General features: G+C 35.3%; 54 protein-coding genes and 2 pseudogenes (2 of these 56 cut by a window edge). 26 read left to right on the forward strand and 30 right to left on the reverse strand.

The features are described 5' to 3' along the window. The 12 genes from AC5P2S_RS10050 to AC5P2S_RS10105 all read left to right on the forward strand — a co-directional run. Window positions 1–677: the 3' portion of a hypothetical protein gene (locus AC5P2S_RS10050; RefSeq protein WP_002978573.1), read on the forward strand. The gene continues 151 nt to the left of window position 1, outside the view; the window shows 677 of its 828 coding nt (coding positions 152–828); the start codon falls outside the window, past its left edge; its stop codon occupies window positions 675–677. A gap of 227 nt (window positions 678–904) precedes the next feature. Next, window positions 905–1,360 carry a MarR family winged helix-turn-helix transcriptional regulator gene (locus tag AC5P2S_RS10055; RefSeq protein WP_138402067.1) on the forward strand — a complete coding sequence of 152 codons (456 nt, stop codon included), beginning with the start codon at window positions 905–907 and terminating at the stop codon, window positions 1,358–1,360. After that, a complete protein-coding gene (locus tag AC5P2S_RS10060; protein WP_002978571.1) occupies window positions 1,357–2,739 on the forward strand; it encodes a TolC family protein in 1,383 nt (460 codons plus the stop codon). The genes AC5P2S_RS10055 and AC5P2S_RS10060 overlap by 4 nt, the downstream gene beginning before the upstream one ends. A 5-nt stretch (window positions 2,740–2,744) precedes the next feature. Beyond that, window positions 2,745–3,701: an HlyD family secretion protein gene (locus AC5P2S_RS10065; protein WP_002978570.1), complete on the forward strand. Its 957-nt coding sequence runs from the start codon at window positions 2,745–2,747 to the stop codon at window positions 3,699–3,701. Between the two features lie 2 nt (window positions 3,702–3,703). Next, window positions 3,704–4,864, forward strand: a complete 1,161-nt coding sequence (locus tag AC5P2S_RS10070) for an ABC transporter permease (RefSeq protein ID WP_002978569.1) — start codon at window positions 3,704–3,706, stop codon at window positions 4,862–4,864. 60 nt (window positions 4,865–4,924) lie between these two features. Beyond that, window positions 4,925–5,800 (forward strand): helix-turn-helix domain-containing protein, encoded by an 876-nt coding sequence (locus AC5P2S_RS10075; protein ID WP_138402068.1) that lies wholly within the window; start codon window positions 4,925–4,927, stop codon window positions 5,798–5,800. Window positions 5,801–5,899: 99 nt separating this feature from the next. Then, window positions 5,900–7,489 carry an oleate hydratase gene (locus AC5P2S_RS10080; protein ID WP_002978567.1) on the forward strand — a complete coding sequence of 530 codons (1,590 nt, stop codon included), beginning with the start codon at window positions 5,900–5,902 and terminating at the stop codon, window positions 7,487–7,489. A 170-nt stretch (window positions 7,490–7,659) separates the two neighbouring features. Continuing rightward, window positions 7,660–8,619 carry an alpha/beta fold hydrolase gene (locus AC5P2S_RS10085; RefSeq protein WP_002978566.1) on the forward strand — a complete coding sequence of 320 codons (960 nt, stop codon included), beginning with the start codon at window positions 7,660–7,662 and terminating at the stop codon, window positions 8,617–8,619. Between the two features lie 36 nt (window positions 8,620–8,655). After that, complete coding sequence (locus tag AC5P2S_RS10090; protein WP_002978565.1) at window positions 8,656–9,417, forward strand: MlaE family ABC transporter permease; 762 nt, start codon at window positions 8,656–8,658, stop codon at window positions 9,415–9,417. Window positions 9,418–9,426: 9 nt separating this feature from the next. Further along, a complete protein-coding gene (locus AC5P2S_RS10095) occupies window positions 9,427–10,194 on the forward strand; it encodes an ABC transporter ATP-binding protein (protein ID WP_002978564.1) in 768 nt (255 codons plus the stop codon). Window positions 10,195–10,197: 3 nt separating this feature from the next. Then, complete coding sequence (locus AC5P2S_RS10100) at window positions 10,198–11,196, forward strand: MlaD family protein (protein ID WP_002978563.1); 999 nt, start codon at window positions 10,198–10,200, stop codon at window positions 11,194–11,196. A 126-nt stretch (window positions 11,197–11,322) separates the two neighbouring features. After that, on the forward strand, window positions 11,323–13,092 hold the full coding sequence (locus AC5P2S_RS10105) for an oleate hydratase (RefSeq protein ID WP_138402070.1): 1,770 nt from the start codon (window positions 11,323–11,325) through the stop codon (window positions 13,090–13,092). A gap of 107 nt (window positions 13,093–13,199) precedes the next feature. Here AC5P2S_RS10105 and AC5P2S_RS10110 read toward each other — a convergent pair whose 3' ends face one another. The 6 genes and pseudogenes from AC5P2S_RS10110 to aceB all read right to left on the reverse strand — a co-directional run bounded on the left by AC5P2S_RS10110 (window position 13,200) and on the right by aceB (window position 21,500). Next, entirely contained in the window at window positions 13,200–15,005 is a 1,806-nt protein-coding gene (locus AC5P2S_RS10110; RefSeq protein ID WP_002978561.1) for a 3-hydroxyacyl-CoA dehydrogenase, read from the reverse strand. A gap of 63 nt (window positions 15,006–15,068) precedes the next feature. Next, entirely contained in the window at window positions 15,069–16,205 is a 1,137-nt protein-coding gene (locus AC5P2S_RS10115; RefSeq protein WP_002978560.1) for a catalase family protein, read from the reverse strand. A gap of 10 nt (window positions 16,206–16,215) precedes the next feature. Continuing rightward, entirely contained in the window at window positions 16,216–17,574 is a 1,359-nt protein-coding gene (locus AC5P2S_RS10120) for a Dyp-type peroxidase (protein WP_494554786.1), read from the reverse strand. A gap of 3 nt (window positions 17,575–17,577) precedes the next feature. Beyond that, window positions 17,578–18,129 carry a hypothetical protein gene (locus AC5P2S_RS10125; RefSeq protein ID WP_002978558.1) on the reverse strand — a complete coding sequence of 184 codons (552 nt, stop codon included), beginning with the start codon at window positions 18,127–18,129 and terminating at the stop codon, window positions 17,578–17,580. 407 nt (window positions 18,130–18,536) lie between these two features. Continuing rightward, window positions 18,537–19,801 (reverse strand): annotated as a pseudogene (gene aceA, locus AC5P2S_RS10130) (isocitrate lyase). A 124-nt stretch (window positions 19,802–19,925) separates the two neighbouring features. Then, window positions 19,926–21,500 (reverse strand): annotated as a pseudogene (aceB, locus tag AC5P2S_RS10135) (malate synthase A). A gap of 127 nt (window positions 21,501–21,627) precedes the next feature. Here aceB and AC5P2S_RS10140 point away from each other — a divergent pair. Then, window positions 21,628–21,831: a helix-turn-helix domain-containing protein gene (locus AC5P2S_RS10140; protein ID WP_228370517.1), complete on the forward strand. Its 204-nt coding sequence runs from the start codon at window positions 21,628–21,630 to the stop codon at window positions 21,829–21,831. Then, the gene (locus AC5P2S_RS10145) at window positions 21,764–22,651 is read left to right on the forward strand and encodes a hypothetical protein (RefSeq protein WP_228457429.1); all 888 of its coding nucleotides are present in this window, start codon (window positions 21,764–21,766) and stop codon (window positions 22,649–22,651) included. The genes AC5P2S_RS10140 and AC5P2S_RS10145 overlap by 68 nt, the downstream gene beginning before the upstream one ends. Before the next feature lie 258 nt (window positions 22,652–22,909). Here AC5P2S_RS10145 and AC5P2S_RS10150 read toward each other — a convergent pair whose 3' ends face one another. From AC5P2S_RS10150 to AC5P2S_RS10195, 10 genes are all read right to left on the reverse strand, one after another. Beyond that, entirely contained in the window at window positions 22,910–24,544 is a 1,635-nt protein-coding gene (locus tag AC5P2S_RS10150) for a M1 family metallopeptidase (protein ID WP_138402073.1), read from the reverse strand. A gap of 70 nt (window positions 24,545–24,614) precedes the next feature. Beyond that, complete coding sequence (locus AC5P2S_RS10155; protein ID WP_138402074.1) at window positions 24,615–25,094, reverse strand: hypothetical protein; 480 nt, start codon at window positions 25,092–25,094, stop codon at window positions 24,615–24,617. After that, window positions 25,067–25,678, reverse strand: coding sequence for a serine hydrolase domain-containing protein (locus AC5P2S_RS10160; protein ID WP_041461444.1), 612 nt, complete (start codon window positions 25,676–25,678; stop codon window positions 25,067–25,069). Before AC5P2S_RS10160 ends, AC5P2S_RS10155 begins: the two co-directional genes overlap by 28 nt. Window positions 25,679–25,778: 100 nt before the next feature. Beyond that, window positions 25,779–26,609 carry a GLPGLI family protein gene (locus AC5P2S_RS10165; RefSeq protein WP_002978549.1) on the reverse strand — a complete coding sequence of 277 codons (831 nt, stop codon included), beginning with the start codon at window positions 26,607–26,609 and terminating at the stop codon, window positions 25,779–25,781. Window positions 26,610–26,948: 339 nt separating this feature from the next. Next, window positions 26,949–27,332: a response regulator gene (locus AC5P2S_RS10170; protein ID WP_002978391.1), complete on the reverse strand. Its 384-nt coding sequence runs from the start codon at window positions 27,330–27,332 to the stop codon at window positions 26,949–26,951. 290 nt (window positions 27,333–27,622) lie between these two features. After that, on the reverse strand, window positions 27,623–28,420 hold the full coding sequence (locus AC5P2S_RS10175; protein WP_494554787.1) for an SDR family oxidoreductase: 798 nt from the start codon (window positions 28,418–28,420) through the stop codon (window positions 27,623–27,625). 1,021 nt (window positions 28,421–29,441) lie between these two features. Beyond that, window positions 29,442–31,157, reverse strand: coding sequence for a serine hydrolase domain-containing protein (locus AC5P2S_RS10180; RefSeq protein WP_164720329.1), 1,716 nt, complete (start codon window positions 31,155–31,157; stop codon window positions 29,442–29,444). 91 nt (window positions 31,158–31,248) lie between these two features. Next, window positions 31,249–32,037, reverse strand: a complete 789-nt coding sequence (locus AC5P2S_RS10185; protein WP_002978383.1) for a hypothetical protein — start codon at window positions 32,035–32,037, stop codon at window positions 31,249–31,251. A 375-nt stretch (window positions 32,038–32,412) separates the two neighbouring features. Beyond that, the gene (locus tag AC5P2S_RS10190; protein WP_002978379.1) at window positions 32,413–33,051 is read right to left on the reverse strand and encodes a S41 family peptidase; all 639 of its coding nucleotides are present in this window, start codon (window positions 33,049–33,051) and stop codon (window positions 32,413–32,415) included. A 219-nt stretch (window positions 33,052–33,270) separates the two neighbouring features. After that, window positions 33,271–33,468: a hypothetical protein gene (locus AC5P2S_RS10195; protein WP_002978374.1), complete on the reverse strand. Its 198-nt coding sequence runs from the start codon at window positions 33,466–33,468 to the stop codon at window positions 33,271–33,273. Between the two features lie 215 nt (window positions 33,469–33,683). Between AC5P2S_RS10195 and AC5P2S_RS10200 the strand changes: the two genes are divergently transcribed. Then, window positions 33,684–33,893 carry a hypothetical protein gene (locus tag AC5P2S_RS10200; protein ID WP_041461442.1) on the forward strand — a complete coding sequence of 70 codons (210 nt, stop codon included), beginning with the start codon at window positions 33,684–33,686 and terminating at the stop codon, window positions 33,891–33,893. A 36-nt stretch (window positions 33,894–33,929) separates the two neighbouring features. Here the strand turns inward: AC5P2S_RS10200 and AC5P2S_RS10205 are convergent, their stop codons facing one another. Together AC5P2S_RS10205 and AC5P2S_RS10210 are read right to left on the reverse strand one after the other, a co-directional pair. Continuing rightward, window positions 33,930–34,703: a GLPGLI family protein gene (locus AC5P2S_RS10205; RefSeq protein ID WP_002978372.1), complete on the reverse strand. Its 774-nt coding sequence runs from the start codon at window positions 34,701–34,703 to the stop codon at window positions 33,930–33,932. A gap of 2 nt (window positions 34,704–34,705) precedes the next feature. Next, the gene (locus tag AC5P2S_RS10210) at window positions 34,706–34,987 is read right to left on the reverse strand and encodes a hypothetical protein (RefSeq protein WP_002978368.1); all 282 of its coding nucleotides are present in this window, start codon (window positions 34,985–34,987) and stop codon (window positions 34,706–34,708) included. 475 nt (window positions 34,988–35,462) lie between these two features. On the opposite strand from AC5P2S_RS10210, the gene AC5P2S_RS10215 reads away from it, so the two are divergent. From AC5P2S_RS10215 to AC5P2S_RS10230, 4 genes are all read left to right on the forward strand, one after another. Then, complete coding sequence (locus tag AC5P2S_RS10215) at window positions 35,463–36,143, forward strand: DUF4253 domain-containing protein (RefSeq protein ID WP_002978366.1); 681 nt, start codon at window positions 35,463–35,465, stop codon at window positions 36,141–36,143. Between the two features lie 145 nt (window positions 36,144–36,288). Continuing rightward, a complete protein-coding gene (locus AC5P2S_RS10220) occupies window positions 36,289–36,993 on the forward strand; it encodes a hypothetical protein (protein WP_002978364.1) in 705 nt (234 codons plus the stop codon). 142 nt (window positions 36,994–37,135) lie between these two features. Then, window positions 37,136–37,768: a DUF4240 domain-containing protein gene (locus tag AC5P2S_RS10225; RefSeq protein ID WP_041461441.1), complete on the forward strand. Its 633-nt coding sequence runs from the start codon at window positions 37,136–37,138 to the stop codon at window positions 37,766–37,768. Window position 37,769: 1 nt separating this feature from the next. Next, window positions 37,770–38,543, forward strand: coding sequence for a hypothetical protein (locus tag AC5P2S_RS10230; protein WP_041461440.1), 774 nt, complete (start codon window positions 37,770–37,772; stop codon window positions 38,541–38,543). Between the two features lie 76 nt (window positions 38,544–38,619). Here the strand turns inward: AC5P2S_RS10230 and AC5P2S_RS10235 are convergent, their stop codons facing one another. From AC5P2S_RS10235 to AC5P2S_RS10260, 6 genes are all read right to left on the reverse strand, one after another. Continuing rightward, window positions 38,620–39,042, reverse strand: a complete 423-nt coding sequence (locus AC5P2S_RS10235) for a hypothetical protein (protein ID WP_002978358.1) — start codon at window positions 39,040–39,042, stop codon at window positions 38,620–38,622. Between the two features lie 258 nt (window positions 39,043–39,300). Next, entirely contained in the window at window positions 39,301–40,320 is a 1,020-nt protein-coding gene (locus tag AC5P2S_RS10240; protein ID WP_185286808.1) for a PDDEXK nuclease domain-containing protein, read from the reverse strand. A 256-nt stretch (window positions 40,321–40,576) separates the two neighbouring features. Next, window positions 40,577–41,575, reverse strand: a complete 999-nt coding sequence (locus tag AC5P2S_RS10245) for a S1 family peptidase (protein WP_185286807.1) — start codon at window positions 41,573–41,575, stop codon at window positions 40,577–40,579. Window positions 41,576–41,702: 127 nt separating this feature from the next. Next, window positions 41,703–42,521, reverse strand: coding sequence for a PD-(D/E)XK nuclease domain-containing protein (locus tag AC5P2S_RS10250; protein ID WP_185286806.1), 819 nt, complete (start codon window positions 42,519–42,521; stop codon window positions 41,703–41,705). 80 nt (window positions 42,522–42,601) lie between these two features. Continuing rightward, the gene (locus tag AC5P2S_RS10255) at window positions 42,602–44,014 is read right to left on the reverse strand and encodes a caspase family protein (protein WP_185286805.1); all 1,413 of its coding nucleotides are present in this window, start codon (window positions 44,012–44,014) and stop codon (window positions 42,602–42,604) included. A 129-nt stretch (window positions 44,015–44,143) separates the two neighbouring features. Beyond that, on the reverse strand, window positions 44,144–44,803 hold the full coding sequence (locus AC5P2S_RS10260; protein WP_185286804.1) for a hypothetical protein: 660 nt from the start codon (window positions 44,801–44,803) through the stop codon (window positions 44,144–44,146). A gap of 461 nt (window positions 44,804–45,264) precedes the next feature. Between AC5P2S_RS10260 and AC5P2S_RS10265 the strand changes: the two genes are divergently transcribed. After that, window positions 45,265–45,615, forward strand: coding sequence for a nuclear transport factor 2 family protein (locus tag AC5P2S_RS10265; RefSeq protein ID WP_185286803.1), 351 nt, complete (start codon window positions 45,265–45,267; stop codon window positions 45,613–45,615). Between the two features lie 516 nt (window positions 45,616–46,131). Here the strand turns inward: AC5P2S_RS10265 and AC5P2S_RS10270 are convergent. Further along, complete coding sequence (locus AC5P2S_RS10270) at window positions 46,132–46,788, reverse strand: CPBP family intramembrane glutamic endopeptidase (protein ID WP_185286802.1); 657 nt, start codon at window positions 46,786–46,788, stop codon at window positions 46,132–46,134. Between the two features lie 137 nt (window positions 46,789–46,925). Here AC5P2S_RS10270 and AC5P2S_RS10275 point away from each other — a divergent pair, with 137 nt between their 5' ends. Together AC5P2S_RS10275 and AC5P2S_RS10280 are read left to right on the forward strand one after the other, a co-directional pair. Then, entirely contained in the window at window positions 46,926–47,120 is a 195-nt protein-coding gene (locus tag AC5P2S_RS10275; RefSeq protein WP_185286801.1) for a hypothetical protein, read from the forward strand. After that, window positions 47,121–47,270 (forward strand): hypothetical protein, encoded by a 150-nt coding sequence (locus AC5P2S_RS10280; RefSeq protein WP_240581034.1) that lies wholly within the window; start codon window positions 47,121–47,123, stop codon window positions 47,268–47,270. A gap of 40 nt (window positions 47,271–47,310) precedes the next feature. Here the strand turns inward: AC5P2S_RS10280 and AC5P2S_RS10285 are convergent, their stop codons facing one another. The 3 genes from AC5P2S_RS10285 to AC5P2S_RS10295 form a co-directional block, all read right to left on the reverse strand. Next, window positions 47,311–47,934 carry a hypothetical protein gene (locus AC5P2S_RS10285; protein ID WP_185286800.1) on the reverse strand — a complete coding sequence of 208 codons (624 nt, stop codon included), beginning with the start codon at window positions 47,932–47,934 and terminating at the stop codon, window positions 47,311–47,313. Window positions 47,935–47,999: 65 nt separating this feature from the next. Beyond that, window positions 48,000–48,302, reverse strand: coding sequence for a helix-turn-helix domain-containing protein (locus AC5P2S_RS10290; protein WP_185286799.1), 303 nt, complete (start codon window positions 48,300–48,302; stop codon window positions 48,000–48,002). 171 nt (window positions 48,303–48,473) lie between these two features. Further along, window positions 48,474–48,695, reverse strand: a complete 222-nt coding sequence (locus AC5P2S_RS10295; protein WP_185286798.1) for a hypothetical protein — start codon at window positions 48,693–48,695, stop codon at window positions 48,474–48,476. Between the two features lie 496 nt (window positions 48,696–49,191). On the opposite strand from AC5P2S_RS10295, the gene AC5P2S_RS10300 reads away from it, so the two are divergent. The 4 genes from AC5P2S_RS10300 to AC5P2S_RS10315 all read left to right on the forward strand — a co-directional run bounded on the left by AC5P2S_RS10300 (window position 49,192) and on the right by AC5P2S_RS10315 (window position 56,727). Next, window positions 49,192–49,722, forward strand: coding sequence for a hypothetical protein (locus AC5P2S_RS10300; RefSeq protein WP_494554788.1), 531 nt, complete (start codon window positions 49,192–49,194; stop codon window positions 49,720–49,722). Between the two features lie 201 nt (window positions 49,723–49,923). Then, complete coding sequence (locus AC5P2S_RS10305) at window positions 49,924–52,851, forward strand: SusC/RagA family TonB-linked outer membrane protein (RefSeq protein WP_494554789.1); 2,928 nt, start codon at window positions 49,924–49,926, stop codon at window positions 52,849–52,851. 4 nt (window positions 52,852–52,855) lie between these two features. Then, entirely contained in the window at window positions 52,856–54,229 is a 1,374-nt protein-coding gene (locus tag AC5P2S_RS10310; RefSeq protein ID WP_494554790.1) for a RagB/SusD family nutrient uptake outer membrane protein, read from the forward strand. Beyond that, the gene (locus tag AC5P2S_RS10315) at window positions 54,229–56,727 is read left to right on the forward strand and encodes an alpha/beta hydrolase family protein (RefSeq protein WP_185286795.1); all 2,499 of its coding nucleotides are present in this window, start codon (window positions 54,229–54,231) and stop codon (window positions 56,725–56,727) included. The genes AC5P2S_RS10310 and AC5P2S_RS10315 overlap by 1 nt, the downstream gene beginning before the upstream one ends. A 22-nt stretch (window positions 56,728–56,749) precedes the next feature. Here the strand turns inward: AC5P2S_RS10315 and AC5P2S_RS10320 are convergent, their stop codons facing one another. Both AC5P2S_RS10320 and AC5P2S_RS10325 read right to left on the reverse strand, forming a co-directional pair. Then, window positions 56,750–57,028 (reverse strand): DUF6520 family protein, encoded by a 279-nt coding sequence (locus tag AC5P2S_RS10320; protein ID WP_494554791.1) that lies wholly within the window; start codon window positions 57,026–57,028, stop codon window positions 56,750–56,752. A 7-nt stretch (window positions 57,029–57,035) separates the two neighbouring features. Further along, window positions 57,036–57,671: the 3' end of a DoxX family protein gene (locus AC5P2S_RS10325; protein WP_185286794.1), read on the reverse strand. Its footprint extends 897 nt past the window's final position; 636 of the gene's 1,533 nt are visible here — the last part of the coding sequence; its start codon lies off the right edge, out of view; its stop codon occupies window positions 57,036–57,038.

Raw genomic sequence — 57,671 nt, forward strand, 5'->3', positions numbered from 1 at the left:
TTACGGACAAACCAATCGTTTCCGGACAACTGTGGTACGACCTCAACAAATCGAAAACATTACAGTTAGGAGTCTGGGGTGCATCTGCTATCTCCAATGACAGTGATGAAACCCATTACAAAGAAATTAATTATTATATCCAATATGCAGATAAAGGATTTTCTATAGGAATCTGGGATTTGTTCAACTCCAGGAATATCAATGAACTTATTGCATCAGACGATATTTTTAATTACTCTAAGGACAAAACAACGCATATCATTGATTTAAGAACATCTTATCAGTTTCCTGAAAAATTCCCTTTAAGAGTTGAAGCAGATGTCATGCTTTATGGAGGAGCCAATGCAGGAGAAGTAAAATTGAATGAAAATAGCGAATACGACAGCAACAAATATTCCACCTATATAGAGATAAGTTATCCATTGATTTCAAAAGGTTCTGTTAAGCTTAATGGATTTCTGGGTGGAGGTTTTGCTTTCAATCCCGGAAAAAGAAGTCTTGGACAAGGTACTTTTCTATATGGGAACGGCAAAAACGATTTCGATATTGTGAATATCGGATTCTCTGCAAGTAAAAACATCAAAGTTTTTTCTGCCCATATTCCATTATCTTTTACCACTATGTGGAATCCTTCCAACAAATATGCAAGAATACAGTTTGCAACGACTTTATTTTGACAAATATTTTTCTTTAAGAAATTAATCCCCAAAAAGCTGTCCGAAATTCCGAACAGCTTTTATTTATTTTTAACCATTGTTTATTTTCAATAATCACAAATTATCTTAACAATAATCAAATCAAAAGCTTATGTCATCTCAATGATATTAAGATTAAAAAAAATTTAACATAAATAGTTGTTATTACAACTATTGTTTAATTAACTTTGTTCAATAATAATTTTTATATGAAAACTGAAAAAATATTAACTGAACAAGATCGATACAATCTGCTTACCGGCAATGTACCTCTACTGTTCAACCGTTTTTTGGTTCAGCAATTCAAATTGAATAATATTAACTTGACCCGGGAACAATGGTCGGTGCTAGTACCTTTATGGAAACAACAGGGATGTTCACAGCAGGCAATAGTAGATTTTACCCACAGGGATAAACCCAGCATAACTAGACTTATTGATCAATTGGAAAAAGAAGGTTACGTAGAAAGAAGGTCCCACCCTACTGACAGAAGGCAAAATCTAATATATTTAACAAATAAAGGAAAGGAGATAGAGGAAAAAGTAATGTATATTGTGAACAATGTAACCGAAAGAGCAACCAGAGGACTTTCAGAAAATCAAATTATGGAGATAAAAAACTTCTTTCAGCATATTCAAAACAACATTCAAAACGAAATGGTATGAAAAAAATAAACTTAGCCATTACATTGATCCTATTCGGCACTATCATCAACGCACAGATTCTTGTAAGTAAGGATTTGGATTATGCTATCGGAAAGGCATTGCAAAAAAACACTGAAATAAGGAATCAAGATCTTGAATTACAAAAATTAGAATTAGAACGCAAAAGCATATTGGCCAAATATATCCCGAAGGTCGAGGCGTCAGGTTTATATTCTTACATCAGCAGTGATGCAAAATTAGATCTAGCTACCCTGAATTTACCCATCACAGGATATCCTGTTTTTGGGGGATCTTCCGATTTCAGCACAAATGCGAATATCCTTTATGGAGGTATTACCGCAAAAGCGGTATTGTTCAGTGGCGGACAAATCCTAAATGGAGCCAAGGCTCTCAAAGAAAAAAATACAGGCACAGCGTTTATGATGGAAAATCAGAAAGATGAGGTGATAAAAGATATCATAGGGAGCTTTGACCGTCTCAAACTTCTGGAAACCGCCGAAAAACTCATCGATAACAGCGAAAAAAGATTAAATAAGGAAAAAGAAAGAGTAGAAAGGGCGATATCCGAAGGGTTGGCAATTCCTTATGACCGCGATAAAATCAAACTCTCCACTCTGGAATTGGCTTCCAAACGTGCAGATGTTCAAAATAAAAGAAAACTTCTGATACTCAAGATAAAACAGTCCACCAATCTTTCAGAAGAAGAAATTCTTAAAACCAATCATCAGTTGGAGCCCATCATTATTTTGGACAGCCTGAGCACAGCCGAACGAAATGAGGTAAAAGCACTGGAATCTTTCAAAAAAGCCTCCGAATATGCCCTTAAAAAAGAAAAAGGAAGCCTTCTTCCCACAGTTGGGGCTTTTGCGGGATATAGCTATGCATCATTATATAATGCCAATACAAAAGTGCCGATTGAACAATTAAATACGACCGCCAATTTGAAACTAAATGAATTGACACTACATCCGAACTGGATGTTGGGCGTGGCCGTGAAATGGGAACTCTTCAGCGGATTTGAACGTAAACATAAAATAGACGAAGCCAAAATAGGACTCGCCCAGGTTGAAAATAAACTGGCTGACACCAAAGAAAAAGTAGACCTGGAATTGGAAAAAAACAAGGTAGAATACAATACCACGTTACATAAGGTAGATATTGCGATCCAAAGGGAAAAAATAGCACAAAATAATAATGAGATAGCATCAAAGCAATACAGATTAGGACTTATTAACGTCACTGAACGCCTGGGAGCGGAAAATGATATATACAAAGAATCCTTAAACAAAGTAGAAACCATGATTGAACAGCGGAATGCTGCTATTGAAGTTTACCGTGCATCGGGAAAATTATCAAACTTTATTAAAATCCAAAACTAAGCAAAATGAAAAAAATTATTTACATACTAAGCATTGCAGGCATTTTAGCTTCTTGTGAGAATAAACCGAAAGTATCACAAACCATCCAGGGAAAAACCGAGCGGGAAGAGATTGCAGTAGTAGGCAAAATAGCAGGCAGAATAGATAAAATTCTGATCAGCGAGGGAGCTCTTGTTAAAAAGGGAGATACATTGGCGATATTGGAAATCCCAGAAGTAGACGCAAAAAAATCACAGGCACAGGGAGCGGTAAAATCTGCTCAGGCACAATATGAGATGAGTGTACACGGTGCTACTGCCAATCAGTTGGCACAGCTCTATGCCAAGAAATCCGCTTTGGTAGAGCAATATGAGTTTGCAAAAAAATCCCTGGCAAGAATGAACGCAATGGTAAAGGATTCATTGGTTCCGCAACAGCAATATGATGAAGTATTCGCAAAGTATCAGGGAGCCAAATCACAAATGATAGCCGTAGATGCAGAAATTGCCGATGTTAAAAACGGGGTCCGCATAGAACAGCAAACAATGGCGTTGGGACAAAAAGACCGTGCTCAAGGAGCTTTGGAAGAAGTACAGGTTGCCGAAAAAGAAAGGTATATCATTGCACCACAGGATATGAAAATAGAATCGATCACATTGAAGCTGGGGGAACTGGCACTACCAGGATATACGCTTTTCAAAGGTTCTCTTAATAATTCCATATATTTCCGCTTTACTATTCCTGAAAGCCAATTGGCAAATTATGCACAAGGAAAAGAAATCAATGTGCATATACCTTACAAAAATCGGGATATCAAAGGGAAAATCAGAAATATAAAACAAATAGGCGCCTATGCTAATATTGCTACAGCATATCCTGATTATGAAGTGCAGGACGCTTTGTATGAAATATTGATAGACCCTATTAACATCCAACAAGCAAACGATATCCTAAGCAAAACAACAGTAACGCTAAAACCTTAATAATGAAAACATTTCTCAATCTGATCAAACGGGAGTTCGGTTTGTTCTGGAGCAACAAGGTTCTCAGAATTTTGTTTATTGGGGCTCCTTTGATGTACGGTGTTTTGTTGGGATATGTTTACAGCAAAGGGAAAGTGACAGATTTACCAATCATCGTGGTAGATTATGACCAAAGCTCACTCAGCCGGAAAGCAATCGAAATGATGAATGACAACGAAGTTTTGTCTGTTGCAAGGCTGCAGTTTGACGAGACAAACCTCAATCGTTTGATGATTGAGAAAGATGCAACCTGCGTCGTTATTATCCCAAAAGATTTTGAGAAAGATGTGCTGACAAAACGTTATCCTGAAGTCACTACCATAATCAATACAGCAAATGTATTGACCGCAAATTATTCTTCATCAGCACTTCAGCTGGTCTTAGGAACCCTCAAAGCAGGAACACAGGTCGAAACCTTACGTAAACAAGGAGTTCCGGAAAATTTGCTAATGAGTCAGTATGAGCCATTTAAAACCACGTTTATAAAAAAGAACAACAGAAGCACCAACTATATGTATTTTTTGTGGCCTGGTGTTTTGGCTACTGTGCTTCAGCAGGTATTGTTATTGGGGCTTGCTCTTTCTTTTGCTTCCGAGTTTGAAAACGGCACTTTCAAATATCTGGTACAAAAAAGCCGTTCTGCATTTATGCTGATATTGGTTAAAATCGTGCCTTATCTCATAATGAGCTTCGGGATATGGCTGATGTACTGGGGTTTTACCAAGTGGTTCAGAATTCCTTTTTATGAAAACATTTTTCCGCTTACTCTAATAGCGGGTGTTTTTGTAATCTCGGTCTGCTTTATAGGAATTTTGGTAAGTATCCTTGTCCCGAACCAACTGAAAGCTACGGAAATCCTTATGGTTATTGCCACACCCAGCTTTATCCTGTCAGGATTTACCTGGCCGCTCAGCCAAATGCCAGTTTGGGTTCAGCACATTGCAAATATCATCCCGCTTACACATTTCTTGCCTGCCTTTAGAATACTTATCATAGAAAAAGGCGCTGTAGACCTCACCTATCCTTATGTTATAAAAATGATAATCATAGGAACAGTAAGCGCCATTGCCAGCTATAGCGTTTTATGGTACAAAGTCCGAAAAATTAAAAAGGATAAACTGTAGTGAGCTAAATCATAAGCTAAAAATTATATATGCCCATATAAATCCATTAAATAAGAAACCATGAAAGCTTACGAAAGTATTAAAGAAATATTATCTTTTTATCAGGTACACTGTGATGAACCTTACTATATATCTTCAGGAAAACTCATTTTTGAATTCCCAAAAAGACTGTTCCGCATGGATTTTTATGCATTCTGCATCTGTGTTTCCGGTAGTATTGATTTAGAAATTGATAATCACCATTACAATATATCCCAAAACGGATTCCTGATATCTGCTCCGTCAACAATTATAAAATTTGTAAATACCAGCAAAGATTTCCGCATGAAGGTTCTATTCTTTGAAAAGAATTTCCTGCTTAAGAACATTTCTAATCCATTTTTTATCGAGAATCTGTCTCTATTCAATAAAACTACCTTTAATGTAGTTATTTCCAACGAAGCAAGTAGTAAACACTTAATCAATTTGTTGGAATATCTTCAGCAGCAGACCACGAGGAATGGTCGTTTTACAGAAGATATTCTTCGTACTATTATTATTAATATTTTGTTGGAAGTTGCAGTCCTAATTGATGAAGACAGAAAAGACAACGCATATCTAACTCCAAAAGATAATAATAATATTTTTTTTAAATTCAACGAATTGGTAAAAGAAAATATTTTGCAGCATAAGGACGTACAATACTATGCAGACAAGCTATTCATTACCAACAAATATCTTATTCTGATTGTAAAAAAAGCTACTGGCAAAACTCCACATCAGATTATTGATGAGGCCTTATTAAAAAGAGCATGCGTTCTGCTCGGCTATCCAGAAAAAAATATCTCTCAGATTGCATTTGAAACAGGCTTTAATTCTACCTCTGCATTCGGTCGTTTTTTTAAAAAGCATGCGTCAATATCGCCCCAAAGGTACCGAAGACAACAGCATTTTTAAAAAAGAAATTCCGTATATGATTTTCGAATTTAGGGATACTAAGGAATTAAGGTATATCAATACCTTTATCATATAAAAATAACCTAAAAAAAATATCATATGAGCAATTCGAACAAACATGCATATTTCATCGGAGGTGGATTGGCAAGTCTTGCCGGTGCCGTATATCTGTTAGAAGACGGAGACTTTAAAGGCGAAAACATTCACATCATTGAAGCCCTGCCGATTTTGGGTGGTAGCAACGATGGTGCGGGAACTAAAGAAAAAGGATTTATTTGTCGTGGCGGGCGTATGCTCAACGAAGAAACCTATGAAAACTTTTGGGAATTAACATCCCGTATTCCTTCTCTGGATGTCCCGAACATTTCCGTAAAAGACGAAATTCTGGCATTTGACCACGCGAATCCGACAAATGCAAAAGCGCGGTTGATTGACAAGAACGGAAACATTTTACCCGTAACGGATATGGGTTTCAACACTCAGGACCGGATGAAATTTGTGAAATTGTTTTTTGCCGATGAAAATGATTTAGACAACATTACCATTCGTGATTGGTTTGACGACCATTTTTTTACGACCAACTTCTGGTATATGTGGCAAACCACTTTCGCCTGGCAGGAATGGAGCAGCATTTTTGAATTTCAACGCTATATGAAACGTATGCTGTTGGAATTTTCAAGAATCGAAACACTCGAAGGGGTTACCAGAACACCATACAACCAATATGAATCCGTTATCTTACCGGTGAAGGCATTTTTGGATCAGCACAAAGTGGACTTTTCATTAAGAAAAACCGTTACCGATTTGGATTTTGCCGATGATGATGGCATTACCGTAACGGGAATAGAATGCATCAATGCAGAAGGAAAAACAGAGAAAATAACTGTGAAGGAAGGCGATTTGGTATTCTTTACCAACGGATGTATTACAGACAATTCTAATAACGGCGATTATAATACGCCTGCAAAATATTTGCCGTTAAATCCGCCAAGTTTTGCACTATGGCGTAAAATTGCCAACAAGAAACCCGGCAAATTGGGTAACCCAGACCCGTTCTTTACAAAACCGGACGAGACAAAATGGTATTCTTTCACACCAACATTCAAAGGAAATAAATTTCTGAAACTTATTGAAGAATACACTGGCAACAAGCCGGGCAGCGGAGCTTTGATGACATTTAAAGATTCATCGTGGCGAATGTCAATTGTGGTGGCTGCACAACCGCATTTCAAAGCGCAAGGCGATGATACTACCATTCTTTGGGGCTACGGATTATATCCAGATGCAGTGGGAGATTATGTGAAAAAGCCGATGATTGATTGCACGGGTGAAGAAATTTTGACAGAGTTGATTCATCATTTGCATTTTGAAAAACACGAACAGGAAATAAAAGATAGCGTTATCAATGTTATTCCGTGTATGATGCCTTACATCGATGCGTTGTTTCAACCAAGAGCTAAAAAAGACCGCCCTGCAGTTGTTCCTGAAGGCAGCACCAACCTAGCAATGATTAGTCAGTTTGTAGAAATACCGGAAGATATGGTATTCACAGAAGAATATTCGGTTCGTGCAGCACGCATCGCGGTATATACCCTACTCGGTCTCGATAAAAAAGTAACTCCAGTAACGGAACACTGGAAAAAACCAGACGTGTTGGCAAAAGCCATCCATACCTCTTACAGAAATTAAAAATAAAAAAAGAGCTGCCTTTACACTTTATCGAAGTTCTTTATTGCTAAAGGCATATCTCTCTTTAATCTATAAAAGATTGTCTATAATAACCAATTTATCTAACTTTATTCTGCTCTTGCTTTTGTCAAGGGCAGAATATTTATTTTTAAACAAAACCAACCGACTCTATGGCAAAACAAACATCAGGATATATAAACAGGAAGAAAATTGCCAACTCAGGTACGCACAATCTTTTTTATGAATTATTCGAACCAATAAATGAACCTCCAAAGGCTACACTCCTTATACTACACGGGATGCAGGAGCATAGCGGTCGTTATAAAAATTTTGCGGAATATCTGGCGAAGAACGGTTTTGCAGTTCTATTATATGACCATCTCGGACACGGAAAAACGGCGGAAAATCGGGAAGAACTTGGCTATTTTCAAAAAGAAAATCCCAAGCAGCAACTGATAGACGATGCCGCAACGATGGCAGCATTTTTAGAAAACAACTACCCTAACATTTCTCACTTTTTACTGGGGCATTCTATGGGGTCTTTCATTGCAAGATGCTTACTTCAGAATCAGAAAGATGTTTTTAAAGGAGCGGTCATCGTAGGAACGGGCGGAAAAATCAACGGAATCGGTTTGGCTAAATTTTTCCTGTCCATCAACAATATTATTACTCCAAAACACCGGAGCAAATTCATCAACAGAACTTTTTCAAAAATTATTAATCAACATTTTAAAGGCGAGAAAGATGGCGACCTTACCAGTTGGCTGAGCCTCAGCAAATCCAACCGGGAATCATTTTGCAGGGACAGCCTATGCGGAGTACCTTTTACCAATAATGGTTTTTACGCATTAGTTTCTCTAAATCAACAGGCAACGGAAAGAAAATGGGCAGAAAGAATACCAAAAGAATTTCCCTTTCTTTTTGTAAGCGGAGCTGATGATCCGATAGGAGACTTCGGAAAAGGTGTGGAAAAAACGGTAGCGCAAATGCAAGAAGATGGTTTTACAGATGTTAAAACAAAAATCTATCTTGACATGCGGCACGAAATACTTAATGAGGATATTAAAGAATATGTATATGAAGATATAAGGGATTGGCTCAATAAAAAAATACAGCAATTGGAAAAGTAGACTAAAAATATTTTAATTTTAAAAAATAATTTATTAATGATTAAAATACGTAGTTTTTTACAGGAAACAGGCAATATCGCGCAGTTTACCAAAAATTACTTTTTATTAGGCTTCCGCCCGCCATATGAAATAAAGGAACTGCTTGCACAATGCTATCTCATAGGTTACAAATCTTTGGGGCTTATTTCCATGACAGGCTTTATTATCGGTTTGGTCCTTACGATGCAGTTGCGGCCAAGCCTCGTACGCTATGGTGTGGAATCCCAGCTGCCTGTAATGGTAGGTATCGCCATAATCCGTGAAATAGCACCTGTAATCGCCGCTCTCATCTTTGCAGGTAAAATTGCAAGTAGCATCGGGGCAGAGCTGGGCTCTATGCGGGTTACCGAACAGATAGATGCGATGGAAGTAAGCGGTACGCACCCTTTTAAATACCTTGTTGCCACACGTGTCCTGGCGACAACATTTATGCTCCCCGTACTTATCATTCTGGCGGATGCCATTTCACTATATGGTGCCTGGATAGGTGTTAACATTGGCGGGACGACAAGCCTGTCGCTTTTCTATTCACAGGTTTTTGACTCCTTGGATTTCAGTGACATCATCCCTGCTTTCATCAAAAGCTTTTTTTTCGGTTTTGCAGTGGGAATCGTGGGTGCCTATAAAGGCTATAATGCAGTAAAAGGAACACGGGGCGTGGGGAACGCCGCCAATTCAGCGGTCGTACTCTCCTCTATCCTTATCTTCGTCTTGGACCTGATTGCGGTACAGATAACAGGCATTCTCGGGTATAATTAAATCATCATTATGGCGGAAACAAAAACAGCAGCAAACTACAATAATGACAATGGACCGGCCATCGTCATTGAAGATATTTATAAAAGCTTTGGTGAAAAAAAAGTGCTTAATGGTTTTAACCTAACGGTCAATAAGAACGAAAATGTTGTAGTTCTCGGAAAATCAGGCACGGGAAAATCTGTTCTTATCAAATGTATCGTCAGGCTTTTAACACCAGATAGCGGTAGGATAATGATTTCCGGACAGGATATTGTGCAATTGGAAAATCAAGAGCTGGATAAGGCACGCTCAAAAATAGGTTTTCTTTTTCAGGGAAATGCCATCTATGATTCTATGACCATCCGCGAAAATCTGGAATTCCCTTTAAGAAGACGGTGGTTCCGGCTGAAGCAGGATGAAATTGACGCACGGGTTGAAGAAGCACTCGATAGTGTGGGGCTTAAACATACCGTAGACCTTATGCCATCCGAATTGTCGGGAGGGATGCTGAAAAGAATAGCTCTGGCACGTACTGTCATCCTTAAGCCGGAAATCATCCTTTATGATGAACCTACCACCGGACTCGATACGGTAACAGCAAAAGAAATTGACAGCCTCATAATGGATATACATAAAAAATACAAAACATCATCTATAATTATCTCACACGATATGAACTGTGTGAAAAATACGGCCGACAGAGTAGTCTTGCTGCTTGACGGAAAATGCTACGCACAAGGTACTTATCAGGAATTTGAAAGTTCTGATGACGAAAATATTAAACAATTTTTTGATTAAAATATGAATAAAAATAATATCAAGCTCGGCTTATTTGTAATTTCGGGGTTTATACTTATGATGGCTGTTTTCTTTTACATCGGCAGCGGTTCAGGCATTTTTACCAGCAAATTTGAGCTCAGGGCAAGATTCAAAAACTCCAATGGACTCAGAGAAGGAAGCAATGTGCTATTTTCAGGGATGCAGGCAGGTTCTGTAAAGTCAGTAAAATTGTCCGGAAGGGATGATATAGAGGTCATTATGCTTATAGACAAAGATATTGCAAAGCATATAGACAATAATGCCAAAGCCTCGATTGGAACAGAAGGCATTATCGGCAATGCGGTGGTCAATATTTTGCCTTACGGTAGGCCGGGCAGACCAGTGCAGGAAAAAGAATATCTCACGGCAGATACCAAACCGGGTGTGGATGAAATACTCAACACGCTATCGGCAAGCAACAACAATATACAGGATATATCCAAATCTCTTAAAAACACTGTGCATAAAATTGACAGCAGCCAGATTTTAAAATTAATTAATGACAAGGCGTTTGCCGAAAACTTAAAATTATCCATCCTGAAAATACGCCAAAGCACGGAAAATATAGAAAACCTGAGCAGTACTGCAGAAGCCATCATTACGTCTACACGCCAAGGAAAAGGAGCAACTGGGCTTCTCCTTGCCAACAAAGATTTTGAGTCCCAGCTTAAGCAGACTTTCAATAACGTCAATGCCGCCAGCAATAATCTTAATACAGTAAGCAATGAACTTATCATAGTTGGTAAAAACCTGCAGGCATTCAGTAAAAATATAGAAAATGGAAAAGGACCGATAAATGCCCTTATCACTGATACCGTTCTTACAAAAAACATCAATAACAGCCTTTACAATATCGAAAAGGGAACCGAAGGCTTCAACCAGAATATGGAGGCTCTGAAGCATAATTTTCTCTTCAGAGGTTACTTCCGCAAGCAGGAAAAAAAGAAAAAGGAAGCCGAAAAACAGAATCTCCAAAGATAATATTATTGGAATATCAGCATATACAATTAGAATTTTGGGATATATAAAGTGAAAGCAATATGTGTAACTTTATTAAATAAAAACAAGGTTATTTTATCATATATTATAAACTAAAAAATTCTAATTATGTATTACAGTAATGGAAATTACGAAGCATTTGCCCGCCCGAAAAAACCGGCAAATATTGAACAGAAATCTGCCGTTCTTATCGGTTCGGGATTAGCTTCATTGGCTGCTGCAGCTTTTTTGATACGCGATGCGCAAATGGAAGGAAACAAAATCCGTATTCTGGAAGAATTAGCTTTACCCGGTGGCAGTATGGACGGCATCTGGAATGAGCAGAAAGGCTACATCATACGAGGCGGACGGGAAATGGAAACACATTTCGAAACCCTTTGGGATTTGTTCCGCTCGATACCCTCATTAGAAACGGAAGGCGTTTCCGTACTGGACGAATATTATTGGCTCAATAAAGAAGACCCTAGCTTTTCCCACGCCCGTGTTATCGAAAACCGTGGAGAAAGACTGCCCACGGATGGTAAGCTTACCCTGTCCCAGAAAGCCATCCACGAACTTATAGCGCTGGTTCTTCTTCCTGAAGAAAAACTACAGGATGTACAGATAGACCAGGTATTTACAGAAGAATTTTTCCAATCCAACTTTTGGACATACTGGGCTACGATGTTCGCATTCGAACCTTGGGCAAGTGCGATGGAAATGCGCCGATATGTTCTTCGTTTCATCCATCACGTTGGCAGCGTAGCAGATATGTCCTCATTACGCTTCACGAAATACAACCAATATGAATCACTGATTCGTCCGTTGGTAAGCTACCTTGAGTCCCACGGTGTTACCTTCCAGTATGATAGCCAGGTTCAGAACATACTTGTAGAAAATGAAAACGGCAAAAAAGTAGCGAAGAAAATCGAATATATTAAGGATGGCAATGCAGAAAGCATCAGCCTGACCGAAAACGACCTGGTGTTTGTTACCAACGGCTCCATTACCGAAAGCAGTACATACGGTGACAATCATAACCCTGCTCCTGTTGCTGACGGCATTGGCGGAAGTTGGCAACTTTGGCAGAATCTGGCAGACCAGGATGATGCCTTTGGAAAACCCGAAAAGTTCTACAAAAACATTCCCGAAGCCAACTGGGTAATCTCCGGAAGCATTACCTTCTTCGACGAAAAAGTGATTCCGTATATAGAAAAAATAACAAAAAAAGACCCAAGAAGCGGTTCTATAGTGACTAGCGGACCTGTCACAATAAACGATTCTAACTGGTGGTATGGCTTTTCCATCAGCAGACAGCCCCACTTCAAGGCTCAGAAAAAAAATGAAGTAATTGTTTGGGTTTATGGGTTGTATTCTCATAAACCAGGAAATTATATCCAAAAGAAAATTACGGAAGCCACGGGGATAGAGCTTTGCAAAGAATTTTTATACCATATTGGTGTTCCTGAAAATGAAATTGCAGAAATTGCACAAGCTGCCAACAGCATCCCTTGCCGTATGCCTTATATCACATCTTACTTTATGCCTCGTGCATTGGGAGACCGCCCATTGGTGGTTCCAGAGGGTTCTGTGAACCTTGCTTTTATCGGTAATTTTGCCGAAACTGGAAAAGACACCGTATTCACGACCGAATATTCCGTGCGTACAGCAATGGAGGCAGTTTACACCCTTTTGGATGTAGACAGAGGTGTCCCAGAAGTTTTTGCTTCTTCATATGACATCAGGGTACTGCTGAAATCCATCTATCACCTTAATGACAATAAAAACCTAAATGAAATTGAATTTCCTTGGTTGATTTCAATCCTTGAAAAATATGGTGTCAAGAAAATAGAAGGTACTTATGTTGAAGAGATTTTAAAAGAAGCTAAGTTGTTATAAGAGGTTGTTTTATACTTGAAAAACTCAGGATTTTAAAAATCCTGAGTTTTTTATGGTATTTATATTTATGGCTTCTTTCACTGTTTTCGATGAGAATTCAGGATACTTTAAGCTTTCAAAAAATCCTTGCTTTGCCATTCCGGATTAGGATATTTGTAAAAACCTTCGCCGGATTGCTGACCAAGTTTTCCTTTGTCGATAAGTTCGGCTTTTAGCTTTTCTGCTATTTTCTGTGTTAGTTCTCCCGGGATTTCTTTTAAGATGTTGTAATTGGTGTTCATCCCATTCAAATCTAAAATAGCCATTGGTCCAAAAGGAGCACCTGTTGCTATTCTCCAGGTTTTATCAATGGTTGCAGGATCGGCAACGTCATTCGCCCACAGTGCAAGGCCAGCCACCAAAAGCGGAATTAACAAAGAATCGAGAACGTAGCCCGATTTTTCCTTCTTCAGTTCCACGGGCAGCATAGCAATGGATTTTGCAAACTCTACAATCTCGTTATAAACCATTGGGTCGGTTTGATCAGAACCCATTATTTCTGCCGTATTACGAACCATTATATGATTGGCAAAATGTAGATGGATGAATTTTTCCGGACGATCGGTAAATGTGCTTAATCTGCTCGGCAAAAGTGTGGATGAGTTGCTCGCAAAAATGGTTTTTTCCGGCGCGTGCTCAGAAGCTTTTTCCCAGAAATCTTTTTTGATATCGATGCTTTCCGGTACGGCTTCTATCAATAAATCAGCATCTTGTAAAGAAGCTTTCAAATCTGTCGAATAAGTGAGATTATTTTTGGTATTTTCGATTTTTTCTTCATCAGCTTTCAGATAGTTCTTATATTCTTCAGCCAAGACATCAAAACGGTTTTTTGCCTTATTTAAAGCTTCATCATTAACATCATAAACCGTGACTTCATAGCCGAAATAAGCGCACTGCACCGCAATCTGAAAACCGAGAACGCCACTTCCAGCCACCACAACATTTTTAATACTGATTTTAGTTAAATCGGCTTCCGGCACTTTCAAAAAATCTGGACTTTGCCACGAAGGATTTGGATATTTGTAAAAGCCTTCGCCAGTAGAAATTCCCAGTTTATTTTGGTCAATGAAGGTTGATTTAAGTTTATTCAGCACAATCTTATCATCTGTTTTGCCCTTTTCTACTTGCAGTTTGTAAATGTTGTATGGTGTCGTCAATCCGATAATATCATACAAAGCCATTGGTCCGTAAGGCGAACCAGTTCCCAGCATCCAGGTTTTGTCTATGGTTTCTGGCGTAGCATAATCGCCAATCCAAAGCTGCATTCCGGCATTCAGAAATGGATTTAATAAAGAATTGAGCACATATCCTGGAACTTCTTTTTTTACCAAAACAGGCACCATCCCTATCGCCTTGGAAAAATCGACTATTTCCTCGGTTATTTTTTCGTCGGTTCCTGGATGTGGCATAATTTCCGCCGTATTTCGCAACCATATTTGATTGGCAAAATGCAGGTTAAGGTATTGAGCCGGCCTTCCTGTCACCTCAGCAAACTGACTTGGCAACAAGGTGGATGAATTACTTACAAAAATGGTTTTCTCCGGTGCAATTGCGGAGAGTTGTTTATAAAATTCCGTTTTTATTTTAATATCTTCTGGCACTGCTTCTATCAAAAGATCGGCATCTTTCACAGCAAATGCCAAATCGGATGAATAGTGCAGTCTTTCCCTGGCTTTTGTAATTTGTTCTTCGGTGGCGCCAAGATCCTTTTTATGACTTTCGGCCAAGCCCTCGAACTTTGCTTTCGCCTTTTCCAGCACCTCATCGCTGATATCGTAAACCGTGGTTTCAAATCCGTGAATTGCTGTTTGAAAAGCAATTTGGAATCCTAAAACACCACTTCCAGCTACCGTTACATTTTTTATTTTGCTCATAATTTTGGTTGATTTTTGGTAATAAACTTTACGGAACTAGGACTCAGCAATCTTCATTTTCAATTATAACTGATAAAACTCTGGACTGAATGCTTCCTCCAAATTCTTTGGTTCTTTACGTTTTTTCTGATTTAGCTCGTGTCTTGAGGTTGAAGATGTTACATACGCTGACTGCCGTGAACGCTGTAAATTCCCGATCGGTGAATTCTCTTCGATGGTTCTGAACGGTGTAAACGACAGATTTTCCATAATTTCAAAATTACCATCCTCAGGAACCGTTTGTTTTGGTATTGTGATTTTTGCCACCGTACGGAATGGTGATAATTCCTGTGACCATTCTTTTGTAAGGTCATTCACAGGCATTTCTTTCAGGTCTTTGCAAAGTTGTATTTGCAACTCAAACGTAAGGTCTTTTTGAGCTATTTCTTTGATAATTCCTTTTCTGTACGGCCATTCTGCGCTGTCTAGATCAATATTTTTTTCAGTGATAGCGTTCTTGGTCTGCTCAGTTGGGATCACTCTTACTTTGGCGATATAATCACCGTGGCGAACTGCTCCCATACTGTAAAATTCATAAAGAAAACTGTTGATGGAAGGGATTTTTTCAAAAGTTTTAAGAGCGCCCAATTCCTTCAAAGCCTCAAAATTTGGAAATGCTTTTTTATTTTCGGTGACCCAAAGTGTGGCAAATTCCAATTTTCCCAAGGCTCCCTTTTCAAAGAAATCATTTAGTTTTAAAAACAGCTTTGAAATGAAAACATAATGTTCTGCCGAGTTACAGAAAAACACCGGATTATTAATCAGGTTAAAATCAACATTGGGAGAATCTTCCTCTCCGGGAGATAATTTTTTGCCATCTATCCCAAAAATCTTTAAAGCAAATCCTTGTGCGTTACCGCTAAGTTTATCTGGTAAAACTCTGGAAGAACCATTGGAAAAGCGAACTGCTGCCTGGTGTTTTCCGGGTTTCGCATAAATGCCCTGCGCCAGTTCTTCGGACAGATTATCCAAAATTTCAACCTCTGCTTTCAGCACTGCATAGCCATTGGCGTGCGCATCTCTTGTATGATGGGTCGCCCTGCTTAGTTTTGGCGTATTTTTGATGTATTCGCGGATATCGTTATTAATGGTGGTAATATACTCATCGAAATTTTCGGGAATTTCTTCCACTTCGTAACTATACTTGATGTAATCTTCCATAGTGCTTTTTTTATTTTAATTCGCTAATCCATTTTAAAGCAGAAATGCTTGGTATAAAACAATATTCGCCGCCTTTCACAATGTTGTAGGTCTGCAAACCACGGTATCTTTTGATGAGGGGTTCTCCCGGTGCAGAAAACAGTGCGTCTTCGTCCTGGACACCGATCATAGGATCTTTTTCTATTCCCAGATTTTGGGCGTTACCATCGTTTGCCCATTGTTTTTGCAGAAATTCCAGTGTTCCCATTGCATCGGCACTAATGCCAATAAAGTACTGTCCACGTTCCTTACCGTCATTTTTAGTTACCTCCGGCGGAACGATGTCGCCAAAAGTTACACTTTTTCTGATGATCCTGTGCAAACGTTCATCCTCCAAAACAAAAGATTTGGAATCTCTTGGGTTCATCCTGCGGATATGCGAACTGAACGGACACTTTTTACCGTACTCATCATTCTTGAAAGAAAAATCATTGTTCTTTTGCATATCATCTCCTAGCGCTTTATCATCTTTTTCGGGAGCTAAAACCAAAGGTGCACCACTTCGCCAGCGACCTACCATTTTGGCAGCCAACAGTTCTCCCTCTTCCGGTGAAGAAGAATTTTCCTTAATGAATTGATTAAATTCTGCTACCTGACTTTGGTACTTTCTGAAAACCATAAAAGAACCGTTCTTTCCTAAAACTTCAGGTTGTGGAAATGGCTTTACGATGCCTGCTTCTCCAGGATAGCCCATTATAAATTCGCCTGCTTTAATCGGACGGTCAAATCCGGGCGGCAAATCTATCCCACTGCCTTCAATCTCCGGATTGCTGATGCCATCCCTGAATCCGAATACATTTTTAACCTCTTCAGATACGGCGAAATCGTGGCTCATTATTACTTCTACGCCGCTGTTATTCGTCAATTTAGAACGAAATTCCTCCAGCTGGCTTTTCCACGCCTCTTCATTGTTGGCGATAATTGCCGCTGCGATGTGAATATGTGATCTTTTAAAAACCTTTTCCCAGTTTTTAGGGTCATTAACTCCAATGTCATACAGAAACCGGGAACGTTCTGCCATTCCCTCCTTGAAGGATTCGGGAAAAGTATCGAGTGACTCTTGAGGGACACCGATTTTTTCCAGACCTTTATAAGTGAATGTTAAAGTAACCGATGCGCCTTCATTCTTATGCCAGTCTTCCGCAGAACTCACAATCGGCAAAAGTTTTTGGAGCATTTGTCTGGCTGCCACAGCATCTTTGATTTCAATAATAGCCACTGTTCCGAAATATGGCATAGGTCGGCTTCTGAGAATTAAGGCCTGTATTTCGTTCAGCTCAATTTCTACTTTATTGGGATTAAAAATCCGCTTTAAAAATTCCAATGCCATAGGTTAGATTTTATTTGCTTCGTCAATTGCCTTATTCAGTCCTTTAATGATTTTATCATTTCTCCTTATATCATTCACCGTAAGATGCGGAACACCTACATACCAACCTGTCGCGGTAATCTGATGGTCTAGAATAAACTGTTTTACGCTCGGGTTTTTTATGCCTGGCCAGCCTTCTACATTCCCAAAAATGATGTCCATCAGCTGCGGAATTTTTGTGGCGAAATCATCAATATAAGCATCCCAGTCGCCATCGTAAGCCGTGCAGAAAAGAATCTTGGTATCGTTATCAAACAAAACTATACGAAGGTCATGCAGGGTTCCTACTTTGGTTGCGCCTTTCAGATCCCCACCTGCAATTTCCATTATGGTTCTGAGATTTTCTGCACCTCCGGGTTTTAGGTCTGCCATCGCAGTTAACTCAGATACACGGCCGGATCTTAACCCTTTTCTTCCGGCAGATGTAGTGGAATGGTCATAACCATCATCAATACCTTCACTGAAATTCGCCTTTGCTAGCTCGGCAGCCAATTTTACTTTGTCTATGAAACTCATAATTAAGATTTTTGATTAATACTAATTCACATTATTTTTCAAGATGAAACAATAATCTTAAAGAGTTTATTACAAATTTAAAGCCATAGCAATCTATCGTAATGTACCGAAATTCGTATTTTATATACTGAAACTCCCTAATCCGACCTATTTGCTTTAAAAGCTTCAATTGATAAAAGGAAATATCTTATCTTTAATCTTGTTGTAATTTTGAGAGAATAAAACCTATTTAACTATAAAAAATCAATCTTTATAATTGAGATTTCTCAATATTTACTCAATAGAACATTCAAAACAAAAACCTTCCTCAAAACAGGAAGATTGCAACAATTAAATTTAATTATAATGGATTTTTTGTAAGAATAGTTAAACGCAAAAATACAATGAAATTTGCCAATATTAAATTTTTAATGAAACTGTGCTGTTTCTGTCGAATCTCTCATCGCCACTGTTGCTGCCGAACCATTGGTTACAATATTTTGAATTTCATCAAAATATCCTGTCCCAACAAAAGACTGATGTTTTACCGCTCTGAAACCCTGCTTCTGCAAAGCAAATTCGCGTTCCTGCAATTCAGAATAACCTGCCATTCCTTTTTCTTTATATGCCAAAGCTAATTCAAACATCGCAGTATTCAAAGCATGAAAACCAGCCAATGTAATAAACTGGAATTTGTAACCCATTTTTCCCAATTCTTCTCGGAAATTCAGCATTTCATCGACACTTAATTTTGCAGCCCAATTAAAAGAAGGTGAACAGTTATAAGCCAACATTTTATCTGGAAATTTTGTACGAATTCCTTCTGCAAATTTTCTTGCCATCTCCAGATCCGGATTTGACGTTTCCATCCAGATCAAATCGGCATAAGGAGCATAAGATAAACCTCTGTCAATTCCCTGCTCTACACCATTTTTCACAACATAGAAACCTTCGGAAGTTCTTTTCCCTGTCACAAACTTTTTATCCCTGTCATCAATATCTGAAGTCAACAAATCTGCCGCATCTGCATCTGTTCTAGCAATAATTACAGTCGGTACTCCCAAAACATCTGCTGCTAAACGAGCCGATATTAGCTTATTAACCGCTTCTTGAGTCGGAACCAAAACTTTTCCACCCAAATGCCCACATTTTTTCGCAGAAGATAACTGATCTTCAAAATGTACTGCTGCCGCTCCCGCCTCAATCATTTGCTTCATTAATTTCCGCCAAAACCTGCTTCTGCATCGGCGATTATTGGAACTAAATATTCTTTTTCTCCACCTCCGTTTACGGATTGAATTTGATCTGCCCTTAATAATGCATTATTAATTTTCTTCACAACAGAAGGTACTGAATTCGCTGGGTACAAAGATTGATCGGGATACATTTCACCAGACAAATTAGCATCTGCTGCAACTTGCCAACCTGAAAGATAAATTGCTTCCAGTCCCGCATCAACTTCCTGAACCGCTTGATTTCCAGTTAAAGCTCCTAATCCGGCAACAAAATCCTGAGAATTGAGTTTTGTCCAGAATTTCTTTGACATTTCGGTAGCAATCGTATAATCTAATTGGTAAGAACCTCGAAGTTTCAGTACATCTTCGGCTGTGTAAGGTCTTTTCACGCTATTCCAACGTGGATTATCCAGCCAGTCTTTTTCTAATTCCTGAATTTTTTCCTGTTTTGTTTTCATAATATTTAGAGTTTAAAATTTTCTTCAAGTTGCGAGATCTGAGATTTCAAGTGAAACTATTCGAATTGAAATGTGGAAAAATTTTGTGCGAGAACTTTTCTTATTAAAAATTTCTAATTCTATTTTAAATAAACGGATACGCTTTCAATGTTAAAAATTCAACAAAGTTTTCACAGAAAATCAATTCGTTAAAAAGTTCTTTTGCCAGAGTAAATTTTCCGTTTTTGAAACGTTCTTCACCGACATATTTTTCAATTCTTTCCAGTTCCTCAAATTCCCATTGAAGAATCATTTCCCTGGTCAGTTTTCTTTCATCATTTAGAAATGCTTCATTTTTCAGCCATTGCCAAACTTGAGTCCTTGAAATTTCAGCAGTTGCCGCATCTTCCATCAGATTATAAATCGCAGCTGCACCTACTCCCATTAACCAAGATTCGATATACAGAATTCCGACGTTGATATTTTTTCGGACACCCTGTTCGGTAATTTCTCCTTTTGGAATTTCCAGTAAATCATTTTCTGTAATTTGATAATCAAACTTTTTATCGATTTGATTTTTCTCAGGCATAAACTGGTCGAAAATATCTTTCGCCACAGAAACCAAATCGGGATGTGCAACCCAAGTTCCATCGTGACCATTTTTCACTTCACGCTCTTTATCATTTCTGACCTTTCCAAAAGCCTGACTGTTGGCTTCATAATCATTTTTAATAGGAATCTGCGCCGCCATTCCACCAATCGCGTGAACATTTCTTTTATGACAAACTTCAATCACTCTTTTTGAGTATGCATTCATAAAAGGTGAAGTCATTGTTACCTGATCACGATCAGGGAGAATAAATTCTGGAAGATTTCTGAATTTTTTAATGAATGAAAAAATATAATCCCATCGACCACAATTCAAACCGGAACTATGTTCTTTTAATTCGAATAAAATTTCATCGATTTGAAAAGATGCAGTAATAGTTTCAATTAAAACTGTTGCTTTAATTGTTCCCTGAGGAATTCCGAGATAGTTTTGAGCAAAAACAAAGACGTCATTCCACCAGCGTGCTTCTTTGTAATGTTCTAATTTGGGGAGATAAAAATAAGTTGCACTTCCGTTTTCTATCAATTGTTTTATGTTTCTGAAAAAATAAATTCCAAAATCTATTAATGAAGCAGAAGTTTGTTCATCATTGATTTCAATATGTTTTTCATTCAAATGCAAACCTCATGGACGAACTAGCAGAACAGCCATTTCTTCATTTAATTGGTATGATTTTCCCTGCTCATTTGTAAAATCAATTCTTCTATTGATTGCATCCGAAAGATTGATTTGACCTTCCATACAGTTTTTCCAGGTTGGAGAATTGCTGTCTTCAAAATCCGCCATAAAAGTTGAAGCACCACAATTCAAAGCATTAATAATCATTTTTCGATCAACTGGCCCAGTAATTTCCACTCTTCGATCCAGCAAATCTTCAGGAAGTGGATTGCAAACCCAATTTCCTGTTCTGATTTCTTCGGTTTCTGGAAGAAATTTTGGAAGAATTCCTTTATCGAAATCTTTCTGTGTAATTTCTCTTTCATCTAAAAGCTCTAATCTTTTAGCATTAAAGTTCTGATGAAGCTCAACCAAAAAATCAACTAAATCATTAGTAAAAATTTCTTCAAACTGTTGCTGAGCTTTAATTCTTAATTGAGTCTTTGTTTCCATAATCAATTGATTTTCTGATTCAACATTACAAACCTAAATAAAAATTTTCACATGCAGCGAACGTTCGCCGAATTTATTTTAAAATTTATTATGCGAAAAATCGCTTCCAAATATTTATCTTTGACTTATGAATTCTGAAAGTGACTATATCAAGACGGTTTTCGGGCTAAAACTGAAACAGCAAAGACAAAAGAAAAACTGGTCTTTGCAGGATCTCGCTACAAAGACCGGATTGTCTAAATCTTACCTCAATGAAATTGAAAATGGCAAAAAATATCCGAAGCACGATAAAAATTATTCAGCTTTCAGAATCACTGAACTGCACTTTTGATGATTTAGTCTCGACAAAACTGGATAAAAGTTTAGCTCCATTTAATGAAATTTTACAATCGGATTTTTTCAAAGAAATCCCTTTGGAACTTTTCGGAATCAATAAAAATAATTTGATAAGTATTATCAGCGATGCACCAAAAAAAGTAACTGCGTTCATTAATGCTTTGATCGAAATTTCTCAGAATTATAATTTAGGAAAAGAACGATTTTACTTCGCTGTTCTTCGTTCGTTTCAGGAATTGTATGACAATTATTTCCCTGAAATTGAAGATAAAGCATTACAGTTTGCGCAAGAAAATAAATTAGAGATTGATAAAAATCTACAGTCGGATATTTTAGAAAATATCTTATCTGAAAAATTTAATTATAAAATTCAGTCAGAAAATTTTGAAGAATATGGAACTTTAGACAATCTCCGTTCGCTTTTTATTCCTGAAAAAAAACTATTGCTTTTAAATAAAAAATTGGAACGGGATCAAAAAACATTTATTCTATCAAAAGAAATCGGCTTCAATGTTTTGGAATTAAAAAATCGTCCAAATACATACTCCTGGCTGGGTTTTGGAAGTTTTGAGGAAATTTTAAATAATTTTTATGCTTCTTATTTTGCCGGAGCATTATTGATTTCAAAACAAAAAATCATTAGAAAAACTTCAGAATTTTTCTTTCAGAATGAATGGAACCCCCAAAATTTTGAAAGTCTGATTGAGAAATTCACCAATTCACCGGAAACTTTTTATCACCTAACAGTATCTAAAGAAGTGTTTATTAATGGTAGTTTACTCAATACAAGGTGTACAAAAGTGGTACAGAATTAAGATGCTGTAACATCTTTTTTTTCTACTTTTCCGAACGCATCTCGTCACATTAAACACTTGTGAACTAATATTTTACAATATTTGACGATAAATTTAAATGTACAATTATACTACTTTTGTACACCTCCAGCCTTATATTTCAATGTAAATCAACATATTAACAATTCCCGATTGCAACTATAATAATTACTACATTTTGCCATTACACCCCCCAATTTTCATTTTTAACGTTAAAATAAGTACCATACATTTCCCAATTTATTCTTTGCTTTTATAACTTTTTATGTAAAAATTAGGATCAATATCAACCTGATTAATAAAATTATTTTTCAGATCATAGGATTGCCAGGAAGTAGTTGGAGAAATCCAGTCTTCAATACCAATGATCTTAATCGGCATTGTAAAATTATTGATACAGTTTGTAAATCGATACTGTAGTTTATGATCTGTTATAAAATATTCCAATACTGGAACCTGAGAGGTTCTCAGATACTGATCATACACAGCATTAAAGTTTATTCCTGACTGAATATTAATGTAATTTTCAATTTCTTTTGTTGTGACAACCTTGTGATAGAACTGTTTATTAAGCCCACGTAGTATTTGCAAAAATTTTTCGTCATTATCGATGACAGTCTTGATCATGTGAATGACCGCCCATCCTTTTACATATCCGTCTGAGCTTCCATCTTCATTAATACCGTATCTGCCAATAATAGGTTTATCATTTTCAATGGTTCTGTATCTGCCTGAAAGAAACTCCTCCTCTGCTTTTTTTCCAAACAGATCCGAAAGTACAAGCTCTTCAGCCAGACCTGCAAATCCTTCCTGGATCCATCGGTCAGCAATATCGCCGGCGGTAATACTATTTCCGAACCATTCATGTGACATCTCATGAATAACGATTCTGTCTGTTTTTTTACCCCAGCCTGTTTTTGACACATCATTTCCTTTGTATGTCCCTTTTGTAAAATTATTACCATATGCAATCGCACTCTGATGTTCCATTCCGATATAAGGTGCTTCTACAATCTTAAATCCGTCTTCATAGAACGGATATGGACCAAACCAATGTTCCAGTGACTTCATTGCCTGAATGGATTCAGGTATTAAATGATTTTCAGCCTTTTGTTTATTATAGTCGAGAACCCAATAATCCATGCTTAGTTTCCCTATGATTCCGGTATAATTCTTTTTGATATTAACGTAGTTGCCCATGTAGAAAGAGATGCCATAATGATTGATCAGATTAACGACTTTCCATGTATATTGCATGTCACCATCAGATGTCCGTTGCTGTTTTACCAGACATCCGTTACCTATCGCATTTAGAGATGCAGGCGTAATTATTGAAATAGAAGCACCCTCATCTGGTTCATCATACAGCATATTTTTGCATGGATACCATAAGCTGGCTCCTTTGTACTGACAGGCCACTGAAATCCAGGGACGGTTTAAAGAATCTTTGCCCCATACAAAACCTCCGTCCCATGGTGGGGATTGAGATTCTACAGGTTTACCCGAATAATAAACAGCGATGTTGTATTTCCTATTTTTATGTTTTCTGACTCCTGAAACATACCAGATATTTCCTTTATTTTGAAAGCTTAGCTTTTTACCATTTTGAGTAACACTGTCAATGATCAATGGTTTTACAAAGTCGATCTGCATCAATTCAGATGGTTGCTCTGAAATTACTTTATATCTGATTTTATTATTTCCTGTAATCGTTTTTGTATGGTAATCGGGTTTAATGGTAATGTTATATGACATTAAGTCCCACCATCTTTTCTCCGGTGTTAAAGAGCCTACCAAAGAATCTTCTTTAGATGGCTTTTGTGCAGCAGCCCAGTTGGATACAAACAATATAAAAATAAATCTTAGTACATTCATATCAGAACAGATCTGATTATTAATTAAGTCAGGTACATAGCTAAATAGCAATACATTTTAGAATAATACGCTAAGTGCAATATTTTTCCGCTAACATTTCAAGGACCAGGTCTATTCCTTCATTTGCTGACTCTGAAGATAAATTGCCGAAAATAATGATAGCAATTTTTTTCTCTTTAAATATTGATACGGAGGACATAAAACGGTTGGCATTTCCAAAATTATTAATATAACTTTTTCCATCTTTTCCTGTTTTTTTGAACCAACCAAAAGAAAAAATGGGGAATTGAAATAGAAGCTGTTCAAAAGTTTCTTTCTTAAATGGTATTCCTTTTCCTTCTAATCCTTTTAAATAATTTTGAATATATAATGAATAATCGGGTAAAGTGGTGTTTATATTACCCGCTGACAGCAACCAATTTAATTTTATATTCTCTTCTATAAGTGGGACTAGTTGTTCATAATGGCCGTAAGTCTGTTGTTCATCTTGGGTATTTGGACTACCAAATCTGAAATCAATATTTAATTTTTTTTTGAGATCGTTGACCAATTCATAATAATTTTATTGCTAACTTTTTCTAACATAAGTCCCGCTAAAACGTAGCCAAGGTTTGTTAAGTACAAATCATCGTTATTTTTCTTTACCGCTTTTTGAGTGAGTAAGTATTTCGCAATATTGTATCGTTGTTCTTGGTTTGTTCCTGTTATTACCACAGATTCCGGGATATATGTATCATAAGAAAACGGAGCTAGTGGCGCTTTAAAATTCAGAAGATTAATTAATGTTAGACTCTTACTTTGATTTTGCTTTGCCTTTAATTCCGGAAATAAATGAAAAAAATCAGTATTCCAGTTAATTTTTCCTTGTGATACCAAATCAGCAGCAATAAATGATGTAATTGCCTTAGTATTTGAACCCAGATGAAATCTATTTTGTAGAGTAACCTGCACATTAGAATTAACTTTATTTGTTCCTAAAGCTTTCATTAAGATTGAATCAGAAGATATTACGGCAATTTCTAAAGCCGGAATTTGGTATCTAATTCTGATACTGTCAATCTTATCTGAAATAGTTTGGGCAATTAAACTATAGGCTATCAGGAAGGTCAAAATGAATTGAAGTTTTACTTTCATTTGCTTAAAAATGCAATTTGTGTTAAAGAAGGAAATACTATTTAATATTCTTTCTATCATGTCTACGGTATCACTAAAGTTCTAAAGCTTATTGACAATATTAATTATACTTTATAGCTTTATCAACTTCAACAGGATTATTATATTTTCTTATAATGGACTGCAGATTTTTTACCTGTGCATTCAGTTCTTCGATATTGCTGATTTGTTTTCCTCCGATATTAATATTCAGGTTGGGACTGCTTTTCAAATTGGTTCTTTCGAAAGAAAAAGGATCATTGTAAAAATCCATTAGTAACTTTTTCTTCTGTTTTTCATTGATAACAACAGCCTTGTTTCCAAAATTTGATTCCAGAAAATCATCTGTTGCGAAATTGTCGGGAAAGTTTTGATTTTTAATGAGCTTATAGATAAAGTTATTTTTATCATCCTGAATCTCAAAAATCAAACCCGGTAATCCACGAAATTTATACGGACCTTCATTAAAAGGAATATCCTTGTTGAACCAGGCTATCCAATGCCGTCCTCCAAAATCAGCGGTTGCTTTCTGAAGATCATATTCATTGTATTTTTTTGTATCACTTTCAATTTTCCAATTAATGATATCGTTAGTTTTGAAAGAATAATAGCCGAATTTGATATTGATGAAATTTTCGTTTTCAGACGAATCGTTTCTCCTCTTGACAATCTGTCCCGTCATATCAACATGTTTATTATCCATGTTTCCAAATTTTTTATTTATAGAATCCGCAATTAATAGATTTCTTCCATAAAATTTGGTTTCATTTTTATTAACATCCAATATCATATAGAATTTCTGATGTTCGTTTTCAGTTGAATCCATTTTCAATTGTAATTCATAAATATACCTGTGTGTTTGAGCCTGGAAAAAACTTCCGATAAGCAGGCAAAATAACATGATTATTTTCATAATTATTTGTTTTTGAAGGTTTCAAATTCAAATATAATTATTTAAAGAAAGCCGAATAAGGAAAAAGTGCTTTGACGCGTACGAAATTACCCATCGTCAATTTCTTACTCAATCGATTATTTTTAGTAAAATGCTTATTACTAACAAAAAAGACCGTTTATTGTAAAACTGCTACAGCAACAAACTTTTCCCATAATTTGTCCATCCAGCAACAAGCTGCAATTTAAAATCTACTAGGAACCGATTGCGAATTTATAGGAGAAAATATAAAGTAATAAAATAAACGTGTTTGAGAATAGTCTTTTTTAAAAAAAAATAAGCAGTCACATAGTTGGCTGCTTAACTGCTTTCTATTGATGAAAAAGTACTGTACATCAATATCTTTTGTTCAAACTCCTCAATATTAAACGGCTTAGAGATAAAGTCGTCCCCTCCTACTCTGGTCGTTATCTCTGAAAGATCAAAGCTGGTTCCAAGTAAAATGACTGGTATATTGTTTAGGACATAATTCCGCTTGAGACTATTACTTATTTTCATGGCATTATAACCCGAAATACAAGAATCAATTAAAATAATATCTGGAGTACATAGTGTAACTTCTTCAATAATGTCCTGCGAAGAATCTAATGAGACGATCTTAAAACCTGTCTCCTTGAGAATTTCATTCAGAAGTTCTACAAATAGAACATCGCTATCAAAAATGATTATAGTTTTATTCGACATAGGCTTTGATCTTAAGGGTTTGTGGGAGGATAGTTGAAATTTTAATAATCAACTGTATAATGCTTGAACGATAACCCGCTAAGAGGATGAATAATTAGTAGTAGGCTTACCGTAAATTTATATGAACTAAATGGATAAAGATTGATCTTTATCCATTTAGCAATCAATAATTATATTATATGTATTAAAATAAGCGCGCTTTACGTTGTAAAACGCACTTAGTATTTTTTTCAGTTCCTGTAAAGGGATGATTTTTCCGAAAAGAATCCTTTTTTATTTGTAGGCCAACATTATGGTTGTCCTTTACCACCGGATGCTCCATATATCTGTCCTGTCGCAAAACTGGCATCATCAGCGGCTAACTGAACAAATATAGAAGCTAGTTCTGCAGGCTGTCCTGGTCTTCCGAGTGGTGTATCACCGCCAAATTTTTCCAGGTTTTCCTGTGTCTGGCCTCCGCTTACCTGAAGAGGTGTCCAGACAGGTCCGGGTGCAACACCATTGACTCTTATGCCTTTCGGTCCCAACTGCTTGGCAAGAGATTTTACATAGTTGGTCGTTGCTGCTTTGGTTTGTGCATAATCATAAAGATCAGCAGAGGGATCATAGGCCTGAATGGAGGACAATCCTATAATAGAAGACCCAGGCTTCATATGAGGAAGAGCAGCCTTTGTGATCCAAAAAGGTGCATAGATATTTGTTTTCATAGTCCAGTCGAAGTCATCGGAACTAAGATCGAGTATAGATTCATTGGCTTTCTGATGTCCTGCATTATTGATCAGAATATCCAGACCTCCGAGTTGCTGCACAGCCTGGCTAACCAATTGTTTGCAGAAGGCTTCGCTACGAATATCTCCTGGAATGGCTATACCTTTACGGCCTTCCTTTTTGATAAGTTCGATCACCTGCTTAGCATCTTCCTCTTCAGCAGGTAGGTAATTAATGGCTACATCTGCTCCTTCTCTTGCATAAGCAATGGCAGCAGCCCGACCAATACCGGAATCACCGCCAGTAATCAATGCTTTTCTTCCTTGTAGTCTTCCTGAACCTACATAGCTCTTCTCTCCATGGTCCGGCACCGGTGTCATTTTGCCTGCCAAACCAGGAAAAGGTTGCGACTGCTTATTAAAAGGTGGTTTGGGATATTTGTTTCGCGGGTCAGTAAGCTCCTTTGCATTCGCTTTACCTGTATTGCTGTTCTGTGACTGCGCTAAAGCGCCCGGAGCAACCGCTGCTATGGCAACGGTTGCAGCTATCTTTCCGATAGCATCTCTCCTTGTTATTTTACTTTCCATATCAATATGATTATTTGGTGTTTTAGAATTCTGTAATTTGTAAAATGGGTACTATATGTAAAATTAGTAGACTACTCAACAAAGGTTTTATGATACAAATCATAATTCAATGACTCTCTTAAGGATTGAAGTTAAAATCTATCTGGCAACAGTTCAAACAAATCAGTGGTAATATATTTTAATTAGATGGAAAGCGCAAGTAACTTTTTCCTAGCAAAATGCTGCCGGTAAATCCTGAAATATATTTGTGATATAAATGATAATTGTTTTTAGGATGCTTTGCCTGGTAATATTAACAATGTTAAAGAGCACCGAAAAGTAAGAAAGAGTGTGATTGATTAGTAGCACTGTCACTTTAGTGATTAATTATGAATAGCTGCTCTGACCAGCGGCTATTTTCACTCACAGGGGTATATCTTTTCTGATTGATTTACGGATCTATTGTTTTCGGAATCCCGATATTTTCATTTTTAGAAAATGGTCCAGGGCTAAGTTTTTGTTGCAATAACAAGAGCTTTCAGCGTTGGAGATAATGTTGTATTTTCAATCATTGTGCGCTCGAAAAAACCAGCTGAGATCTGCCTTTCAAGTTCGCGCATAGTATAATTTTCCTTGATGCTCATCTTTAATTAAAACTCATGTTCCTCATCAGTTTTGCAACGTGAGAAGATTGTGTGGTAATGTGTCCAGCTCAGTTGTGTTGAAATAGTGTTTCTTATATCTTGTATTTCGAATTGTGTCCCCAGCGAGGACACAATTTTATCAGATTAATTATTAATCTATGTATACCGATGCAATGTTAGATGTTGATATTTCATCTGTCCTTTCTAAATGTCAAACCCGCAAAGTCAACCACTTTTTGATCATCTTTTTCAGAGAAGATAACAGTAAATCCTCCGAAACCCGCATTTATGCCACACGTAACAGCATAGTTGGGTGTTATTACACGTAAAGGTATATGCCTTACACTACCAAATGTTGTAAGCTTCATCATCAAAACGTTGCCTTCCGATATATAAATTTCAACTTCTTTGAATTTTGTATCCCCAATCAGCATTTGATATCCGAAATGCCTGTATCTTCCTATTACTTTCTCCCACACAGAGCGATCAATGTTTTTGAGTTTTAGTCCGGATTCGTACTCACGATTGCCAATTCTTTGAAATAAAAAATTTTCGTTATTAACTTTCTTAAAAACAAATCTTTTGTTTCCTCTTTCCACTAGGCTATCATTTGGAAATATTTCAACAGGCAGAAATTCATCCCTGAATAAAGGAGTGAGAAAATATTGTTTTTCCCCATCAATAAGTTTGAGGCGGTCTTTTTCCAAAATGACCTTTATATAACCTTCTTCTTGAGCATAATTACCTAAATATCTTTTCAGGCTGTGCCGGGATAATCTGACCGGAGTTGAAGAACTATGAATTTTTCCGGTTATTGGAGCAGGAAACAGGTCGCTAATACTCAATTGGTACTTGTTCAGGAAATTGAAACAAAATTCTTCTGCAATTGAACCACCTTCTGCTGAGTTTGTCATTACAATTACCGCAAATTTGCTCTTGGGAATTAATAAGAGTTTTGCGTGTGCAAATCCGGCACTTCCTGCGTGATAGACAGCAAAATTGGAATCATTTTTAAACATAAACCAGCCTAAGCCTTTTTTATTACTTTCAATAGGTACATTTTGGTTTTGCAGTGAAAACATTTCACGAATAGTTGGGGAATCAATTATCGAAGAGCTTTCTCCATTATAGGCTTTCATCAGTCCAATCGTATATTTGGAAAAGTCATTGATGTTGGTATAAATTCCGCCGGACGCAATATCCCGCAATTCATATTCTTCCACTTCATTTCCACCCAGATAGATCTTCGAACGATATTGCAAACGATCCATTGCAAATCCGGATTGGCTCATGCCAAGTGGAGCAAGAATATTTTGATGAACATAGTCCGCATAATCTTGTTTGCTTATTGCTTTCACCAAACTTCCTAAAATATTATAACCTGCATTTGAATATAGGCCTACCATACCTGGCGGATAGGTAATATAGGTATCATTGATGTAACCTAATACGTCGGTGTACTTTCCGGATCGCAGATCTGAATTCTTCCAGATGTCGGGTTGAATACCTGATGTGTGGGTAAGAATGGATTTTACTGTAATATCCTTTATGTCAATATTTTTTGTTTTAGGTCTGAAATCCCTCAGATAGCTGTTTAATGGATCGTTTATATTTAATAATCCTTTTTGCTGAAGTTGCATCACACTTAACGAAGTAAATGTTTTGGTTATTGAGCCCATATTGACAACCGTATTGGTTGTCATGGGTACTTTGTTCAATTTGTCTGCGTATCCAAATCCGTTGGACCAGATCACTGAATCATTGACGATAATGGCAGCACTTATACCAACTATGTTTTTGTTTTGCTGTAGATTCTTATTAAAGAAATCTTCAGATGATTGCACGAGTTCCCTAGTACTGACGCTGCTATCTGTCTGTGCTTCAGTCTTTGAAAAAATAAAAAACACAAAAAGTATAATTGATGATCTACTTAATTTTTTGAATGGCATCTTTATTCAGGTTTCGGCGGTTTTACAATAACCTTGTTAGCTACAGGCTTTATTTATTTTCAATTTTTTCCAAGCTGATTATAATTTTTTCATCTTTAGGAAGTAAATATTGTAAACGAACAAATCCCAATTGTTCATTGAAATACGATATTAAAAAACTTTTTCCAATTTTTGAGGAACAACTCGATTTTGTCTCAATTGTATTTATGGTACCTAATGGTAATATGATCTTTTTATCTTTTAACGTGTTTTCATAAACACATTTCAGGTTCAATTCACCTTTCCAGGTAATGTCTTTTAATTCTTTCCAATGTTCACCAATTTCTAAATTCCACTTGTATTTTTTAGATTCATTAGGTTTTACGTATGGAAATGGTGCAAATTGTAATATTTGGAAAGCATTCATTCGGAACGGATGCAACCAGACATTTGTACTATTTTCTATAACACCGGTAAGCTCACTAGTTATTGTTTTTTTATCAGAATTTAAATGAGATAAAATAATTTCCGTTTGGCTATAATCCGGATGGTCTTGGAATATCGGACCTTTTGTTTTCAGTGCTTTGATACTCAATAGATCAATTGCTTTATCATCTTTTGAATTATATTTTATTAATGAAAAAATACTGTCATTGTCAATTTTATATTTCAATGTGTCATTTCCTTTAACTATGTGATAAGTATAAAAGTATTCTCTATTGGATAAATATATTTTATTATCATAATTATAAGGATTTTCATTTTTATTATTTTGTGGATTCTCAACGAAAATACCTTTAGATAAAATGCAGGAATTCAGTAACAGTATTAGACTCAAAAAGCTGATCGATCTTATCATTTCAGATGTGTATAGTTTGTATTAGCTTGCAGATAATAATGGAAAAGAAATTGGCGAAGTGCCTGAAGGATACTTCAGATGATCAGTCAAATCAAAATTATTATTATTCTCATAACTATTTGTTTTTAAAGGTTTCAAATTCAAATATAGTTATTTAAAAAAGCCGAATATGGAAAAAATGCACTAACAGGTACGAAATTACCCATCGTCAATTTTTTGCTTAGTTAACTATCTTTAGCGTAATGCTTGTTACAAGAAAAATGCAGACCATTTCTGTGCAGAACCATTCGAGCAAAACATTTTCAATACTTTGTCCGTCCGACAGCGAGTCGAAATTTAAGAATACTAGGAGTCGAATGCTAATTCATACGATTGTTATCTTATAGCTGTTGTTGAATCTGTTTGTATTTTATCCAGATTCTTTTCGAAATAATCTTTTACTTTTTTGTTAGTAGTGCTTTTACCAAGTTCTTGCAGTGCAAAAATTTGTGTTTGCAGTAATACATCCTTTTCTAAAATTTCGATATCAGGTGTTACGCCCGTTCCTTCCCAATTTGTTTTTGTTACAGGATTAATAGGCCTGCAGTTAGGAATAAAAGCAACAAATGGTCCTTTAATTTTAACCTCATCGCTAGGATTCGCGCCACCTGCCGAAATTTTGCCGAATACGGTTGCTCTTTTTAATACCCGCAGATCATAGGTAAATTCCTCACCAGCTGAAAATGTTTTATCATCAATGATGATGTATAATGGTTTGTTTAAATACCGTTTTGCCGGCACATATGGCAAGGTCCAATATTGTACACTTTTATTACCTTCTCTCCAATACAAATCGTTTAAATGTACAGGATTAGAATCGAAAAAATGACTTGCCAGGAACTGTACCATTTCCGGTTCGCCGCCGTGATTTGCCCTAAGGTCGATGATTAATGCATCAGTGTTTGCTAAATAATTAATTGCGGCAGTTGCTATAGGGGCAGCATCATCAACAGGAAAAAATGCATCTATTTTCATATCCGATATTTCCCTCCAGTATATCAATTTTCGTAAATCCAAAATTTTTCTGAATTCTAAATCGTCGGACCTTTTCTACCTTCTCTTTTTCAGCCTCCATCAATGTTTGTGACCGATTGTAATCCTCTTCATGGTAAGATACTCTCAAATATTTATCGTGAGTAATCGAAAGAAGTTGATTGGTTAAAGTTTCTGCAAAGGTTTTAGCATCGTTAATTTTTAAATAGTAGCCTTTCTTTTTGCATGCTTGAGTGTATTTTCAACTTTGACGGCGACCTCAGGAAAAACATAATAATCATTTAGCTTTTGAAAAAGCGAACCCAGAACTTCACTTTTTGCCTGTTCGCTAATCAATATTTTTGCCTGCTCATCCGATTGTTGAGCTTGTATATTTTGAGCAAATAATAAAAATATCAAAAAAAACAAGATAGTTATATTTCATATTAAAAGTGTCGTTTTGTTTTTTAGATCTATATACATTTACATAAAGTGTTGAGTATAAAATAAAACTTGACATTAAAGATTCATTTCTTATCAGCCTCAATATCGGTGTAGGTAAAAATGCTAGGTTTTTGTTGAAGCTTAACCTTCGTTTCGTTATCTTTTTCAAAGACACTACGATTTTAAGAATCATGAAACTAACAGTAAGTGTGACCTGTCATCAATTCATTTACAGCTTCTGTAGAAAAGAAATAATAGAAAGTAATTACAACCAATATGTCGGTTTATTTATATTTGAGTCATATAACCTTCAGAAAAAAAAATTTTTAGCCCAACGGGATTATACAAAGGTAACCGTAAAAATAGTAGTAATCGTAAAAACCATTAATATAGAAAAATAAAAGGCACTTTTACAGTGCCTTTTTACAATTATACTACTAATGAGAGTACAGTAGCTCCCATTCAAATGATTTTTCCAAACCAAGTCTCTTTTTTGATATTCCGTTATCCAGTCTTGTACCCTGTGGCATCTTACTTAAAATGTCTGACATTTCTTTATTTTGTGATCCTTCTTTCATATCTATAAATTCCTTCATAGTCATTTTGGGATAACTGCTTAGCTTAGGGGTAAAATTAATGGTTGGATCGACTGATAATTCCACTTTTTCAGCCTTCCATATATTGAAATTTTTATTGTCCTCTCTGATATCTAATATTACTCCTGGCAAGCCAAAGAATTTAAAAGGCCCTGCCGAATATGGTAATTCTTTGGTAAAATACGCTGTGACCTCCGATCCTCTAAAATTGGCGGTTGCCTTTATGCAATCATATCCAAGAATCTTTTTTGTTTTTGTTTCGTCGATCTTCCATACTGGTTTAGCAACATTATCATGAATAAAATACTTTGTATCTCTGTCTAAGCCTGTAAAAAAGAAATCTTTTGTTTTGCCGTTGTCTTTAAGTTTTGAAATAAAATAGTTTTTACTTACCGGCTTTCCTGTCTGCTTAACTGCCGAAGTAGTACCTCCCGAATTAAAATTAATAATAGAATCCTGAATGGATATAACATCATTATCTTTCACATAGAGGTCTTCGTACAAAGTCGCAATAGGTGATCTGACATGATGATATTTTACATGGACTTGCTGTGCAAGTCCATGTAAAAAAAACATTACGAAAAAAATCGTAAAAGCTATTTTTTTTAAATTCATAACTATTCAGCCGTAACAGTATAGCCTGCCTGCGATAAATTCCATTTGACAATAGTTTGAAATACTTGACAAGATGAAAGCGTTGGAGCATCAGTTACGAACCATTGAGAGCCTGTCCAGTTCCCTTCACTATCATAAAAATTAACGTTGACTCCGCAAAGCTGAAAAGAAGTTTTAGTTTTTTCAATTTTTTCAACTTGTTTCTCTGAAATTTTTAAGTCAGCTGTTTTGGCACTTACTAACCCAGCTACTCCGAAGGCAGCTAATAAAATTGCTTTTTTCATAATTATTTATTTTTTTGATCGATCAAAAGTATTGATGAAAAAGGCTTGAAAATTTATATTTTAATATTTTGAATTTATATAATTTTAAGATTTCTAGATATGGTTGAGTTCATGTAACATTTAAAGTTCAATTTTATCTGCGTTGTTTTAGTACTGGAGATAAGATAGATTTAGGATTATAGTTGCTATTAGAAAACCTATTGATAGGCTTTTAAGTAATTGTGGTATTACTATGACATTGAACCTTGTATCACTTATCTTAAAATATGTTTGTTCTTTTTTTCCTTATTATTAAACATTGATATAATAAATTCTCAAAAACAACACTAAAAAGTGAAGTGTTAAAAAATTTTTATAACTAATATAATTTTTCGTAAATTTCTTGCTATAAAAGATAAATATTCATTATAAACTTTGCTTTTTTGCAATATTTGATGAACATGAATTCATTATCAATAGATAATATAAAACACAAATGAAAAGTATCATTATTAACTTATTATGTCTTTTAGTATTTGTTTCTTGTGAGAAGACCAAGAATCTTAATGCTAATGAGATAAAGCTCACCCAAGAAATCAATTTAGACCAAGGAACTGCGGAAAAAATTAAAGGATTGTCAATGGGTGTTTTTGAAGTGGCAAAAGGGAATAAAGACAGGGAGATTCTTTTTGAGTATTTTCGAAATCTCAAAAATTACTCAAAAAATTTACCGGCGGCAATAATAATTAGGGCAAAAGCTGAAAATGCAGATCTAATTGTCAAAAAATTCGCACGGGAACTGAAAGATAAGAAATTGATTGTTTACAAATCCGCAGAAAATTACGGTAATGAAGATGATATAATTACTATTCTCCAATCTAATAATAAGTTGGAACCATTGCTCTTTGAAGCAACAAATGGCGTAAACTATGATATTGACACCCAAATGATAATCAATAAATTAAAAGATTGGGATTCCAAATACGGGATTGAGCTGGAGGCAGTCGGCCCTGATTTTGTTTCTGGGAAGTTTAAAAATAAACCCGCAAACATTCCGAAATTTGCAAAAGAAGTCTATGATTTTTGTCCCGACATCGTAGACCAAGGTGTTGGAAGTATAGAGGAATTGGAGAAATCACTTGCAGATTCTAATGAATTTTTCCTTTGGTGGGACTAGTGTGTATCATTTCAAAGCAACAATTAAAAGAATCCTCATATTTTATTCAAATCCGCAATTTTTAGTGTCGATAAGTATTATCTATTTTGAAATTAAGATTTAAAGTTCTAATTCTTTCCCTATAAATTCTCAAGTAATAAACAAAATGAAAAAAATTCATTACCTAATTTTCAGCTTTTTTGCACTTGGATGCAATTCAAAATTAGAAAACAGTAATTCCATCGCCGTAAAACCTACTATAAATATAAAAAAAAGAAAATCCAACGGGACAGAAATCGTTAATAAACTGGAAAAACTCAATTTCTTTAATCTGACAGAAAAGTCTGACCTTAATGATGAAAAAGAGGAATTAGCCCGAGCTTATAATGAGAATAATTTTTTTGAAGGTGCACTCCGAGGAGAGACACTGGAATTTCTGGATAACCGTTTTTATTTTATTGATAGTGAAGAACTCTTTAAAGTTGGAGGCTTGATAAATTACTTGAAAACTGTAAAACCTGTCTTTGAGAAACTGGGCTTGAAATTAAATTATTCCAATGAAAAAAGCTTTCAAAATGAAAAGCATTGGAGACATACAATAGAATTGAACAGCAGAGAATATATTGCTTTTGACAATAATTTTAGTAAGCAGGATTGGAACATTGCTTACGTCATGTTTATCGAGATGTTGAACGAAGAATTAGAAATACAGAATAGTGAAGAAAGATTTTACCCTATATCATCCCAAAATGATGGAAGAATGGTATTGCTCACCAAAAAGCAATTCGAGTTCATAAAAGAAAATTATCCCAATGACAAGGAGCACCCTAAAGAATTGGCAGTTTGGAAAAAAGAAAATAATCTTTATTGATAAATCTCAGCTTAACACACATTTTAATTGTAAAAAAACTATGAATTTAATTTAAACTAATAATTACATGATCAAGTCTGCATTTACATTACTAATACTATTTGTATTAAATATATCTTGTACTAATTCAAATAATAATGATATGAAATTTTTGAAGAATTTATTCGGAAAAAACGAAAAGTCTGAGCCTGTAATAACGCCAAATGCTTATAGTTTAAGACTTGAAAAAACAGCGGAAATGCTTGATGAAAATTTATTTTGGAAGATTGTAGATTCATCCGTTAAAAATTCATCGAATCAAAATGAACAAGAAAAATATCTGGTTTCGGAGATATCAAAACTTACTCCAAAACAAATGGTAGGTTTCAGATTAAGAACCGATAAACTTCTTTATGATACCTATACCTCGGAAATGTGGTGTGCAGCTTACATTATGAACGATGGATGTTCCGATGATGGTTTTGAGTACTTTAGGAATTGGGTAATTTCACGTGGTAGAGACGTCTATTACAAAGCAAAAGAAAATCCGGACACTTTGATTTCCCAAAAAGATCATGGTGATGAAGGTATGTTCGAATTTGAACTTTTCTGGTATGTAGCTCTTAAAGCGTTTAAGAATACAACAGGCAAAGAACTGTACGATTATATAGACGAAAATAATTTCCGGACAAAGGAAGGAAATTATCCTCAATTTGAGTTCAATTGGCAAGAAGGAAATCTGGAAAGCAGGAAAAAACTATGCCCGAATCTATACGCTGAATTTGAAAATAGATAACATGAAGGGATTATCATTTAAATTAATATACACAATTATTTTAAGCTTTTGCTTTTTCATTTTAAAATCTCAAACAAAAGAAAATACTATGAAACAAGATTGGATACTGTTTACCAGAGATTTTGATTTTTCAGAATCCTTTAAGTCTGAGTTATCGATCCAGCTTGAAGAGAAATTATACAAGTTAAATAATTTGGATAAAAATCTGAAAAATCCAATCAAGCTTATAATCGGAATGGAAGATTTAAATCAAAGTATATCAGACGGATATATTTATATTCCTGCACATGTCTACATTCATGATGCTGATAAAATATATCCGATTACAATTTGCTGGAAATCCTCAGATTTCAATGATTTGAAAGCGATTCAAAAAAGTAATCTTGAGGGTAAAAAAGTAGACTTCGAATGGTGTAAAGATTTTCCCTTCGATGAGTTAAAAAAAACACTAAGCCAAGAAAAAAAATATGAAAAAATAAACAATCTGAGTTACATCATTATCCCTAAGTATTATCCTGATTTAGTTATCAATTTTAATATTAAAAGACCATTATTTCAAAACGAAAAAGAAATCATTGAAAATATCTTTAAGAAAAATAAGAATGTTTACGTTTCTAACCTTATTGATGATTCAATCATGCTCGATTTTCAAGTTGATTCAATGAATTTTAAAGAAGAGGATTTTTATAAAGATATGGAATATCTCAAAACTTCAATCAAAGAGATATCAGAACAAGAGTTCTCGAATCAGATAGAAAACGTTGAAATAAGATAGTTATTTACATACAATAATATTATGGCTCTGTGGATACTTCTAATCGAAATTGGTCAGAAAGCCGGCCTATAAAAATTCAATTTTTGTCTTCCAAGATTTCAATACAAATCAACACTCCTTCCGTATAACTATATCCATATCCGAACCCATAGCTTCCACCCCCACTTACTTTTTCTGTATCAGATAAAAGCCGAGGTGAACTCGAAATACCTTGTGAACTATATTGATAATTGTAGCGACCTGATGTAATTGGAGAAATTGAGATAATTCTGACATTTTTAGAAGACCACTTTTCCACTTCGCTGTTTATATCATTAGACAATCGCTCTCCATCAATTTCCGAATCTGACCAACCAACAACTTTTTCTGATACGATTCTTTTTGTGATTGGCTTTTCAGCTCCTAACCAATTTCGTTTTGTTTCTCCGGTGGGAATATTTTCACTGACATTTTGCAGAATAGGCTTAAAATATGCTGGAATAAAAATGGTCTTTATCATTAGTTTTTTTAAATTATAGTTACTAACATAAAAATACGTAATAATGATTAAAAATCAAAGAAGTAAAGCTCTTTACCTTCATAAAAAAAGTCCCCAACTCATCCGGGGACTAAAAACTAATAACCATGAAAACTCAATTATAGATGAGATTCAATACAAATATATATATCTTGTTTTATAACGGAAAATATTTAAGAAAATTTAAGATTAATATTACGGATCATGTTTTCGCGCCGAAAATATGCATTATAAAACTACTTATTCTTTCAATGCATTTTCAACTTCCTCTATAAGCTCTTGCTTATCAGGTAAAATTGTTTCATATTTTGAAGCAAATACATTATTTTCAAATCCTCCTAAGATATACTCTGCTGTGATATCGTCTTTTTCAGCGCACAGAATTATTCCTATTGGTGGATTATCATTATCATCGTTAATTTCTGTTTTGTAATAGTTTAAGTATGTATTTAATTGACCTCCGTCAGCAATGTTAAGTTTAGTTGTTTTAAGCTCGATGAGGATATACGATCGTAGAATCTTGTTGTAAAACACCATATCGACGTAATAATGGTTATTATTGATAGTTATTCTTTGCTGGGAACCGACAAACATAAATCCACGCCCTAATTCCAACAAAAAATCTTCGATATGCCTGATTAGTTTTGCTTCCAAATCTTTTTCTAAAATTGGCTTATTCTCAGGAATTCCAAGAAATTCAAAAACATAAGGATTTTTTAAAATATCACCCGCATTTGCTATTTCCTGTCCTTTTCGAGCTAATTCTAGAACTTTTTCTTTATTCTTAGACCCTTGTGAAAGCAAAAGTCTTTCATATAAGGAACTATCAATTTGTCTTTTCAATTCCCGAATAGACCAGTTTGAATTTACGGTTTCTTTCTCATAGAAACTTCGTTTTGCTTTATCTTCTATAATTAAAAGCTCACAAATATGCGTCCAGGTTAAGTGTCCAGTCAGCGACTGGACATCCGGATATTCGGTATAAAGCTTTCTCATATTAAAAAGGTTGGAACGAGAAAATCCTTTTCCAATTTCCTTTGTAAGAAGTTTTGATAAATTCAAAATTATCTGCCTTGATGACTGATTATCTAAATTATTCTTCTGTTCTGTATCGACAATCTCTTTACCGATTCTCCAATAAGTAAAAATCAATTCCTGATTGACACGTTGAGATAAACTTTTTCTTGACGATAAGATTATAGATTTAATATTTTCAACTAAATCCCTATCAATAACCGTTAATTTATCTTTATCACTCATACTACAAAAATAGCAAAATATTAAAACCTTCTAAATATAAAATTGTACTCCACAGAAATCCAGGAGGATATTTTTTTTATTTTATTTAGCATTGAGTTTACTTTCTTTAAAGTACATTAAAACAAAAGTTCTTCCTTTCTGGGGACTAAAACTTATAGCAATGGATTGTTAAATTACCTTTATTTATAAGAAAACTTCCTATTCACAATAAATCTAAGCAAATAATACAAATCCTCAATGGTTTGATTTGTAAATATCAAGTTAGAATTCTAAATCCTTTGTCTATGTTTTCACATCGAAATATTGTTACATCTTCTTTTTTTTCACCACCTCCTAAATACTTGACTATTTCAGATGACGGTGTTAAGATCCCATATCCTAATTTATCAATTTTATCAAAATCTTCTGAGTCCATTGGTATTTGAATTATCATTCCAATCATATTTCCGCTTCGGTTAATAACCGGGCTACCACTGTTTCCGCCTTTTACTTTGGCATTTAAAATAAAATATTCAATACCGTCAAGATACGAGATTTCCTTCCCAATTATTTGTCCGTTTGAAAATTTATAGCTGTTATTTATAGATGATATTTCGTATAGCTGAAAAGCATCGAAACCAGGTATCGGAGGATAACCAATTGTTAAAACCTGTTCAAGTATTTCTGGAGCCACTGCATTAAAATGTTTCGTATCATAGAACACAAAATTGTCGACAAGAATAATTGCAATATCAATATTCTTATCATTAGGAAAAATAACTTCTCTCACGGTTGCCAATTCACCCTTGCTATTTGTCAATGTAATTAATTTAGCATTGTCCACAACGTGTCTTGCTGTAATTACAGTGTGCTTATTTCCCAATAAAAATCCGGTTCCTATATCTGGTTCATCATCATTGGAAACTATTACAATTGGTCTTACCGCACCTGCGAAACTTTCGGCAATAGAAACAAATCCATTCGTTAAAAAGCTATATGTTCCATACTGAGCTACGGCAGCGTCATAACTCGGGGCAATTAATACTTCATTTGATATAGGGAGGTTACCATTAGGAAGGATTCCACCGGACATTAGAATTCCTTCGTTTTTCAAAATATTAATTATCTTGGTAAACTTATGTAAATCTAAGGTATTCAAATACTGTGGCTGAGAAACAAAATCATCAATTGATTTTGGTATTTGTTTTTCAACTAACGATTGATCCGATGTATCAATCGAGAAAAATTCTAAAATTTCGTTTGTTAAGTCTGGCATTAGTTTTTGGTTTTATAAAATATTTTTTTTTATCGAACAAAACGATTATTACAGCTGTAATTGAGAGATTAGTAGGATATAAGTTTTTAATATAATCATACTGCTCAGCTAAATATATTTACGGATACTACAATTTACTTTCCTTATAGGTTCTGATGTTTCTTATTTTGCTATTAAAGCTGATTCCAATTCCATAAATGTCAGGATTATCAATTCTAAACTTTGCGGCATATTCTTTAGCCAAAATTTGGTCTAAAGCTTCTTGAGAATCATCAGAATTTTCTGAAAATTTAAATTCCATTATATATATTTTACGACTAAATCGTATAACTGCATCTATCCTTCCAATATTTGTTGATTCCTCCGGAACAATATCAAATCCAAGTAGTTTCAAAATCAAAAAGACATTTGCATGATAATAACCTTCTGTTTGTTTAACAATCTCGTAAGAAACGTTTGCAAAAATGGATTTAAGGTCATTAATGAAATCAACTATATTGTGTTTTATTAAATGATACCTCAGCTTTTGATATAGTAAAACATTTTCATCCTCTAGATCATAAATTTCAATGACATATTCAAAAGCTGATAAGATTTTTTCTATATACATCGTAAGGCTGGAAATAATCCAATCGGTATCTTGGCCATGATAAAGGCTATCTACAAGATGTCTGTTTCGATTGATGTCATCTATAAAACCTTGCAAATAATAAAGTAAATTCTGCGGAGTAGCAAATCTGTGGGGTATCAATTGTTTGAAATTGAGTTGTTCCTCAATATTGTAATGAATATTATTCAGAAAATTAAGAATTTCATCTCCCTTTGGAAGCCTATAAATACCCAATTCTCTCTGTTCGTATACTGCCCTGTAAAAATCAGTGAACTCAAAAATATTATACGTGAAAAAATCATGTAGGTACTGCTCTACCCTTTCAATTTTTGTCATTGGCTTAGTTTTTTATTTTCTGATTTTAAGAATCTTCATCGTTTACGGTAAAGTAGTTTAAAACTATTGTAATGTTTTTCTTATATAACAAATCTAATGTAACTAAGTTCAAAATTCGAATTAATTCTTATCGATTCAACAGGTGCATTGAGATACTTGGATATAACTGTCTTTAATCCATTTTCATTATAACCATCAATATAATACTTCGAGATTTCTTCTGTAATGTCATTGCCATTAAAGATTATTGAGTCGATTACCTGTACTGTTCTATCTACAAAACCATCATTTATAGTCTTTTGGCTACACTTAATTTCAATATTTGTTGTTTGCATATCTGGCATAAATAATATGGGGTAATCCTGCTGAATTAAAATATCATTTATGAAATCGAATGATCGAATGAATGCCGGATTATCTCTTAATTTAAAAATTTCTTCTCTATAATTTCCTTTAAAATTATTAAATCTAAATTCTCCTTTGCTGTCATAATACATTTCAAATAGAATTCCATTCAACATATGATTCTCTGATTGTGATTGAAAACCTAGTAGTGACCTATTAAGATTTTCAAAAAAATTCATAGCTGAATTTGATCCACCAATAGCGCATTGTAATAAATTCCTTCCTAGAACGAACATTTGATTCTTATCCAGTTGAGTCACTGGTATTGTTAGTAAATAATCAATTGCTGGATTTTGTTTATACCAATTGTATGACTTTAGTTCTTTGATTTTTACATAAAATTCAGAATCTTCATAATAATTTTCATCTTTCAGAACATTCGGATTATAAGGTAGACTTAAAATATTTAATTTTTCACTTTTGTAAAAGTAAAAATCGCCAATTAATGAAGTATGTTCCCAAGTTGTTTGCTTTCCTCCTGATAATGCAAAGACTGTCTTTCTTACAGATTTAAATAGATCTTCGACAGCTATCCTTTCGGTCGAGAGATGCTTTATTAGAGAGCCCGTATAAATACTATTATTTTCGTATCCAACATCTAAAGCGCCTTCATTGGGAGATGTTGAAAATGCTATTAATGATCCTTTAGGAGCTATTATTGGACTAAATCCAAGTGCAGTTCCGCGACCGAATGATCTTCTGCAAGCATCTAATATCACTATGTTCAATTTAGTAGGGTTTTGCCTATATATATCAAATAAGTCATTTAAGGTAATACAATTTTGCCTTGCCATGTACTTATTTTCAGGAGGAATTTGCGAATCAATACTCGCCAAAAAATTCTCTCCATCTACTTCGAATCCGTGACCTGCAAAATAGAAAATGGATGCATCAAAATCTTTTAGTAAGTCGCTATACTCTTGTAAAATATCAACTATTTTTTTTTGATCGATATTCAAAAATAATTTTACCTCATAATTGTAAGCTCTAAATATTTCAGCAATTTGAATTGCGTCATTTTCTCCATTAGTTAATTCACTTCCTTTAAAGTAGTTGTTATTTCCAATTATAATTGCTAATGTTTTCATATATCTGAGTCGGTTTTGTATGTTTTTAAATATTCGTCTATAAAATGGTGACAGTTATAATTTTGCAAGCTGTTCTATTTTTCTAAAAGGATAATACTTATTCAGATAACTTGTATTTTCCTAGAATCGTCAATGTTCTAGTAATGTATGAGTTTCAAATCTAAGAATCCTCCAATCTAAAGATATTTCTTTGTTTATATTCAATTTTTCTACCTTATCAATAATTGCTTTGCGATGGGCAACACCACACATAAACACTGCCTTTTTAAATTGGTTGGTTTTACAATATGAATAAATATTTTCAAGCATTTCATCTTCGTACAAATCGATAGAATTGATTGCATCTTTGTTTAATGCGGTATCACTTAAAATAACGTTTTCTAATTTGCGCATATCTTCCTGAAGCTGTATACTTAAATCGCTATTAAGGAACTGAAAACCGTGCTTTGCCGATAATGTATTAAAGTTTATAATTTTTCTTTGCAGCCCTATATCCTGAGATGCAATATCAGATTTTTTATTAAATGCATCTGGCATTTCACTGTCCAGTACAGGAACATATTTAAAGACTGATCTGTATCGATACTTTTGAAGTGCTTCGATCTCAAGCTTATTATGGAAAACTCCAAATTCGGAAAATAAATGTTCATAATAATTCGAATAAGTATCTTTCAAAGCTTCTAAAAAAATAACATCAGGATGAATTTGTTCAATTATTTCACAAAGTTCATTTGCATTGCATTGTCCATTTTGTTTATGTGTAGTACTTATGAAAGTAATTTCATACATATCATTTAGGGTATTAGTATTGTGAATATTATTCTAAATAATAAAAAGCTTCGAATAGGTCGAAGCATTAAGGCATGAAAGTTTCCAATTACATCAACCTATAATAAGTTCCATTACAGAAATTATGGGAAATGTTTTACTAATTGATTTAGCTTTAGATGTGTCGACTATGTCTTTTTGTAATGCCTCAATTTCCGCAGTACTCTTATCTCCGATTAAGTTTCGATATATGTTTAAATGTAATATAATTCTCATAGCTTACAGTTTTTTTACGAATTCTTTAAAATTACAAAATTTTAATCTTAAAATAATCCTTACAGTATTAGAAAACCACTTTTAAAATGAAAGGTTTAAAACTCATAAGTGAGGACAATGAATTTTATTATTTTGTTTGTAAATTTCTGTTCTGAAAATTTATCCCAGTTTGGAAGTTATATTTAATCATTAAAATAACAGATAAAATGAAAAACTTAACCATCCTGCACGAAGCTAATGAATTTGTGAAAAATGGAGATTATGAAAACTTTTTAGCTTACTGCACCCCAGATACAAAATGGGTGTTTGTTGGCGAGCGTACCCTTAATGGAAAAGAAGAAGTTCGAGCCTATATGAAAGAGTTCTATTTGGAGCCGCCAATTTTCAGTGTCGAAACAGCTATTGAAGAAGACGATTTTGTAATGGTCACAGGCGAAATCCAGTTAAGAAACAATGAAGGAAAGTATGAACACTTTGATTACTGTGATATTTGGAGATTCGAAAATGGCAAGTTAGCAGAATTGAAAGCATTTGTTATCAAGAAAAATTCGTTATAATAGTGTTTTGGATTAAAACAATACTTTGAGCGCAATTCTTTGTTTCTTACGATGCGCTCATTGCACAAGCGGAATATTGATAGAAGTGAAGGAAACTGGTGGCGGGATAGAGCTTTCTTCATTAATTAAACTATGAAAACTCGAATTAATGAGAATCTACATAAATATATAAATTTAAAGTATTAAGGAAATATTGACATATCTTTGGTGAGTGGAAAATCATGAAGAAATAGAAAGAACAATACTAGAAATCCTTACCGAAAAATTAAAAAAAAATGGCGGGAATAATGGTGTTGATTTTACAGCTTTGACCACATATTGAACCTAAACATACAGGACTGAAACGAGTTTCTTGCGCAAATTGCTAGAGAAAAAAAGTTTATAATCTTTCAAAGTTTGAATGGAAAGAGAATTACTTTACCAAAATAGTAGTCAATACTATTTTAGAATAAATCTCGCTGAGATCAAATATCCTCCTCCAATAACTAAGAACGGAAGTAGATCTTTTCTCAATAATCAAAAGGCGAAGATTCCAAATGCATCTCTATATATGAGGATAAGTGTAATAGTATCGAATATCCCATGAGAAAATATAACAATCCAAAGATTATCGTATTCCTTATATAAAATAGACCAATAAAGTCCTCCCAGTATCGCAGAAATAATACCAAAGACGTCTTGCTGTAAATGATAGAGACCAAAAAGCAAACTTGTTACAAGTACACTGAATAAAGGATCGTATCCTTTAAAAATTCTCTTTTCCAGCACATTTTGTATATAACCTCGAAATACGACTTCTTCGTAAAATCCGCCAATAATCAAAGCCGCGAATATTGTCATTAGCAATCTTGGCACACTACTTTTAATAAAATTGTATTCAATATAATCTGGAACCTGAAAAAAATATTTAATGGTAGGTATATAAAGAAATTGCATAAAAGCTACCCAAGCTATCGCAGTAACGGCTCCTAAGAAAACTGCTCTTAAATTTAATTTTTTTTTTATTAGCCCTATATCCCTAAAATTCTTCCCTTCCCTTCGAAGCATAAGGTAAATTGCTAACAGGCAAACAGCAGCATAAGAGTAAAAAGACAAAGGTACAAAGTGGGGAAATATCACAAGAAATATAATACATCCAATATACCCAATTGTTGAAATTATCTTTCTATCCATAAGGTGGTAAGTAAAAGGGCTTGTTAAACTTACAGATTATAAGCAGCTATCAATTTTACCCAATAAAGTTAAAAACTTAAACTTTATTACGTATTATTGTGATTAATTTTTTTCTTAGATTTACACAAAACACAATTATGAAAGCATTAAAAATCTACAGCATTATTTGTACATTGGCAGTTATTGTTTTATCTATAAGCCATTATACTACTTCTAAAAAATATCGCAAATCAGAAAAAGAAATAGTTAAGACCAAAAATGAATTGAAAGATACTGAACAAGTTCTTGAACAATGTTCCGACAGATACTACAAAGAAATGAACAAAAAATAAATGGCAAAGGAATTATCTTTTTACGAATTTACTCAGCTCCCAAAGGAAGAGCAATATCACTTGGCGTTCACTCAAGGTGAATTCGTAGATTCTTCGGTGAAGAATGAAGTTAAATTTGCGCTTTATATGATTCTTCTGACAATAAAATAGTAAGCTTAGCAAGTTTTATGAGTGCAATAACCTAATTGAGCTATTCTTTTATAAAAGACCTCCTAAGCTCTTCCAGATTATGTAGATCAAACACTTTAATTTTTCTATCCATTACAATTTTATTGGAGCTTATTACCTTATCGTGCCAGTAATCTTGCGGCAGATCATTTTCAAATTCCTGAACTACGATGTGAACAATCATATTAATAATTGTATTAATCGAATTAAATTCCTCGGTGTATTTTGGAAAATTATAAGTTTTGACAACATCGCCCATTAAAAGTGATTTTGAGTTGTCTCTTAGATTGTGTGCTAGAATATGATTAAGATAATCTTTAAGGTTATAGTCTCTCTTGATTTCTTTGATGAAAGGCTTGAGGAATTTCTTAATTTTAATTACTCGAGTCTTATAGAGAGTTTCAACGTAGTTTATTGAAAAAAAAGTATCATACTCATCCAGAAAAGAACAAATATTTATTATGCAATACTCTTTGAGCTGTATACCATACAAGGTTTTAGTAGTAGCGAGTTTAAATTCTGGTTTTATTTTAAATTGCCTTAGTAAATCCTCATTCACATCTAGTGCAGATATAAGCTCTGTTTTCAAATTGATATTATCAGATTCCTCTATAAGGGTTCTGATAACTTCTGTCAATTTACTCATTTAGTAAAAAATTATAGAACGTAGCAATAGTTTTAAAACTGTAAAAATCCAATGCTGTTTATATCTTAATCCCGAATATTAATACCTTTTGCTTTTTCAAATTCTTTAAAGAATTTTTCTAATGAGTAACGTTCGTGCCTTAATATATTATAAATTGTGGACATTGGAATGTTATAACCCTCATCTAGCTTTAGCTTTGAAATTGTAGACGAAGTTATTCCACAAAGTTTTGCATATTGATTTTGTGTTATTACTTTACCGTCTTGATCACGATATTCACGTAAAAATTTATTCTCAATGAAATTGCACAAATGTTTATTTACAAGCGCATTTTCCTTATTTAAAACCTCCTTATCACGCATATTCATTATAATCTTTATCAAATAAAAAGATTAAAATGAAAAATACTGTTCGCTAAAGCGAACAATTTAATAATTTTTGTTATATTTGTAAAGTAAATAATTATAGAGATAAATTCGTACTATAATCAGAAAGCATATTTTACTTTAATTGTAACAACTAATATAATAGGAAATGGATTAAACGCCAACAAATTCAAAGAATTCATGAAGTTTTAATTCTTTAGCTTCACAAATCTTCTGAATGGTTATTAAGCTAATTTGATAAGTGTGATCTTCGCGAATACGACGAACAGTTTTTTCGTCAAGATTGTGTTCGGTTGCAAACTTACTATTGTTGTCTAAAGGAATAACCCAGTTATCCCTAATGTATTCAACTATCTTTCGGTTTGCCTCATTCATACTAACAAAATAAGGCTTTAAAAGGAAAATTAATTCGGATTGAAATCCGAATATTTAATTATTTTAGTATATTTGTAAAAAGATTACATTCAATGATGTAATTTTGCGATACTTCGAAAAATATTAGAAGCTATTCGCTTAGAATCTCGTATCAGAAAACTGGTAATTTAATGCTCACGAGAGGATAAGTAGAAGGCTCACGACCTAGGCGTGGGCTCTCTTATCTGTGAGCAAGGTATACCAGTACCCCTGATACAGTAAGTAGAGTTCCACGCCGTTTTTATTCTAATGTTGTCCGCCTACTCCACTTTCTAAGCTGCTTTTACTATAAAGATTAGGCAGGTTACAATGGCAGCGCATCCATTGGAGCTTTATAGCTCACACTAAGAGTAAATTTCATTCATATTAAATTTAGACCTGTAGAGGCGGAAGTTTTCTTCACTGGTAAGGCTTCCTCCAATACGGTCATAAAAAACAAAAACTCATACAACAGCTATTGAAAACCAAGAGAATAGATTTGGAAAGCAGATTCTGGTCTGGCAGTCGTACAAATTCAGGGATAAAACTTATTAAGAACTTTTTCCAATTCAACGACCTTGTGGCCGCCAAAGAACTATTGAACCAAATTATGATTTATTCGGGCAAAAAGAAGTCTGTAATACTGGAAGATTCCTCGACTATTTTCCACTTTCATCAGGCTTTACGGTCTTTAGTGCGTGCGTGTTTTCTCCTATGGCAGAAAGAAAAAAGATGGAAAGTCAATGAACCGGGGGAGAATTATTCGCCATTAGCACAGGGTTCACTTTCAGATGGTGAATTTATAAACCCAATACTGGTATTTCAAAAGGCTTTTGGAGAATACTCCATCAAAGATTTCGAGTACTACATTTCGGTGGCTGTCTATTTTTCGTTGGGTACCTATTCTCACACCGCTGAAAGTAAAATCTTTGTTCCATACCTGCATTTATGCAAACTGCTTGATGCATCATACCTCATCTTAGAAAGAGGAATCCAAAAGAAAAAATAACCATTAATCAAATAAGCAAAGAATGAATAACACTACTTAAGAATCCCCTAAAACATAATAAAAAAGCCCTTTCCGCAAAGTTGACGCTGGTTGGAAAGAGCAAAGTCTAATAAATTAAACTATATCAAAAGTATGAAAAAAAACTTTTGCAGGCTAGGCTGTATTCAACTTTCAGCCACTTTAACCCTGCTAGTCTCGGGAATGGCAATAGGACAAGTAAGAACCATCTCGGGAACGGTCACACAAAATGGGCAGCCAGTCAGTAATGTCTCGGTATTTCAGGAAGGCAGTACAGAAGTTACAATTACTAATTCTTCCGGGAAATATCAGATCCAAGTTGCCGGAAACAATCCCGTTCTTATTTTCAAACATCCAGATTATGCAGAACAACGGCTAGACATCGGAACAATATCCACTGCCAATATTGCTTTAAGCAATAGGGAAAGGCAAATTGAAGAAGTTGTGCTTAACGCAGGTTATTACAAAGTAAAAGAAAAAGAAAGTACGGGAAATATCGCGAAGGTTACAGCAAAAGAAATTGCAAACCAGCCTGTCACTAATGTTCTTTCTTCTATACAGGGGCGGGTTTCCGGAGTGAATATCACGCAAAGTACGGGAGTTCCCGGTGCTGGCTTTGATATTCAGATTCGTGGCAAAAACAGTCTGAGAAGTGCTGGAAACGAACCTTTATATATCATCGATGGTGTTCCATACGGAGGGCGTGTCAATGCACAAAACTCTGCCGCCATCCTTCCTTCCGGCAATATTAGCCCTCTAAACTCCATTAACCCCAACGATATCGAAAGCATTGAAATCCTTAAAGATGCTGATGCGACAGCCATCTACGGTACACGTGGTGCGAATGGCGTTGTTCTCGTCACGACTAAACGCGGCACAAAAGGACGGTTAGAAGTTTCCCTGAATACCAACTATGGACCAAGTAAGGTGGCAAACCATATGGAAATGATGAATACCGAGCAGTATATTTCAATGAGAAGGCAGGCTTATGCGAATTCTGGAATCGCTACCTATCCTTCCAATGCCTACGATATCAATGGAAAATGGGATCAATCGCGATATACAGATTGGCAAAAAGTCTTAATAGGCAATTGGGCAGAGTTACAGTCAACTATGATTTCGTTAAGTGGCGGAGGAGCCAACAGTAGCTTTTTAATTAGCGGAGGGCATACTGAGCAAACCACAGTTTTTCCGGGCAATTTTCGCTATAAGGTAAATACTTTGATGTCAAGCTACAATTATAAATCTCCTAATAAAAAGTTGACCCTCTCATTTACAAACAATTTCAGCACTTCTGATAATAATGTAATTAACACGGATCTCACCAACCGATCCCTGTTTTTAAGCCCCAATGCACCTGCTCTTTATAAGCCAGATGGAACATTAAATTGGGAAGATGGGACATTCGCCAATCCAATTGCTTCGCTGGAAGGCGTGTATAACAATACGATGAAACAGTTTAATCAAAGCCTTAATGTGGACTATTTAATAGGGCTTGGCTTAAATTTCAAAATAAATGGTGGTATGAACTTTCAGGACTTTGAAGAATTTGCCGTCAAACCAAACACAATGTACAACCCGGCTTCAACGTCAGGTTCCAGTCCACAATATTCAACTTCCTCAAAGGGTCTTAATAAAATATTCTCATTCATAGTAGAACCGCAATTATCGTGGAACAAAAAAATCAACAGACATGAACTGCAGGTCTTGGTAGGAAGTTCATTGCAAACGACAAGGAATCAGCAATCAGGCATAACAGGGACAGGATTTTCAAGCAACGCTTTACTGTACAATATTGCAGCGGCAACAACAAAGACATTCAGAGACGAAATCGATATTGATTATCGCTATGTTTCTCTATATGGAAGAGTAAATTATCAATTTGCAAACCGATATATACTTAATCTAACCGCAAGGCGGGACGGTTCCAGCCGCTTTGGTTCAGCTAACAGATTTGCAAACTTTGGAGCACTTGGCGCAGCATGGTTGTTCTCAGAAGAGAGCTTTTTAAAAAACAGCAGATGGCTCAGTACAGGAAAATTAAGAGGAAGCTTCGGTCTGACCGGAAGCGATGCTATCGGTGACTACCAGTTTCTTGATACATATACCTTATCAACAAGTTCCTACAATGATGTCGTAGGATTTTATCCATCAAGGCTTTACAATCCTTATTTCAGCTGGGAAAAAACAAAAAAACTGGAGGTTGCGATTCAGCTCGGCTTCTTGAAAGATAGGCTGATGCTCCAATCCGCATATTACCAAAACCGTTCATCCAATCAGTTGGTTGGAATCCCATTACCCGCTACAACAGGTTTTTCATCGGTGCAATCCAACCTGGATGCAACCGTTGAGAATACCGGATGGGAAGTAGAGCTGTCAGCACATCCTATCAGAGGTAATAAATGGAATTGGAGCTCTTCCTTCAATATCACGATTCCCAAAAGCAAACTGTTATCTTTTCCAGGACTGGAGGGTTCATCATACGCTAATACGTATGTAATAGGCTACCCCACTTCTATCGTCAAGCTATACCAATATGAAGGTATTGACCCCAGCACTGGATCATATCTCTTTAAAGACTACAATGGGGATGGCAAAATAAGCAGTCCCGATGACAATAAAGCCATTGAAAATATCGGAACGAAATTCTTTGGCGGATGGCAGAATGAAATTAGCTACAAAAACTTGAGCCTGTCATTCCTATTCCAGTTCGTAAAACAGACCAACTACAACTACATAAGTACTATGCCCTACCCCGGCAATATGAACAATCAGCCAGCTGCGTTTACAAATGTATGGTCTCAAAACAATCAAGGCGGTTTTATTATGCCTTACTCAGCCGGAACCAATGCACAGATTAATGCGCTTACAGCGAACTACATCGCAAGTACAGCAGCGATCGGCGATGCATCATTTATAAGGCTAAAAAATATCCAGTTAAACTACAAAATACCTGTTAGGTCTTCATGGATAAAGCAGGCTTTAGTATATGTTCAGGGACAAAATCTGGCGACATGGACGAACTATTTCGGTCTCGATCCCGAGTTTACGTCAACCGGATATCTTCCCCCTTTGAAAACTTATTCTTTAGGATGTCAAATAACTTTTTAAAATTATGAGAAATAAATATAACATACTTTTTCTTTTTGGGATCACAGCATTTAACTTTATCTCCTGCGACAATTTGATAGAGCCCGACCAGCCGACAAACCAAATTAGCAGTACAGATGTATATAGTAACGTCGGCAATGCCGATGCTGTATTAAGTAATTTATACGCGGAATTACAGTATAATTCCGTATTGTCTGGCGGGACAAGAGGCTTGGGAGCACTCTTGGGAAGTTACGCTGACGATCTCGATAATTATATGGCGGCGTCTCAAACGGCTTACCTGGACATATATAATACTCAGGTATTACCAACCAATACGGTTCTAAAAACATTGTGGACAAATGCATACAAAGAAATCTACATCTGTAACAGTATCATCGAAGGAGTATCAAAATCATCCTCTATAAAAGATGAGGATAAAAATAGAATTATCGGAGAGGCGGTTCTAATAAGATCAATAATTCATCTTCGGCTTACCCAGATCTTTGGGGACATCCCATATGTTACTTCTAGCGACTATACGATCAATCAAAGCATTGGAAAATCTGCTTCTGGACAGGTATTGATGAATATAATAAATGATCTTGAAACCGTAAAAGATTACCTTAAAAATGATTACCGAAATGCTGAAAGGATTTATCCCAATCGTTATATCGCTGTCATGCTGCTTTGTCAGTCTAATATGTTATTGGAACAATGGGAAAAAGCAAGAATGTATGCAGAGGAAATTATTGCCAGCCCTTTATATCAATTAAATACAGATCTCAATCTGACTTTTAAAAAAGATGGTAAGCATATCATGTGGCAATTGAAGCCGCTAAAAGCAGGTGATGCCACGGAAGAGGCAAAATTGTACTTAATTTCAAGTGTGCCGCAGAACTATGCATTATCTAACAACCTTGTAAGTACATTCACATCCACGGACCTGCGGAAATCGTTATGGATTAAAACAATAACCTCAGGGTCAAATACGTATTATGGTAGCATAAAATATAAAAATTCATCTTCAAATACAAACGAATATTCAATCGTATTCAGAATTGAAGAGGTGTATTGTATGATGGCTGAAATTTTGGCACGGCAAAATAACGTGAGCGATGCGCTTACTTATATTAACAAAATACGAAACAGAGCAGGTTTGGCCAACATAAGCAATACAATTTCAAAAGACCAATTGTTAAATGAAATATTAGCAGAAAAAAGAAGGGAATTTTTTACTGATGGTGGACTGAGATTTTTTGACCTAAAACGATTCGACAGATTGGGTGATCTTTCTCCCAATAAACCCTATTGGCAAAATTTCAGAAGCTTGTGGCCAATCCCACAGTCTGAACTCATCCTGAACCCAAATCTGAACCCGCAAAATCCTGGCTATTAATGAAAGTTTTGCTGAAAATATATTCGGGAATGGTGATGCTAATCTGCGTACAAATCCTGGGACAAAAGTCAATAGACCTTCCCAAGAGATTTAGGAATACTGTGTATGATGTAAAATTCCTGAAGATATCACATAATGATAGATGGATTTGTTTTCAGAAGTCATACGATTCAAATAGTGATACCCTTGTAGTTGTCGACCGTCAAAAACCTAATAAGGAATTTTATCAAAAATCTGATGTTATTCCTCTATATACAACCTTTACGCCCAATGGATACCTGTTCTTGCGAGGACAAAAATCGTCTGAGCTGTTAAAACTTCCCTCTACTGCTAAAGTATCGTGGAACAATGTTAAAGATGCAGTTTACGACAGTGTTTTTAATGTTATCCTGCTGATACAAGATGATGATCTCCTAATTGCTGATCAGGAAGGAAAAACCATTAATATGGTAAAAAATGTAAGGTCTATTCTTACCTCAAAACAGCGGAAGTTTGCAGTTGTTTCAGAAGGAACCAAAGAATCTTTATATATGATTTCAGGAAAAGACATCTTTAAGATATACGAAGGGGAAGAAAAGATAAAGTTTGTACTTGACTCAAACCTGGAGAACACAATCATCCTGACAGAAAATAGCGCAAAAAAGAAAAACCAGATTGTTAGCCTAAGCAATACAGGTCAGGAATTACCAAAGCCATTTAGTGTCAGCCAGGAGGTTGACCTAAATATCAGATCAGCTAAAGTTTTCCCCGTTACTCAACACCAGTATTTCGTGACATTGACCGTGAACAAGAAACGAAATGATAAAAACGCTCCGGACATATGGTATTCTAATGACAGTAAGCTGGAAACAAAGTTCTATGATGATACTGTTGAGTGCAGTTATCTGTGGAGAACTGATTCAAATACAGGAGAGCTGCTCGGCTACGGTGATGAAGATAAAGCCGCTTACTTTGGTAATCCCGACTATTATTTTAAATACAATCCTTATAAAGGTCAGGACTATTCGACGAACGTTTTGACCTATGAAGCTGAATTGGTTGGAATTTCAACGAAAAAGCCTGCTCTTACAATAAAAAGCAATATTATTATTGCCTCAAAAACCGGAGAATTTATAATAACATTAGAAAATCAATACTGGAAATTATACAATCTTTCTGAACTATCACAAAAGCAACTGCCGGTGGAATATACGCGCTATCATAAATATGGCTTTCCACGATGCTATTTTGCAGATAATGGGGAAAAAATTTTGTTCGAATCCAAAGGATTATTATATGAATATGATATAAAAAAGGGTATCACGAAGAAGGTGCCACTGATTGATGGTTACGAAACTCAAATATTGAACGGTGAACGATCCACTTTTATTAAGGAATTTTCAACTAATACATACGATGCTTCAAAACCAGTTATTATTCGGTTATATAATCGTGAGGAAAACCAATCTGCGCTCGCACTATACAATGGAAAGTCCGTTCATATTGTTTTAAAGCCCACGGCTGAAAATATTAGCACTATTAATCTTGCCAGTGGCTCACAAGCAGTAACCTATACCAAAAATACAATGAAGGACGTTCCCACGATCTTTTACAACAATAGAAAAGAGCAAGAACTTTATATAACAAATAAGCATGACCTGTCAGCTTTACAGAATCTGAGATCGAAGACAGTACAATATTACGGTCCTGACGGAGAAAAGCTATATGGTATTCTTATCTATCCGCTGGATTACCATCAAGGGGTAAAGTACCCGATGCTCGTTAGTATCTATGAAAAACAAAGGTACTTTGAAAATAAGTATCTTAAAGATGGCTTTGAAGGGCCTTCCGATGGCATCAATATCAGAAATCTTATCCAAAAAGGCTATTTTGTGTATTTGCCGGACATTAGTCTTGGAAATAGAGGGACCGGTGAAGCGGCTTTGGCTTGTGTTCATAGCAGCCTTGATACGATAAAAGATATAAGTGAAATTGATTTTCGGAAAGTCGGCCTGATCGGATTCTCCCATGGAGGCTACGAGACCAACTATATTGCAACACAATCCGACCGCTTTGCCGCATATATTTCCGGAGCCGGAAACAGCGATTTGGTACGGTCTTACTTTTCATATAATTATCAATTTAATGGCCCGTTTTACTGGCAGTTCGAAAACGGTCAATATGAAATGCCCAAACCCTTTTTTTCAGACAAAGAGCTGTACATTAAAAATAGTCCGGTCTACAATGCCGATTCTGTAAGAGCTCCAATCCTTTTATGGACTGGTTCTAATGATCAGAATATTGATTGGCAACAGACTATAGAATATTTTCTCAGTCTAAAAAGAAGTGGTAGAACTGCATTTGCTATCGTTTATCCTAATGAAGGACACGGGCTTGCCAACACAAAAAATTTGCTGGATATAGCCGTTAGGATTGAAGACTGGTTTGATTTTTATCTGAAGGGAGACAACAGTGTTGACTGGATAGAAAAAGGATTATCAAAGAAGGATGCTGATTAGCATCCTTCAATTTTGATGTTAATTAATTTTGTGGAATCTCAAACAGATTGTTTGGGCAGCTGGTACCGCTAAGATCACGTAAATTCTCTGTACCCATTCCCACATTTGCCGTACAAATGACACTACCAGTATCACTGCATGAAATGTGGGTATTCTGGCATTCCTCCAGTTCACCTGGTCTGAATACATAACCGTCTTTTACAGCTTTGTGAGCAATTTTGTTCACATTGGTGGCAAAGGCGCTTCCTGCGCCAAAAATTACAACTACTGCCGGTAAGATGAATTTTCTAAGTGTTTTCATAATACAATTATTGTTTGTTATGCCTACTCTGATCGGGTTTTCGGCTTTCCCCATGTTTAAAATTACGGGCTAAAGTTTGCGCAATACGATAGCTGGTAATCTGTTTTCCTGCCAATACAAAAAGATACTGGTCAGTAACAAGCATCTGAGACATCTTTTTACTTCCGCGGCGTTGTACATAAAAGCTGCCCCAATATTTTGAAGATTCGGTATCATAGACATCTACAATATCATTTTTATTCCATAGGTCCCTGGATTCATAGCGCCCCATTGTTCCTGATTGAATAAACAGCAGCCCTCTATGAGCAAAAGAATTAGGGTTTAGGACGACAGGTGGTGCTGACATCTTTTTCCTTCCGTCTTTTAACTGCACTACTCTGATTTTAGAAATGCTTACGGTATCTATGGTTTTGATCTTATCAATGTTTTCAAGATTCCTGCTGGTGCCTAATGCCTGATTCCGGTAACTGTAAACATACCAGATCTTACCACCATATTCATCGTAATGTAGCTTACCATCCACATCAAAAATACCATCCACCTGTTTTTCAAGTATATTTGGATAGAGCTTCACTTTCTCTTTCGATTTAAGGTTAAGGCTTCCCAAGATAAGCCCTCCTGTAGTATTGCTTTGGGTTCTTAA

The organism is Epilithonimonas sp. 33E (assembly GCF_059372615.1).

Coding starts and splice junctions, on each gene's coding strand:
- AC5P2S_RS10240 (WP_185286808.1), bottom strand. CDS start 40,320: ATGAGTGATAAAGATAAATTAACGGTTATTGATAGGGATTTAGTTGAA.
- AC5P2S_RS10140 (WP_228370517.1), top strand. CDS start 21,628: ATGAATTCTGAAAGTGACTATATCAAGACGGTTTTCGGGCTAAAACTG.
- AC5P2S_RS10315 (WP_185286795.1), top strand. CDS start 54,229: ATGAAAGTTTTGCTGAAAATATATTCGGGAATGGTGATGCTAATCTGC.
- AC5P2S_RS10260 (WP_185286804.1), bottom strand. CDS start 44,803: ATGTATGAAATTACTTTCATAAGTACTACACATAAACAAAATGGACAA.
- AC5P2S_RS10245 (WP_185286807.1), bottom strand. CDS start 41,575: ATGCCAGACTTAACAAACGAAATTTTAGAATTTTTCTCGATTGATACA.
- AC5P2S_RS10185 (WP_002978383.1), bottom strand. CDS start 32,037: ATGATAAGATCGATCAGCTTTTTGAGTCTAATACTGTTACTGAATTCC.
- AC5P2S_RS10125 (WP_002978558.1), bottom strand. CDS start 18,129: ATGAGTTTCATAGACAAAGTAAAATTGGCTGCCGAGCTAGCAAAGGCG.
- AC5P2S_RS10190 (WP_002978379.1), bottom strand. CDS start 33,051: ATGAAAATAGATGCATTTTTTCCTGTTGATGATGCTGCCCCTATAGCA.
- AC5P2S_RS10120 (WP_494554786.1), bottom strand. CDS start 17,574: ATGGCATTGGAATTTTTAAAGCGGATTTTTAATCCCAATAAAGTAGAA.
- AC5P2S_RS10310 (WP_494554790.1), top strand. CDS start 52,856: ATGAGAAATAAATATAACATACTTTTTCTTTTTGGGATCACAGCATTT.
- AC5P2S_RS10085 (WP_002978566.1), top strand. CDS start 7,660: ATGGCAAAACAAACATCAGGATATATAAACAGGAAGAAAATTGCCAAC.
- AC5P2S_RS10200 (WP_041461442.1), top strand. CDS start 33,684: ATGAAACTAACAGTAAGTGTGACCTGTCATCAATTCATTTACAGCTTC.
- AC5P2S_RS10095 (WP_002978564.1), top strand. CDS start 9,427: ATGGCGGAAACAAAAACAGCAGCAAACTACAATAATGACAATGGACCG.
- AC5P2S_RS10230 (WP_041461440.1), top strand. CDS start 37,770: ATGAAGGGATTATCATTTAAATTAATATACACAATTATTTTAAGCTTT.
- AC5P2S_RS10255 (WP_185286805.1), bottom strand. CDS start 44,014: ATGAAAACATTAGCAATTATAATTGGAAATAACAACTACTTTAAAGGA.
- AC5P2S_RS10250 (WP_185286806.1), bottom strand. CDS start 42,521: ATGACAAAAATTGAAAGGGTAGAGCAGTACCTACATGATTTTTTCACG.
- AC5P2S_RS10065 (WP_002978570.1), top strand. CDS start 2,745: ATGAAAAAAATTATTTACATACTAAGCATTGCAGGCATTTTAGCTTCT.
- AC5P2S_RS10100 (WP_002978563.1), top strand. CDS start 10,198: ATGAATAAAAATAATATCAAGCTCGGCTTATTTGTAATTTCGGGGTTT.
- AC5P2S_RS10235 (WP_002978358.1), bottom strand. CDS start 39,042: ATGATAAAGACCATTTTTATTCCAGCATATTTTAAGCCTATTCTGCAA.
- AC5P2S_RS10070 (WP_002978569.1), top strand. CDS start 3,704: ATGAAAACATTTCTCAATCTGATCAAACGGGAGTTCGGTTTGTTCTGG.
- AC5P2S_RS10075 (WP_138402068.1), top strand. CDS start 4,925: ATGAAAGCTTACGAAAGTATTAAAGAAATATTATCTTTTTATCAGGTA.
- AC5P2S_RS10270 (WP_185286802.1), bottom strand. CDS start 46,788: ATGGATAGAAAGATAATTTCAACAATTGGGTATATTGGATGTATTATA.
- AC5P2S_RS10205 (WP_002978372.1), bottom strand. CDS start 34,703: ATGAATTTAAAAAAAATAGCTTTTACGATTTTTTTCGTAATGTTTTTT.
- AC5P2S_RS10060 (WP_002978571.1), top strand. CDS start 1,357: ATGAAAAAAATAAACTTAGCCATTACATTGATCCTATTCGGCACTATC.
- AC5P2S_RS10105 (WP_138402070.1), top strand. CDS start 11,323: ATGTATTACAGTAATGGAAATTACGAAGCATTTGCCCGCCCGAAAAAA.
- AC5P2S_RS10215 (WP_002978366.1), top strand. CDS start 35,463: ATGAAAAGTATCATTATTAACTTATTATGTCTTTTAGTATTTGTTTCT.
- AC5P2S_RS10210 (WP_002978368.1), bottom strand. CDS start 34,987: ATGAAAAAAGCAATTTTATTAGCTGCCTTCGGAGTAGCTGGGTTAGTA.
- AC5P2S_RS10170 (WP_002978391.1), bottom strand. CDS start 27,332: ATGTCGAATAAAACTATAATCATTTTTGATAGCGATGTTCTATTTGTA.
- AC5P2S_RS10225 (WP_041461441.1), top strand. CDS start 37,136: ATGAAATTTTTGAAGAATTTATTCGGAAAAAACGAAAAGTCTGAGCCT.
- AC5P2S_RS10055 (WP_138402067.1), top strand. CDS start 905: ATGAAAACTGAAAAAATATTAACTGAACAAGATCGATACAATCTGCTT.
- AC5P2S_RS10110 (WP_002978561.1), bottom strand. CDS start 15,005: ATGAGCAAAATAAAAAATGTAACGGTAGCTGGAAGTGGTGTTTTAGGA.
- AC5P2S_RS10290 (WP_185286799.1), bottom strand. CDS start 48,302: ATGAATATGCGTGATAAGGAGGTTTTAAATAAGGAAAATGCGCTTGTA.
- AC5P2S_RS10280 (WP_240581034.1), top strand. CDS start 47,121: ATGGCAAAGGAATTATCTTTTTACGAATTTACTCAGCTCCCAAAGGAA.
- AC5P2S_RS10175 (WP_494554787.1), bottom strand. CDS start 28,420: ATGACACCGGTGCCGGACCATGGAGAGAAGAGCTATGTAGGTTCAGGA.
- AC5P2S_RS10305 (WP_494554789.1), top strand. CDS start 49,924: ATGGCAATAGGACAAGTAAGAACCATCTCGGGAACGGTCACACAAAAT.
- AC5P2S_RS10090 (WP_002978565.1), top strand. CDS start 8,656: ATGATTAAAATACGTAGTTTTTTACAGGAAACAGGCAATATCGCGCAG.
- AC5P2S_RS10265 (WP_185286803.1), top strand. CDS start 45,265: ATGAAAAACTTAACCATCCTGCACGAAGCTAATGAATTTGTGAAAAAT.
- AC5P2S_RS10080 (WP_002978567.1), top strand. CDS start 5,900: ATGAGCAATTCGAACAAACATGCATATTTCATCGGAGGTGGATTGGCA.
- AC5P2S_RS10150 (WP_138402073.1), bottom strand. CDS start 24,544: ATGAATGTACTAAGATTTATTTTTATATTGTTTGTATCCAACTGGGCT.
- AC5P2S_RS10165 (WP_002978549.1), bottom strand. CDS start 26,609: ATGAAAATAATCATGTTATTTTGCCTGCTTATCGGAAGTTTTTTCCAG.
- AC5P2S_RS10220 (WP_002978364.1), top strand. CDS start 36,289: ATGAAAAAAATTCATTACCTAATTTTCAGCTTTTTTGCACTTGGATGC.
- AC5P2S_RS10295 (WP_185286798.1), bottom strand. CDS start 48,695: ATGAATGAGGCAAACCGAAAGATAGTTGAATACATTAGGGATAACTGG.
- AC5P2S_RS10160 (WP_041461444.1), bottom strand. CDS start 25,678: ATGAAAGTAAAACTTCAATTCATTTTGACCTTCCTGATAGCCTATAGT.
- AC5P2S_RS10275 (WP_185286801.1), top strand. CDS start 46,926: ATGAAAGCATTAAAAATCTACAGCATTATTTGTACATTGGCAGTTATT.
- AC5P2S_RS10115 (WP_002978560.1), bottom strand. CDS start 16,205: ATGGAAGATTACATCAAGTATAGTTACGAAGTGGAAGAAATTCCCGAA.
- AC5P2S_RS10145 (WP_228457429.1), top strand. CDS start 21,764: ATGGCAAAAAATATCCGAAGCACGATAAAAATTATTCAGCTTTCAGAA.
- AC5P2S_RS10320 (WP_494554791.1), bottom strand. CDS start 57,028: ATGAAAACACTTAGAAAATTCATCTTACCGGCAGTAGTTGTAATTTTT.
- AC5P2S_RS10285 (WP_185286800.1), bottom strand. CDS start 47,934: ATGAGTAAATTGACAGAAGTTATCAGAACCCTTATAGAGGAATCTGAT.